The organism is Thioalkalivibrio sp. ALE12, assembly GCF_000381105.1.
In the GTDB taxonomy this organism is placed as follows: domain Bacteria; phylum Pseudomonadota; class Gammaproteobacteria; order Ectothiorhodospirales; family Ectothiorhodospiraceae; genus Thioalkalivibrio.
In genome coordinates this window covers 56,583-108,479 of record NZ_KB905911.1, presented here as the reverse complement: position 1 = coordinate 108,479, position 51,897 = coordinate 56,583, and the positions used below count along the sequence as shown (strand labels likewise).

55 protein-coding genes and 1 tRNA gene (1 of these 56 cut by a window edge) are annotated in these 51,897 nt (G+C 66.3%); 22 read left to right on the top strand and 34 right to left on the bottom strand.

The window, feature by feature from the left end; all coding sequences use genetic code 11:
• From F614_RS0111120 to F614_RS0111070, 11 genes are all read left to right on the top strand, one after another.
• On the top strand, positions 1–225 hold a 225-nt coding region (locus F614_RS0111120; RefSeq protein WP_026279207.1), incomplete at its 5' end, for a transposase.
• Between the two features lie 291 nt (positions 226–516).
• Positions 517–2,199, top strand: a complete 1,683-nt coding sequence (locus tag F614_RS0111115; protein WP_019558909.1) for an NADH-quinone oxidoreductase subunit L — start codon at positions 517–519, stop codon at positions 2,197–2,199.
• A 1-nt stretch (position 2,200) separates the two neighbouring features.
• The gene (locus F614_RS0111110) at positions 2,201–2,950 is read left to right on the top strand and encodes a hypothetical protein (protein ID WP_018867366.1); all 750 of its coding nucleotides are present in this window, start codon (positions 2,201–2,203) and stop codon (positions 2,948–2,950) included.
• Positions 2,947–6,084, top strand: a complete 3,138-nt coding sequence (locus tag F614_RS0111105) for a DUF2309 domain-containing protein (RefSeq protein WP_019558908.1) — start codon at positions 2,947–2,949, stop codon at positions 6,082–6,084. Before F614_RS0111110 ends, F614_RS0111105 begins: the two co-directional genes overlap by 4 nt.
• Entirely contained in the window at positions 6,081–6,407 is a 327-nt protein-coding gene (locus tag F614_RS0111100; RefSeq protein ID WP_018867364.1) for a P-II family nitrogen regulator, read from the top strand. The genes F614_RS0111105 and F614_RS0111100 overlap by 4 nt, the downstream gene beginning before the upstream one ends.
• Positions 6,408–6,572: 165 nt before the next feature.
• Positions 6,573–6,893, top strand: coding sequence for a rhodanese-like domain-containing protein (locus F614_RS0111095; protein WP_018867363.1), 321 nt, complete (start codon positions 6,573–6,575; stop codon positions 6,891–6,893).
• Positions 6,894–6,915: 22 nt separating this feature from the next.
• Positions 6,916–7,650, top strand: coding sequence for a glycosyltransferase (locus tag F614_RS0111090; protein ID WP_018880728.1), 735 nt, complete (start codon positions 6,916–6,918; stop codon positions 7,648–7,650).
• 84 nt (positions 7,651–7,734) lie between these two features.
• Entirely contained in the window at positions 7,735–8,940 is a 1,206-nt protein-coding gene (dapC, locus tag F614_RS0111085; RefSeq protein WP_019558907.1) for a succinyldiaminopimelate transaminase, read from the top strand.
• Between the two features lie 20 nt (positions 8,941–8,960).
• Positions 8,961–9,782 (top strand): 2,3,4,5-tetrahydropyridine-2,6-dicarboxylate N-succinyltransferase, encoded by an 822-nt coding sequence (gene dapD, locus F614_RS0111080; protein ID WP_018867360.1) that lies wholly within the window; start codon positions 8,961–8,963, stop codon positions 9,780–9,782.
• Positions 9,775–10,128, top strand: coding sequence for an arsenate reductase (locus tag F614_RS0111075; RefSeq protein WP_019558906.1), 354 nt, complete (start codon positions 9,775–9,777; stop codon positions 10,126–10,128). Before dapD ends, F614_RS0111075 begins: the two co-directional genes overlap by 8 nt.
• 13 nt (positions 10,129–10,141) lie before the next feature.
• On the top strand, positions 10,142–10,669 hold the full coding sequence (locus F614_RS0111070; protein ID WP_019558905.1) for a DUF2062 domain-containing protein: 528 nt from the start codon (positions 10,142–10,144) through the stop codon (positions 10,667–10,669).
• A gap of 6 nt (positions 10,670–10,675) precedes the next feature.
• On the opposite strand, the gene F614_RS0111065 is transcribed toward F614_RS0111070, so the two are convergent.
• From F614_RS0111065 to F614_RS0111055, 3 genes are read right to left on the bottom strand one after another with little or no spacing between them, the layout of a single operon-like run.
• Positions 10,676–10,888: a hypothetical protein gene (locus F614_RS0111065; RefSeq protein WP_019558904.1), complete on the bottom strand. Its 213-nt coding sequence runs from the start codon at positions 10,886–10,888 to the stop codon at positions 10,676–10,678.
• Positions 10,876–11,655: a type III pantothenate kinase gene (locus tag F614_RS0111060; protein ID WP_019558903.1), complete on the bottom strand. Its 780-nt coding sequence runs from the start codon at positions 11,653–11,655 to the stop codon at positions 10,876–10,878. Before F614_RS0111060 ends, F614_RS0111065 begins: the two co-directional genes overlap by 13 nt.
• Complete coding sequence (locus F614_RS0111055) at positions 11,648–12,454, bottom strand: biotin--[acetyl-CoA-carboxylase] ligase (protein ID WP_019558902.1); 807 nt, start codon at positions 12,452–12,454, stop codon at positions 11,648–11,650. The genes F614_RS0111060 and F614_RS0111055 overlap by 8 nt, the downstream gene beginning before the upstream one ends.
• Before the next feature lie 143 nt (positions 12,455–12,597).
• Here F614_RS0111055 and F614_RS0111050 point away from each other — a divergent pair, with 143 nt between their 5' ends.
• Positions 12,598–13,317, top strand: a complete 720-nt coding sequence (locus F614_RS0111050; RefSeq protein WP_019558901.1) for a lytic transglycosylase domain-containing protein — start codon at positions 12,598–12,600, stop codon at positions 13,315–13,317.
• A 1-nt stretch (position 13,318) separates the two neighbouring features.
• Here F614_RS0111050 and F614_RS0111045 read toward each other — a convergent pair whose 3' ends face one another.
• Positions 13,319–13,639, bottom strand: a complete 321-nt coding sequence (locus F614_RS0111045) for a DUF2007 domain-containing protein (protein WP_081618338.1) — start codon at positions 13,637–13,639, stop codon at positions 13,319–13,321.
• Between the two features lie 48 nt (positions 13,640–13,687).
• Positions 13,688–14,305: a hypothetical protein gene (locus tag F614_RS0111040; protein WP_018867352.1), complete on the bottom strand. Its 618-nt coding sequence runs from the start codon at positions 14,303–14,305 to the stop codon at positions 13,688–13,690.
• 184 nt (positions 14,306–14,489) lie between these two features.
• Here F614_RS0111040 and ppk1 point away from each other — a divergent pair, with 184 nt between their 5' ends.
• Together ppk1 and F614_RS0111030 are read left to right on the top strand one after the other, a co-directional pair.
• A complete protein-coding gene (gene ppk1, locus F614_RS0111035) occupies positions 14,490–16,574 on the top strand; it encodes a polyphosphate kinase 1 (protein ID WP_018867351.1) in 2,085 nt (694 codons plus the stop codon).
• Positions 16,575–16,702: 128 nt separating this feature from the next.
• Entirely contained in the window at positions 16,703–17,914 is a 1,212-nt protein-coding gene (locus tag F614_RS0111030; RefSeq protein WP_018867350.1) for a response regulator, read from the top strand.
• Between the two features lie 284 nt (positions 17,915–18,198).
• Here the strand turns inward: F614_RS0111030 and F614_RS0111025 are convergent, their stop codons facing one another.
• Genes F614_RS0111025 through egtD form a run of 4 tightly spaced genes read right to left on the bottom strand, consistent with a single transcriptional unit; the run spans position 18,199 to position 21,858 of the window.
• Complete coding sequence (locus F614_RS0111025) at positions 18,199–18,789, bottom strand: hypothetical protein (RefSeq protein ID WP_018867349.1); 591 nt, start codon at positions 18,787–18,789, stop codon at positions 18,199–18,201.
• 26 nt (positions 18,790–18,815) lie between these two features.
• Positions 18,816–20,315: an exopolyphosphatase gene (gene ppx, locus F614_RS0111020; protein WP_019558900.1), complete on the bottom strand. Its 1,500-nt coding sequence runs from the start codon at positions 20,313–20,315 to the stop codon at positions 18,816–18,818.
• 2 nt (positions 20,316–20,317) lie between these two features.
• Entirely contained in the window at positions 20,318–20,830 is a 513-nt protein-coding gene (locus F614_RS0111015) for a histidine phosphatase family protein (protein ID WP_018867347.1), read from the bottom strand.
• Between the two features lie 5 nt (positions 20,831–20,835).
• A complete protein-coding gene (gene egtD, locus F614_RS0111010; protein WP_018867346.1) occupies positions 20,836–21,858 on the bottom strand; it encodes an L-histidine N(alpha)-methyltransferase in 1,023 nt (340 codons plus the stop codon).
• A gap of 83 nt (positions 21,859–21,941) precedes the next feature.
• Between egtD and egtC the strand changes: the two genes are divergently transcribed.
• The 3 genes from egtC to F614_RS0110995 are packed head-to-tail and all read left to right on the top strand — an operon-like array spanning position 21,942 to position 24,687.
• Complete coding sequence (egtC, locus tag F614_RS0111005; protein ID WP_018867345.1) at positions 21,942–22,724, top strand: ergothioneine biosynthesis protein EgtC; 783 nt, start codon at positions 21,942–21,944, stop codon at positions 22,722–22,724.
• A gap of 15 nt (positions 22,725–22,739) precedes the next feature.
• The gene (locus F614_RS0111000) at positions 22,740–23,924 is read left to right on the top strand and encodes an SUMF1/EgtB/PvdO family nonheme iron enzyme (protein WP_019558899.1); all 1,185 of its coding nucleotides are present in this window, start codon (positions 22,740–22,742) and stop codon (positions 23,922–23,924) included.
• A gap of 10 nt (positions 23,925–23,934) precedes the next feature.
• Positions 23,935–24,687: an SIMPL domain-containing protein gene (locus F614_RS0110995; protein WP_019558898.1), complete on the top strand. Its 753-nt coding sequence runs from the start codon at positions 23,935–23,937 to the stop codon at positions 24,685–24,687.
• A gap of 132 nt (positions 24,688–24,819) precedes the next feature.
• Here the strand turns inward: F614_RS0110995 and F614_RS0110990 are convergent, their stop codons facing one another.
• From F614_RS0110990 to F614_RS0110925, 14 genes are all read right to left on the bottom strand, one after another.
• Complete coding sequence (locus F614_RS0110990) at positions 24,820–25,509, bottom strand: hypothetical protein (protein ID WP_018878986.1); 690 nt, start codon at positions 25,507–25,509, stop codon at positions 24,820–24,822.
• A gap of 76 nt (positions 25,510–25,585) precedes the next feature.
• Positions 25,586–26,842 carry a flagellar hook-associated protein FlgL gene (flgL, locus tag F614_RS0110985; RefSeq protein ID WP_019558897.1) on the bottom strand — a complete coding sequence of 419 codons (1,257 nt, stop codon included), beginning with the start codon at positions 26,840–26,842 and terminating at the stop codon, positions 25,586–25,588.
• Between the two features lie 21 nt (positions 26,843–26,863).
• On the bottom strand, positions 26,864–28,759 hold the full coding sequence (gene flgK / locus F614_RS0110980) for a flagellar hook-associated protein FlgK (RefSeq protein ID WP_018867340.1): 1,896 nt from the start codon (positions 28,757–28,759) through the stop codon (positions 26,864–26,866).
• 62 nt (positions 28,760–28,821) lie between these two features.
• Positions 28,822–29,859, bottom strand: coding sequence for a flagellar assembly peptidoglycan hydrolase FlgJ (gene flgJ, locus F614_RS0110975; RefSeq protein ID WP_018867339.1), 1,038 nt, complete (start codon positions 29,857–29,859; stop codon positions 28,822–28,824).
• Positions 29,859–31,076 (bottom strand): flagellar basal body P-ring protein FlgI, encoded by a 1,218-nt coding sequence (locus tag F614_RS0110970; RefSeq protein ID WP_018867338.1) that lies wholly within the window; start codon positions 31,074–31,076, stop codon positions 29,859–29,861. Before F614_RS0110970 ends, flgJ begins: the two co-directional genes overlap by 1 nt.
• A 27-nt stretch (positions 31,077–31,103) precedes the next feature.
• A complete protein-coding gene (flgH, locus tag F614_RS0110965; RefSeq protein ID WP_018867337.1) occupies positions 31,104–31,802 on the bottom strand; it encodes a flagellar basal body L-ring protein FlgH in 699 nt (232 codons plus the stop codon).
• A 4-nt stretch (positions 31,803–31,806) separates the two neighbouring features.
• A complete protein-coding gene (gene flgG / locus F614_RS0110960; protein WP_018867336.1) occupies positions 31,807–32,595 on the bottom strand; it encodes a flagellar basal-body rod protein FlgG in 789 nt (262 codons plus the stop codon).
• 45 nt (positions 32,596–32,640) lie between these two features.
• Positions 32,641–33,381 carry a flagellar basal-body rod protein FlgF gene (gene flgF, locus F614_RS0110955; protein WP_018867335.1) on the bottom strand — a complete coding sequence of 247 codons (741 nt, stop codon included), beginning with the start codon at positions 33,379–33,381 and terminating at the stop codon, positions 32,641–32,643.
• Between the two features lie 32 nt (positions 33,382–33,413).
• A complete protein-coding gene (flgE, locus tag F614_RS0110950; RefSeq protein WP_018867334.1) occupies positions 33,414–34,673 on the bottom strand; it encodes a flagellar hook protein FlgE in 1,260 nt (419 codons plus the stop codon).
• 37 nt (positions 34,674–34,710) lie between these two features.
• Entirely contained in the window at positions 34,711–35,385 is a 675-nt protein-coding gene (locus tag F614_RS0110945; protein WP_018867333.1) for a flagellar hook assembly protein FlgD, read from the bottom strand.
• Positions 35,386–35,396: 11 nt separating this feature from the next.
• Positions 35,397–35,816 (bottom strand): flagellar basal body rod protein FlgC, encoded by a 420-nt coding sequence (gene flgC, locus F614_RS0110940; RefSeq protein WP_018876821.1) that lies wholly within the window; start codon positions 35,814–35,816, stop codon positions 35,397–35,399.
• Between the two features lie 27 nt (positions 35,817–35,843).
• Positions 35,844–36,251 (bottom strand): flagellar basal body rod protein FlgB, encoded by a 408-nt coding sequence (flgB, locus tag F614_RS0110935; protein ID WP_038028802.1) that lies wholly within the window; start codon positions 36,249–36,251, stop codon positions 35,844–35,846.
• Positions 36,252–36,469: 218 nt separating this feature from the next.
• Positions 36,470–37,285, bottom strand: coding sequence for a protein-glutamate O-methyltransferase CheR (locus F614_RS0110930; RefSeq protein ID WP_026279283.1), 816 nt, complete (start codon positions 37,283–37,285; stop codon positions 36,470–36,472).
• Positions 37,286–37,490: 205 nt separating this feature from the next.
• Entirely contained in the window at positions 37,491–38,429 is a 939-nt protein-coding gene (locus F614_RS0110925) for a chemotaxis protein CheV (protein WP_018867329.1), read from the bottom strand.
• A gap of 295 nt (positions 38,430–38,724) precedes the next feature.
• On the opposite strand from F614_RS0110925, the gene flgA reads away from it, so the two are divergent.
• The 4 genes from flgA (at position 38,725) to F614_RS0110905 (ending at position 41,136) form a co-directional block, all read left to right on the top strand.
• On the top strand, positions 38,725–39,414 hold the full coding sequence (gene flgA / locus F614_RS0110920; protein ID WP_018877830.1) for a flagellar basal body P-ring formation chaperone FlgA: 690 nt from the start codon (positions 38,725–38,727) through the stop codon (positions 39,412–39,414).
• Between the two features lie 106 nt (positions 39,415–39,520).
• Positions 39,521–39,835 carry a flagellar biosynthesis anti-sigma factor FlgM gene (gene flgM / locus F614_RS0110915; protein ID WP_019558896.1) on the top strand — a complete coding sequence of 105 codons (315 nt, stop codon included), beginning with the start codon at positions 39,521–39,523 and terminating at the stop codon, positions 39,833–39,835.
• 15 nt (positions 39,836–39,850) lie between these two features.
• Positions 39,851–40,336, top strand: a complete 486-nt coding sequence (locus F614_RS0110910) for a flagella synthesis protein FlgN (RefSeq protein WP_018882378.1) — start codon at positions 39,851–39,853, stop codon at positions 40,334–40,336.
• Between the two features lie 83 nt (positions 40,337–40,419).
• On the top strand, positions 40,420–41,136 hold the full coding sequence (locus F614_RS0110905; RefSeq protein WP_018867325.1) for a flagellar brake protein: 717 nt from the start codon (positions 40,420–40,422) through the stop codon (positions 41,134–41,136).
• A gap of 72 nt (positions 41,137–41,208) precedes the next feature.
• Here F614_RS0110905 and F614_RS0110900 read toward each other — a convergent pair.
• The 11 genes from F614_RS0110900 to F614_RS0110850 all read right to left on the bottom strand — a co-directional run bounded on the left by F614_RS0110900 (position 41,209) and on the right by F614_RS0110850 (position 50,867).
• Positions 41,209–41,285 (bottom strand) — tRNA-Pro (locus tag F614_RS0110900).
• 287 nt (positions 41,286–41,572) lie between these two features.
• The gene (locus F614_RS0110895; RefSeq protein WP_018867324.1) at positions 41,573–41,929 is read right to left on the bottom strand and encodes a MerR family transcriptional regulator; all 357 of its coding nucleotides are present in this window, start codon (positions 41,927–41,929) and stop codon (positions 41,573–41,575) included.
• Positions 41,913–42,212: an integration host factor subunit alpha gene (locus F614_RS0110890; protein WP_018867323.1), complete on the bottom strand. Its 300-nt coding sequence runs from the start codon at positions 42,210–42,212 to the stop codon at positions 41,913–41,915. The genes F614_RS0110895 and F614_RS0110890 overlap by 17 nt, the downstream gene beginning before the upstream one ends.
• Positions 42,213–42,216: 4 nt before the next feature.
• On the bottom strand, positions 42,217–44,577 hold the full coding sequence (gene pheT / locus F614_RS0110885) for a phenylalanine--tRNA ligase subunit beta (protein ID WP_019558895.1): 2,361 nt from the start codon (positions 44,575–44,577) through the stop codon (positions 42,217–42,219).
• A complete protein-coding gene (gene pheS, locus F614_RS0110880) occupies positions 44,577–45,605 on the bottom strand; it encodes a phenylalanine--tRNA ligase subunit alpha (RefSeq protein WP_019558894.1) in 1,029 nt (342 codons plus the stop codon). The genes pheT and pheS overlap by 1 nt, the downstream gene beginning before the upstream one ends.
• A 143-nt stretch (positions 45,606–45,748) precedes the next feature.
• Entirely contained in the window at positions 45,749–46,108 is a 360-nt protein-coding gene (gene rplT, locus F614_RS0110875) for a 50S ribosomal protein L20 (RefSeq protein WP_017925358.1), read from the bottom strand.
• A 20-nt stretch (positions 46,109–46,128) separates the two neighbouring features.
• Complete coding sequence (gene rpmI, locus F614_RS0110870; RefSeq protein WP_017942014.1) at positions 46,129–46,326, bottom strand: 50S ribosomal protein L35; 198 nt, start codon at positions 46,324–46,326, stop codon at positions 46,129–46,131.
• 102 nt (positions 46,327–46,428) lie between these two features.
• Positions 46,429–46,947, bottom strand: a complete 519-nt coding sequence (infC, locus tag F614_RS0110865; RefSeq protein WP_081618407.1) for a translation initiation factor IF-3 — start codon at positions 46,945–46,947, stop codon at positions 46,429–46,431.
• Positions 46,948–46,969: 22 nt separating this feature from the next.
• The gene (gene thrS / locus F614_RS0110860) at positions 46,970–48,886 is read right to left on the bottom strand and encodes a threonine--tRNA ligase (RefSeq protein WP_019558893.1); all 1,917 of its coding nucleotides are present in this window, start codon (positions 48,884–48,886) and stop codon (positions 46,970–46,972) included.
• Positions 48,887–49,036: 150 nt separating this feature from the next.
• On the bottom strand, positions 49,037–50,020 hold the full coding sequence (locus tag F614_RS0110855; RefSeq protein ID WP_019558892.1) for an MBL fold metallo-hydrolase: 984 nt from the start codon (positions 50,018–50,020) through the stop codon (positions 49,037–49,039).
• A gap of 151 nt (positions 50,021–50,171) precedes the next feature.
• A complete protein-coding gene (locus F614_RS0110850; RefSeq protein WP_019558891.1) occupies positions 50,172–50,867 on the bottom strand; it encodes a TVP38/TMEM64 family protein in 696 nt (231 codons plus the stop codon).
• A gap of 60 nt (positions 50,868–50,927) precedes the next feature.
• Between F614_RS0110850 and F614_RS0110845 the strand changes: the two genes are divergently transcribed.
• Positions 50,928–51,897, top strand: partial view of a serine/threonine protein kinase gene (locus tag F614_RS0110845; RefSeq protein WP_019558890.1) — the 5' portion only. The gene runs 26 nt beyond the window's last position; 970 of the gene's 996 nt are visible here — the first part of the coding sequence; its start codon is at positions 50,928–50,930; the stop codon falls past the right edge of the window.

The following is a 51,897-nucleotide window of genomic DNA, read 5'->3' as shown; positions in this document are numbered from 1 at the left end:
CACAAGCACATGAAGAGCACCAACATGCTCGAGCGGCTGAACGAGGAGATCCGCCGCCGGACCCGGGTGGTCCGGATCTTCCCCAACACCCACAGCTGTCTACGTCTGGTGCGGGCCCTGGCCGTCGAAATCCACGAAGGCTGGCTGGAGGACAACCGCTACCTGAACATGGATCTGCTCAAAGAACACAAGAAGATCTTGCTCCGGCAGGCCGAGGCCGCCTGAGCCATACGGACCAACCGAACATGGCCGACTCATTTCTGCACAACTTGACGCACACAACCGCGCAACGCATCTCCTTCTATATTTTCCACGGGCCAGCTCCCGGGAATGCGCCGTTTGCGCAATCATGCCCCCGACCCGTACTTTTAGCGTAGCAACCGGGTTTCGATGACGCCTCGGTAGTGCTCCCGGCGTTTTCCCAAGCTGGGCGCCGTGCAGGCCTCGGGCAGGACGCGATCGGAGGTGGACGACCCGCAACACGCGGGGCGTTACCCGAAAGAGCGGGGTGGGACGATGATGGAACTGCAGTGGCTGATCGCCCTGCTGCCCTTTCTGGCAGCACTGCTGGTGCACCTCCTTGCGGGCCGGCTGGGCCACCGGGTCGCGCACCTGAGCGTGGGGATCAACGTCATCGTCGTGGGGATCGCCGCGTTCCAGCTGGCGCACTACATCGCCGGCGACACCGGACCGCAGTGGATGGGCCTGGCCAACGGCTGGGGCAGCCTGCAGCTGGACCCGCTCAGCGCCATCATGGCGCTGGTCGTCGCCGCCATCAGCCTGGTGGTGCACGTCTACTCGATCCGCTACATGTTCGAGGAGCCCGGGTACGCCCGCTTCTTCATGCTGCTGGACCTGATGACCGGATCCATCCTCCTGATGGTGATGGCCGGCGACCTGATCACCCTCCTGATCGGCTGGCACCTGATCGGGGTAGTCCTCTACTTCCTGCTTACGCACAACACCGAACCGCCGCGCGCGCAGCGCTACGCCTTCTGGACGTTCATCACCTACCGTCTGGGGGACCTGCCGCTGGTGCTGGCCACCGTGATCCTGTTCCAGGCCTACGGCGTACTCGACCTCCCCACCCTCTTCGACCGTATCGCCGAAAGCCCCGATGCCCGCACCGCCATGGGGCTGCCCGTCACCGGGACGGTGGCCTTCCTGGTAGCGCTGGCCGCCTTCGCGAAGTCGGCCCAGTTCCCGCTGCACACCTGGCTGCCCTACACCATGGAGGGGCCCACGCCCGTGTCGGCCCTGATGCATGCGGGGATCGTCAACGCCGGCGGCATCATCATCAACCGCTTCGCCCCGGTGTTCGTCCACAGTAGCGAGGTCCTCCATCTGCTCTTCATCGTGGGCCTGCTGACCGCCGTGATCGGCTCGCTGATGATGCTTTCGCAGAACGACATCAAGAAGTCGCTGGGCTACTCCACCATGGGGCAGATGGGCTTCATGGTGATGGAAACCGGTGCCGGCGCCTTCGCGCTGTCGATCTTTCATCTGATCGCCCACGGCCTGTTCAAGGGCACCCTGTTCCTCGGAGCCGGCAACGTGATCGGGGCCGCGCGCCGCCATGACGGGGTTCCCAACGAGCCCCTCTACGACTTCCTCGTGGAGCGCAAGTCGGCCCCCGCACGCGTGCCCTGGTTCATTATCGGGGCGGTCACGCTGATCGTGCCGCTGGTGATCCTGGTGGGCGCGCATGCCTGGGTCGCCGAGCGCTTCTTCCAGCAACAGGGCGCGATCGTGCTGCTGTTCTTCGGCTGGATCACCGGTGTACAGGTGCTCTTCACCGCCCAGCGGCTGGATACCGAGAACCCGCTGCGCATGATGGCCCTGATCATCCTGTCCTTCGCCGTCATCGTGATCGGCTACGTACTGGTGGGCCACAGCTTCGAGGCCTTCCTCTACCCGGATGCCGCATTCCGTGACGCCCTCTACACCGCGGCGGGCATCGACAAACTCACCTTCGATGTCCTGGTCGTCCTGCTGGCCGTGGTGTTCGTCCTCGGCTGGATCGGGGCCTACCTGAGCCGGACGCGCCAGCGCCCGATGGACAAGCTGCCGGCCGGCGCACGGCTGATGCTGTACTCGCTTCTGTCGCGCGAGCTTTATGTAGCCGACGTCCACGAACGTGTCACGGACCGGCTGCTGGCCCTGTCCAGACGCCTCAATATCTGGCTGAGGTGGCGCTGACATGTCGGTGTTTCTATTGATACTCGCCGCGTTCTTCCTGCCGCTCTTCCCGGCCACGATGCTGTTCACGCGGCTCGCCGTCAGCACCCAGCCTCTGCCGGTACGGCTCGCACTCGTCGTCTTCTGGCCCCAGATCGGGGTCGTCCTGATCCTCTGGGGCGAACTGGAGCCAGGTCCGATTCTCGCGACCTGGGCCGTGATGAGTGCGCTGTTCTACGCCTTCCGGATGCTGACCGTGCGCGAGGTCGGGCGCTGGAACGCCATGCTGGCCGTATCCGCCTGGCCCCTGGTCTGGCTCTACGCCCTGCAAACACCCGCGCCGGTTGATCTCGTCGCCGTGACGCTGGCACTGACCACCGCCCCTGTCCTGATGCTGGTGGTGCGCGAAGTCCTCGTCGGACGCCTGGGAGCCGCCTACACGGGGCTCCACGGCGGTCTGGCACGCGATCTGCCGCGCCTCTCGGGGATCATTGTGGTGGCAACGCTCGCGGCAATGGCCCTGCCCTTGTTCCCCGGCTTCTTCGCCCTGCTGACCCTACTGGGCAGTGCGCCCGTCGGCTTCGCCATTGGCATCCTGCTGATCTGGCTGCTATGGAGCTGGGCGGGGGCCCGTCTGCTGCAGGGCACGGTATTCGGTCCGCGCAGCGGACCCGTGGCTGCCGATCTGACGGCCCCCCGCGCATGGGGCTTCGCCGGTCTCGTCGTGGCCCTGACAGGCGCCGGGCTCATCTGGACCGGAGGTGCGCTGTGACCCTTTCCCTCGGCCGCCAGCTGAAGATCCGCTCCATGGTGCACATGGCCGCCGAGCCGATCCCCAACTTCTGGCCCATGCGCACCTTCATCCACCACAACCCGTTGCACGGGCTGGAGGACCACCCCTTCCCCGAGGCGATCGAGCGTGGCCGGGCCCTGTTCCACGGGCGCGGCTTCCTGGCCCGCGCCGACTACCAGTGGCTGCTCGCCGATGGCCGCATCGACCCGGATGCGCTGGACACAGCGATCGACCGGGCGCTTGGTGGCTATCCAGCCCTGCAGGCCACCGGTGGCCACGCGCTGATCCATACCCTGCTCACGCGCTGTCGCGAACCGGCCCGTCGACCGTGCGTGCTGGCCGCGGCGGAGGACGTGGCGGCCATCCTCGCCGGCGGTGTTCCATCCGCGGGGGACGGCGTGGATGTGGAACGCATCGAGGACATCCTGCGCCGGGCGTTCCCGCCGGAGCGGCCGCTCTACGAGGCGCTGGACCACCTCTACGACACCCGCATCGCCGAGACCCTGGACGAGCTCCTGATCAAGACCTGCCTCGACTTCTTCGACGAGGGCCAGTCCGCCTGGCCCATGCCCGGGCGCGAACAGGGCCTGTTCGCCGCCTGGAGCCAGCTTGCACAGCGCAACCTGCGGCTGTTCCTGCGCGGCCTGCACATCAAGAAAATCCTGGATCAGAGCGACACCCCGGAGGGCATCATCGCCTTCGTCCTCGACGAACTCGGCATCCCCGAGCCGTCCTGGCCCGGGCTGATCGTGCGCGAACTCACCCATCTGCACGGCTGGGCCGGCTTTATCCGCTGGCGCGAACGGGCGCCTCGCTATCACTGGGCCCGCGAATATCCAGCGGACCTGGTCGACTTCCTGGCGATTCGCCTGGTGCTGGCACTGTCCCTGGTCCGCGAACACGCGCGGCGCCGTCGGATGCCACGCAACCGGTTCGAACTCGAGGCCCGGATTACCGAGCGCCCGGCGGAATCCTTCCTGCGCCACGAACTGTTCACCGGCGCCGTGCTGCCCACTCGGGCCGAGTCCGTCGAGGACGCAGTGGCGCGCGGTCGGCCGGCCGAAATCGCCCGGCTCATCGGGGCTTACATCCCCGAAAAGCGCCAGGCTGAAGCCGGGACCCAGTCACGTGCCCTCGAAGAACTGGCACAGCGCGCCGGCACACCGAATGCCTTCCGCGGGCTCTCGCCGGGATGCCTGGCCGAGGTGCTGACGGAACTGGAGGCATTCGAACGGCGCGAGGGCATGATCTGGCTGGAGGCCATGGAGACAACCTACCGCCGCGCGCTGCTGTCACGCCTTCACCCGACTCCCGCGCCACCCCGCGAAAAGCGCCCCTTTGCGCAGATGCTGTTTTGTATCGATGTACGCTCGGAGCGCATTCGCCGCCAGCTCGAGACGCTTGGCGACTACCAGACCTACGGGATCGCCGGATTCTTCGGTGTCCCGGTCAGCTTCATCGCGCTGGGCAAGGGCAGCGAGGATCACCTGTGTCCCGTGCTGCTGACCCCGAAGAACCTGGTCCTCGAGGTGACGACCGGCGCCGAGAAACTGGAGACGGATCTGTATTCCTCGGCGGAACACCTGCTGCACGACCTGAAGCATTCGGTCCTGTCGCCCTACTTCACGGTCGAGGCCATTGGCCTGCTCTTCGGTTTCGACATGGTCGGCAAGACCCTCGCGCCGCGGCTCTACAATCGTTGGCGCCACCGCATCGAATCGGACAAGCCGTCCACCCGTTTGCTGGTCGACAAGCTCACCCGCGAACAGGCGGACTCGGTCGTTCGCGCGCTGCAGCGGGTCATCATCGTGGAGGCGATTCACAAGGAGTTCGGCATCGAGCGCGAATCGATCACCGACGCGATCATCCGCGAACTGCGCGAGGCGGCCCTGGGGCGCCACACGGGGCAGACCCACTTCGCGCAGGCGTTCGCCCTTGGCAAACGCGCCGAGGCGGATTTTATCCAGACCCTGCAACAGCGCTACCGCATCAATCGCTCGTATGCGCAGATGCAACTCGAACGCCTCGGGCGCATCGGCTTCTCCCTCGACGAGCAGACCTACTTCGTCGCCCAGGCGCTGCGCTCCATCGGGCTCACGGAACAGTTCTCCCGCTTCGTCATCCTGACGGGGCACGGCAGCCAGTCGCACAACAATCCCTACGAGTCCGCCCTCGACTGCGGTGCCTGCGGCGGGAGTCACGGCCTCGTCAGTGCCCGCGTCCTGGCGCATATGGGCAACAAGCCGGAGGTTCGCCGGCGCCTGCGGCACGAGGGCATCCACATCCCGGACGATGCCTGGTTCCTGCCGGCATTCCACAACACGACCAGCGACGCGATCGAGTTGCACGACCTGGATCTGCTCCCGGCCAGTCATCTCGTCTACCTCGAGCGCCTGCGCAACGGGTTGCAGGCAGCGCGGCGCCGCACCGCCGCGGAGCGGCTGCAGACCCTGCCGCCGGAGGGCGGGCCGGAACTCGAGCCCATCCAGGCCGCGCGGATGGCCCAGCGCAACACGGTGGACTGGGCCCAGGTGCGGCCCGAATGGGGCCTGGCGCGCAACGCGGGCTTCATCATCGGGCGCCGCCACCTGACCGAGGGCAGCGACCTCGAGGGCCGTACCTTCCTGCACTCCTACGACTATCGCCTCGACCCGCGCGGGCGTCTGCTCGCGAATATCCTGACCGGCCCGCTGGTGGTCGCCCAGTGGATCAACATGGAGCACTACTTCTCCACGGTCGACAACGAACACTATGGCAGCGGCAGCAAGGTCTACCACAACGTGGCGTGCCGCCTCGGTGTCATCACCGGCAACCTCAGTGACCTGCGAACCGGCCTCCCCGCCCAGACCGTACTGCGCGACGGCCGGCCCTACCATGACCCGATCCGCCTGCTGGCCGTCATCGAGGCGCCCTTTGAACACGCCCGGGGGGCGATCGACGGCGTCGCCAAGGTCCGGAGCCTGGTCACCAACGGATGGATCCTGGTAGTGATCCTCGACCCCGAGACCCACCGGATCCATCGCTTCGCGGACGGCCAGTGGCTGGAAGAGCCGCTGCCCGGGGCCGCTCATGGGCAAACCGATCCAACGGCTGCGGAGGAGACCCGCGCATGAACGACGTGAACCTGAATCCCCTCAAGAAGCTGGAGATCATTCTCGAGGGCGAACACCAGGCCTTTGCCACCGATCTGCTCGACCGGGCCGGCGTCAAGGGCTACACCATCATGGGCAACCTCTCGGGAAAGGGCAGCCAGGGCTTCCACGAAGGCCATCTGATGTTCAACGAGGACGACGTGCTGATCATGATCATCGCCGCCGTACCCGAGGAACTGGTCGAGCCGATCCTCGAGGGCTTCACCCCCTTCTTCAACCAGCACAGTGGCGTGATCTTCATCTCCGACATCCAGGTCAGTCGTCTGGTGAAATTCAAGGGCTGAAATCCACCCCCGGGCGGCTGCGGCGCTCCCGGGAACACCTGTTATTCGACAGCCGGGCTTGGCCGGTTCACAGGCAACATGCCAATCCCTGGCGTGCATCCCGCCTCTTGCAATGCGCCACTCCCGAAGCCAGCCTGAGTCACTCCCCAGTCACGGTTCACCACCATGCGCCAGATGTCCCCCCGGGAATTGCACGACTATCTCTCGCAGGCAAAGAGCCCGCCGAAGCTGCTGGATGTGCGCGAGCCCTGGGAATTCCGGCACTGCCACATTGAGGGCTCGCAACTGCTCCCGATGGGCCAGATCCCGACGGCGTACCAGGACCTGAATCCGGAGGACGAGATCGTGGTGATCTGTCACCACGGCGTCCGCAGCCAGCAAGTCTGCGGCTTTCTGCAGCGGGTCGGGTTCAACAACGTGATCAACCTGTCCGGCGGCATTGATGCCTGGGCACGCGAGGTCGATCCCCACATGGCGACCTATTGATCAGAGCTCCCCTGGCCGCTGCGTGAGACGCGCACCCACCCTGTCGGTCATCATCCCGGCCTGGAACGAGGCCGAATGGCTGCCACGAACCCTGGCGGCCGTTCAGGACGCCCTCTCGGCCGTCGATCGCCCCAGCGAGATCATCGTGGTGGACAACGCCTCCACGGACGCGACCCCGCAGATCGCGCAGCGCGCCGGCTGTCGTGTCGTCTTCGAGCCGGAACGCAGGATCAGCCGCGCCCGCAATGCCGGCGCCGAGGCGGCCACCGGGGACGACCTGCTGTTCGTGGACGCCGACACCTGGCCGGATCGCGACCTGCTGCAGGCCACCCTGAAGGCACTGGATAGCGGCCGCGTCTGCGGCGGCGGTGCCCGAGTAGATTTCGACCACCTGAATCACCACATCTACCGCTGGGGTGCCGGCGCCTGGAACGCGCTGGCGGCGCGCCTGAAGCTGGCCGCCGGCTGTTACGTCTTCTGTACCCGCGAGGCCTTCACCGCCGTCGGCGGTTTCAGCGAAGCTGTGTATGCCGGGGAAGAGGTCTTCCTGTCGCGCGCCCTGCGCCGCTGGGGCCGGGCACACGGCCAGCGCGTGGAAATCCTGGACACCCCCGTGTTGACCTCCGGGCGCAAGGCGGACTGGTTTCACCCCGGCCGTCACATCCTGGTGGTGCTGCAGGTCCTGCTGCTCCCCTGGAGCCTGCGCTCCCGCCGCCTCAGCTGGTTCTGGTATACCCGTCCGGGCAGTCGCGACTGAACGATCGCGGTGCCGTCGCCCCGTCGGGTTCGGTATACTGCGCGGTCTTTCGGTTCGCGCCCTGCAGAGGAACCCCCGGACGCCATGAATCCCCGCCTCGACCGGCTCCAGCCTTACCCGTTCGAACGCCTGCGGGCCCTGTTCGCGGACCTGCGCCAGCCGGAAGGGCTGGAGCCCATCGCGCTGTCGATCGGCGAACCACGCCATGCGCTTCCGGGTTTCGTCGAACCCGCCCTGCGCGACGCCGTACAGGGTTACAACCACTACCCCACCACGCGCGGCGAACCGGCCCTGCGCGAGACGATCGCCGCCTGGCTGCAACGCCGGTTCGACTTGGATACCGTGAAGCCCGAGCGCCAGGTGCTGCCGGTCAGCGGTACCCGCGAGGCCCTGTTCGCGATCGCCCAGGCCGTCGTCGCGGAGAAGCCCGGGGCGCGCGTGTTGATGCCGAATCCCTTCTACCAGATCTACGAGGGTGCGGCCCTCCTGGCCGGGGCAGAACCGGCCTTCTACGACCTGGCGCCGGAGAACGGCTATCTACCCGACTTCTCCACGATCGACGTCGCCACCTGGGATGCGGTGCAGCTCGTCTACATCTGCAACCCGGGCAACCCGGCCGGCGCCTGCATGTCCGAGGCGGCGATGCAGGACCTGATCCGTCTGGCCGAACGCCATGACTTCGTGATCGCGGCCGACGAGTGCTACTCCGAGATCTATCACCCGGAGGCCACCCCACCGGCTGGCCTGCTGGGTGCCGCGGCGCGCATGGGCAATAGCGGGTTCGAACGCTGCATCGTGTTCCACAGCCTGTCCAAGCGCTCCAACCTCCCGGGGCTGCGCTCCGGATTCGTGGCGGGCGATGCCGAGCTGCTGGACCGCTTCGCGCTGTACCGTACCTACCATGGCTGCACCCTGCCGCCGCCCACCCAGGCCGTTAGTCGCGTGGCCTGGGCGGACGAGGCCCATGTCGCGCACAATCGGGCCCTGTACGCGGAGAAGTTCGCGGCGGTCGTCCCGCGGCTACAGGCCATACTCGACGTCACCACACCGGCCGCCGGCTTTTACCTCTGGCCACGGGTTCCCGAAGGCGACGACGAGGCCTTTGCCCGCCGCCTGTACGCCGAGGCCGGAGTGACGGTGCTGCCCGGGCGCTACCTCTCGCGCAGCGACCCGAACTCCGGGCACAACCCCGGTGCCGGGCATGTCCGCATGGCCCTGGTCGCCGAGCCGGCCGCCTGTGTCGAGGCCGCCGAGCGCATTGCCAGCCTGTATGAATCCATTACCTATTAATACGTTGCAAGGAAAACCTGATGTCCGATATCCAGAGCACCATCGAAACCGCCTTTGAACGCCGCGCCGAGATCAACCCGCGCAACGTGGAGACCAATGTCCGCGATGCGGTGAACGAGGCGCTGGAGATGCTGGACACCGGCCGTGCCCGAGTCGCCGAGAAGAAGGGCGGCGAATGGGTGGTGAACGAATGGCTGAAGAAGGCCGTACTGCTGTCGTTCCGCATCTCGGAGAACGAGTTCATCAAGGGCGGCTTCACCAACTATTACGACAAGGTCCCGTCCAAGTACGCCGACACCTCCAGCCGTGACTTCCGCGAGGCCGGCGTGCGCGTCGTGCCGCCGGCCACCGCGCGCCGCGGGAGCTTCATCGCCCCCAACACGGTGCTGATGCCGTCCTACGTGAACATCGGTGCCTATGTGGATGAAGGCACGATGGTCGATACCTGGGCCACGGTCGGCTCCTGCGCCCAGATCGGCAAGAATGTGCATCTCTCCGGCGGCGTCGGGATCGGCGGCGTGCTGGAGCCGCTGCAGGCGGCCCCGACCATCATCGAAGACAACTGCTTCATCGGTGCCCGATCCGAGGTGGTCGAGGGCGTGATCGTCGAGGAAGGCGCGGTCATCTCCATGGGCGTGTATCTCGGCCAGTCCACCCGGATCTACGATCGCGAGAACGACGAGATCCTCTATGGCCGCGTACCGGCCGGCTCCGTGGTGGTCTCCGGCACCCTGCCCTCCAAGGACGGCAAGTACTCGCTGTACTGCGCGGTGATCGTGAAGCGCGTGGACGAGAAGACCAAGGCCAAGGTGGGTCTGAACGCCCTGCTGCGCGATGTCTGAGATCGCGCTCTTCGGGATCGCCAACTGCGATACCGTCCGCAAGGCTCGCCGGGCGCTGGACGCGGCCGGCGTGGGCGTGCGTTTCGTGGACGTTCGCAAGGACGGACTGGAGGAAGCCCGGGTGCGCGCCTGGGTCGAGGCGCTTGGCTGGGAGGCCCTGGTCAACCGGCGCGGCACGACCTGGCGCCAGCTTCCCGCCGAACAGCGCGACGGGCTGGACCGCGAACGCGCGATCGCCCTGATGCTCGAACACTCAGCCCTGATCAAGCGGCCGGTGATCGAACAGGGGGACGCGATCACGGTCGGCTGGACCCCCGACATCGCGGCCCGCTGGGGGGCTGCCTGAGGCCCTCGGCGGCATGCTGAGGCGGGCCGGCATTCGCTGGCGGGCGTTGCGCTGGCGCGCCCACCACTGGCTGGCCCGTCATCCCCGCCTGCACACGGGCCTGCATGCCGCCGGGAGCATGAAGAGCGGCCCGGAGGCCATGGCCCGCGGGGTTGCCATCGGGCTGTTCATTGGCCTGACGCCCACGGTCGGCTTTCAGACCGTATTGATGATCATCCTCTGCATCGCGCTGGCCGGGAATTTCCCGACGGCCTTCGTGGCCTCGTTCGTCAGCAACCCCCTGACCACCTCTCCCCTGTACTGGGGCTACCACTCGCTGGGCGAGGCAGTCTTTCGCTACACGCCCCTGCTCACCCACGACCCGGACGCCTGGTACCTGCAGGGGATCGGCGACGAGATTACCTTCACGTTACTGGGCAGTCTGCTGATCGCCACGCCCACCGCTATGTCCGGCTACTGGATCTCCCATCAACTGTCCGCCGCCTGGCAGCGCCACCGGGACCGGCGGCGCGCCGAGCGGGCCCGGCGCCGCGGCCCCTAAGCCTCGTCACTCGGTCGCCTCCTCGGCGACCCCTTCCCCTGCCGGCGCGCCACTGGGTTTCGGCCATTCCAGCCGGACATCCAGCAACTCCACCGTGCCCCGGTCGCGCTCCAGGGGCGGTACTTCGGCGTAGGGGTCCGGATCCAGCCGGCCGTCGTGCCACACCCACACGAAGTACCCCAGGTTCAGCAGCGCGAGCGCCAGGATTAGCCAGCGCATCCGGCATCCTCCGCGAGCGACAGGGCCCATAGCCCGTCCAGAACCAGGTTGGGCACGATCCGAGATTCCTCGCGCAACAGCGGCGCCAGCCAGTAGGCATCCCCCCCGGTCAGCCAGCAGGGGGCCTCCTCGCCCAGCACGTCGCGGGAGCGCGCGATCAGCCCGTCCAGCGCCCCGGCCATCCCCAGGCCCCAGCCACGCTCCAGCGCATCCGCACTGTTCAGCCCGGGCGACGGGTCGAGGTCCTCGGGCCACTGCGTCGCCTCGCGCGGCGCGATACGATCGGCCAGACGGGGCTGTAGCGCCTCCCAGCCGAGCTGGCGCCCCGGCAGTATGTAGCCGCCTGCATGACACCCGTCCGCCTGCAACACGTCGACGGTGACCGCGGTTCCGGCATCCACCAGGATGACCGGCATATCACCAACGGCCCGCGCCGCGACCAGCGCGCAATACCGGTCCACCCCCAGCTGGCCGGCTGCGTAGTCGGTCCGCAGGCCGTTCGGCCCGGCAGCCGCGACCCGAACCGTGTGAACCACGGCCCCGATGCCCGCGTCCGCCAGTTCCCCGGAGAACGCGGCCCCGCGCTCACCCGCCACCCGCGACACCCATACGGCGCCGATGGGCGACTCCTGTGCCATGGACGCGAGGGCACGGGCACAGCCCGCGGGCTCCCGGGCCGCGCCGGAACCCAGTACGTCGCCATCCCGGCTGCGCACCTGCCATTTGACCCGGGTACTGCCGATATCCACCAGCGCGATGTCAGACATGTTCACGACTCCGTACCGAAACCTCGCCCGAGTGCAGATGACGCACCGATCCGTCCGCGAATGCCGCCACCAGACAGCCGCTGGCCGGGGCGATCCCCAGCGCCCGGGCCTGCGCTCCATCGTCCAGAAGCTCGATGGCCTGCCCGCGCAACAGATCGAGCCGCTCCAGCTCGGACTCCAGCGAGGCCACGCCCTCGCGCACCAGGACGGGATGCAGGCGGCAAAGCCGGTCGACCACCCGCGCGGCCAGTTCCAGGCCGTCCGGCGCCCCACCCGGACAATGACTGGCGAGATCGGTGACCGCGCGGTCCAGCTCCAGTGTATCCGCGGCCTCGCGATTCATCCCGATCCCGGCCACCAGCCGGCCCGGCCGCTCCCGACCGGGTGCCCGCTGCTCCATCAGGATTCCGCCGAGCTTGGCGCCCTGGATCATCAGGTCATTGGGCCACTTGAGCCGCACGGACTCCAGACCCAGCCCCTCCAGGGCCTGGATTACCCCGATCCCCACACCCACCGGATAGGCGGGCGGCACCGGGCCCCGCGCGATGGGCCACGCCAGCGACAGAGCGAGGCTCGCCCCGGGCCGCGACTGCCAGATCCGGCCCCGCCGGCCGCGGCCCGCGGTCTGGGTATGTGCCACGCAGACACGCGGTCGCTCATCGTCCGTGGCAGCCGCCTCCAGGAGATAGCGGTTGGTCGAATCGACCGATTCCAGGACCTCGACCCAAGGTGCGTCGACGTCGCTGCCCGCCAGCAGGCCGTCGACGCGCTCTTTCAGCCATGCACTTTCCGGCGCCATAATGCAGACTGTGAACGAAGTCTCGGTCATCGGGATCGGTACTCGGCCAGGGGGCACAGGGGTTGGATACCAGGGATACGCGGGGGAAAGCCAGGCACCATGGTAAGCATTCCGTCCGGACGGCGCTGGGGCTGCTGGTACTGGTGGCAGGGCTGGTCGCGGGCGGAACCAGCGCGGACGAGCTGTACAGCTACCGCGATGCCTCCGGTGCCCGCGTCCTGACCGACGAACGGCCCCAGGGTATCCCGTACGAAACTATCCGCTCGCCCGCGAGCACGGGCACGGGGACCCCGTCCACGGGCGGCGACTGGTCTCCCAGCCAGATCTTCGTGTTCGAGGGCCCGGGCGGTGAACGCCTGGTCACCAACCAGCATCGCCAGGACAGCGGCATGGAACTGGTCGCCACCTACGGCCGCCCCACCGCGCGCGCCCGCTGCGGCGAGCGCGCCCGCCAGGCGCTGGCCACCGGCGGTGGCGAGTTCGCGGACCTGATTCGTACGGCCGCCACCCGCAAGGGCCTCGACCCTGCGCTGGTCCAGTCGGTCATTCACGTGGAATCCTGCTTCGATCCGCAGGCGGTCTCGCGGGTGGGCGCCCACGGCCTGATGCAGCTGATGCCCGCGACCGCGGCCGATCTCGGGGTCACCGACCGTTTCGATCCGGCCCAGAACATCAACGGCGGCACACGCTATCTGGCCGCGATGCTCGAGCGCTTCGAGGGGAATCTGGATCTCGCCCTGGCCGCCTACAACGCCGGCCCCGGCGCGGTGGAGCGCCACGGCGGCGTCCCGCCATTCCGCGAGACACAGACCTACATCCAGCGCATCCGCTCGCAGTACACCGGCAACGGACGACCGAACTGAATCAGTCTTTGGGCTTGTCGCGCCCGCAGTTCCAGCACTGGGTGAACTGCGGCTCGATCACCTCGCCGCAGCGCGGGCACTTCCAGTCCCGGCCGTCGTGTTCCGGCTCGCCCTCCAGGTACTCCAGGATCAGGGCTCGCGCCTCCTCGGCCTGCTCCTCGTGCACCACCATGATGCGCGCCCAGGTCTCGGTTGGCGGGACCTCCCCCGCCGCGCCCATGAGCCCGGCCTGGTTCACGTACGCCGGGATGCCGGCCTCTTTCAGCAGGTCCTCGATGAACCCGGCCATCACGGGGTCGGCGGCGGAATAGACAGTCCTCATGGCCGCGACCGTAGCACGCGCGGCAAATCCGACGCAGCGGGCCTACCCCTACTGCACAGTGCCCTGATTGGCCGCCTGGAAGTATTCCATCGCCTTCTGGATTGCGAAGAACGGGGCTTCCTCGAGCGCGGTACGGGTGTGCGGCAGGTTGATGTCCGCGTGGTACTTGCGCATGGCCAGGACATGAATCGGCAGCTCGCGCGCGAACATCGGGTTTTCGAAGTTGAAGTACTGGCCCAGCCCCAGCACCAGATCCTGGCGCTCGTCGGCCGTCAGGCTCTCGGGGGACACCCGGACATCCGGGAGCTGCCCGGCCTGGCCGTCGACCGATACGACCACCTGGCGATCCCCGTCGGCCGCGGCCGGCACGGAATCTCCGTTCACCAGCTGCAGGTTCTCCGACAGGTCCAGGTACCCCTTGGACAGGATATGCCCATGCGGCTGGAACACCTTGCTGGACATGTTGACCGCCCAAAGTTCCATGGTCTCCTTGAGGTCCTGGGCCGCCTGCACCTCGCCCAGGGCGAACAACTGCTGGGCGTAAACGATATCCCACACCCAGACCTGGCCGTATTCGGGCAGCTCGCCCTCGACGGCCAGCGAGACCTTGCGCAGCTCGGGCTGCGATTCGTCGCGCGCATGCAGTGTCAGGGTAAATTCGGCCAAGGGAGTTCTCCTTACGGCAGCGCCACTCGCGCTGCATGATCAAGCCATGAATTATAGCCGTCCGTCGACCCGTACCGCAGTTCAGGCACGTCGCCCGGGGACTTCGGCCACGCCTGCCCCCCATTCACGGAACTGACATAATGTCGTCATAGACTCGCGAGTCCACTTCTGCCGCGAGTCGTGCATGCCGGATGCCGACGTGACCCAGACTGATCTGTTCCTCAATCGCGAGCTGTCCCTGCTGGAATTCAACCGTCGGGTCCTCGCGATCGCCCAGGACCCCGCCTTCCCGCTGCTCGAACGCCTGCGCTATCTGAGTATCTCCTCCACCAACCTGGACGAGTTCTTCGAGGTCCGCGTGGGCTCGCTGCGCCAGCAGGTCGAACTGAACGTGCAGGCCCCCGGCCCGGATGGCCTGTCCGCCGCCGAGCAGCTGCGCCAGATCGCCCCGCGTGCGCACGACCTGGTGGAGGAGCAGTACCGCACCCTGAACGATGAACTGATCCCGGCACTGGCGGCCGAGGGCATCCACTTCGTGCGCCGCACCCACTGGAGCTCCGCGCAGCAGGAATGGGTGCTGCAGTATTTCCGCGAACAGCTGCAACCGGTCCTGACCCCGATCGGCCTGGACCCGGCGCATCCCTTTCCGCGCATCCTGAACAAGAGCCTGAACTTCATCGTCACGCTGAAGGGCAAGGACGCCTTCGGACGCGAGTCCGGCCGCGCCGTGGTGCAGGCACCGCGTTCTCTCCCGCGTCTGGTGCGCCTCCCGCGGGAGGTCGCCAGCGGCGACAACGACTTCGTCCTGCTGTCGTCCATCCTGCACGCCCATGTTGACGAGCTGTTCCGCGGGATGAAGGTGACCGGCTGCTACCAGTTCCGGCTGACCCGCAACTCCGACCTGTTCGTGCAGGAAGAGGAGATCGACGACCTCCTGAACGCCCTGGAAGGCGAGCTGCCCCAGCGCAACTACGGCGCCGGCGTTCGCCTGGAGGTCGCGGACAACTGCCCGCAGGAGGTCGCCGATTTCCTCCTGCAGCAGTTCCATCTGGACCCCGACGACCTGTATCAGGTCACCGGCCTCGTGAACCTGAACCGGCTGATGGCGGTGCACGAACTGGTCGAGCGCCCGGACCTCAAGTTCCCGCCCCTGGTCCCGGCCCTGCCTCGCGTGGACGCCAGCGGTAGCGGCATCTTCGCCTGCATCCGCGAGCAGGAGCTATTGCTGCATCATCCGTACCAGTCGTTCATGCCGGTGGTGGATTTCCTGCGTCAGGCCGCGGCCGACCCGCGGGTACTGGCCATCAAGCAGACCCTGTACCGCACGGGCACCCGCTCGCCCCTGGTCGAGACCCTGATCGAGGCGGCGCAGGCCGGCAAGGAGGTCACCGTCGTGATCGAGCTGCGGGCGCGCTTCGACGAGGCCGACAACATCGAGCTGGCCAACCGCATGCAGGATGCCGGGGTGCATGTGACCTACGGCGTGGTCGGCTACAAGACCCACGCCAAGCTGGCCCTGGTGGTGCGCCGGGATGGCGACCAGATTACCCGCTACGCCCACCTCGGCACCGGCAACTATCACTCGGGCACTGCCAAGGCCTACACCGATTTCGGCCTGCTGACGGCCGACCCCGTGCTGACCGAGGACGTCCACCGCGTGTTTCTCCAGCTGACCGGGCTCGGCAAGGTGACCCGGCTGCGCCAGCTCATCCAGGCCCCCTTCCGCCTGCACGACGCGATGCAGGAGAAGATCGAGCGCGAGATCGAGAACCACCGGGCCGGCAAACCGGCGCGCATCGTCGCGCGCATGAACTCCCTGAACGAGGCCACCATCATCCAGGCCCTGTACCAGGCCTCGCAGGCCGGTGTGCCCATCCAGCTGATCGTGCGCGGCATCTGCAGCCTGCGCCCCGGGGTCCCCGGCATATCGGAAACCATCGAGGTGCGCTCGGTACTGGGCCGCTTCCTCGAACACTCGCGGGTGTTCTACTTCGAGAACGCCGGCAACCCCGAGGTGTTCCTTTCCAGCGCCGACTGGATGCCGCGCAACTTCTTCCGCCGCGTCGAGGTGGCTTTCCCGGTGCGCGACCCGGAGCTGCGCGACCGCGTGGCCGAGGAATCCCTGTTCAACTACCTGCGCGACACCGCCACCGCCTGGTCCCTGCAACCGGACGGCAGCTACACCCGCATTCGGCCCGCAGACGACCAGGCCCCCTACTCCGCACAGGAGGTCCTGGCGGCCCGGCTGGCGGGGTCTACCGCCGGCTGACGCGACATCCATGGCCGGCGCGGGGCACCCGGTCGTGGGACTTCGCCGGTCCCCGCTTGACCCCATCCTTCGGACAACCGAACCTGAAGGTCACAACCTCCCTGTGGGCGCGAGCATCCGGACCCCCTATGAAGATCCTGATACTGGAAGACGAAGATCTCATGGCGGATCTCCTGAAGACGCTCGTTCGCGGCCTTTATCCCAATTCCGACATCTTCCACGCGCGCTCCATTACCGAGGCCCTGCGACGTTGGCGCGAGAAACACCACGACCTCGTGCTGTCGGACCTGTCGCTGCCCGACGGGAACGGGCTGGACTTCCTGCGACGGGCGGCCATCGATGGCCGCGTCACGCCCATCGTCATCATCACCGCGAACCCGGACCGTAAGAGTGTCCAGCGCGCCGCTCGCTACGGCGTCCGGGGTTTTATCTCCAAGCCCTTCGAGGCGGAACTGGTGCATGACCGTCTGCAAGCGATACTGGCTACGGGAGCGACTACCGCCGAGTCCCGCGAAGAAGCCGAGGGCGAGCCGGAGGCGCCCGCCCTGGAAAACGCCCTGCAACAGGCCGAATCCGGTGAGCTGAGACTGCCTACACCGATCGATCTTGACGCACTGCGGGAATTGAGGGCGCGGGCCGACACACTCTCGCTGTCCGAACTGGAGAAGGCCTGGCAGGACATTCCATCCCTGGTCACGCGCCTGATCGATGCATCCAACGGCAGTGCTCTGAGGCGCACCGACACCCCCAATACCTCGCTACGCGACGCCCTGCAGGTTCTGGGCATCCCCACCGCCCTGAATCTGGCAATGGCCATGGCCCTCGATCTCACCACCACACTTCAGGACCCCAACCTCCAGACCCGCGCCCGGCATTACCAGGAACAGAGCGAGCGCATGGCCCACCAGGCCGCGGCCCTGGGTCGCAGCCTGCGGGCGGACGCCAGCCTTTGCTTTACCGCCGGACTGATGCATCGCCTGGGCGAGCTCGCGGTCATCGCCACGGCACAGCGCTGCGTCCTTCAGGGCTGCACCCTCGACCCAGCCGCCCTGGATACGGCGCTTGCGGGGGACTGGCCCGCTCGAATGGCCGTAGCGCTGAAGTCGCGTCTACGCCTCTCTCTCCCGTTAAAGCAGATGATTGGGGCCGCCCACGGCTTCGGTCTGGGCAGCGGCCACATTCATCTCCCCATCATGCGCACCGCCTTCTTGCTGACCAATGGGGCGGCGGACTCCGCCGAATGCCAGAAGCTACTGGGGCGCCTTGGTCTGTCGGACCAGGACACAACAGGCGGCATACCCGCTCAGCAGGTCTCGCTCCAGAGAAATGCTGATGGGTGAACACGCTCGCGTGGGCACCCCGAGCCCCCGAGGCAGGGGTCACACAGCCGTTAGCGCCTCCACCCCCGTTCTATAAACCCTCGGGGCGCAATGCAGGGTCGGGGAACCTGGAGTACAAGCCCCAAACGTGAGTGAATACAGGGGCACATGCGCCGCACACCATCGGGCCGCACACGCGTGCGGCACCCTCCCGGAACCGAGGCGCTCCTGTACCCAATCCTCTTGTTCCCGATGCAGAGGGTCGCTGGGTTCCCTACCCGTTCACAACACACCCGGTAAGCGCCTCAGCTCCCGCGGTTTTTTGTATCCGCTTCACTTTGACGCTCGGAGCGCGGCACATCATGCAGTCCGCCCAGCAGGGTGACCTCGGCGTCGCCATGACGCAGCAGGTCCTGCAACAGCACCACGATCCCGGCCACGCAGAGGAACAGCCCGAAGTTCAGTCCGATCGACTGCACATGGCGGAGCACAAAGAAGAACTCCGCCTCCTGCGCCGGAATCCACAGGATCGGCGCCATCACCCCCAGCAACGCCACGAATGCATACACCATGAAACGGATGAAGTGCACCGGTACCCGCCGTATGCTCAGGCCGTACACAATGGTGGCCACGATCAGCACACTCGCCGTCGCCTGAACCGCGATCATGGCCCGGTCGGTGATGAACACGTACCGACCCTCCTCGTAGGTGGCTTCGCTGAGCCCGCCGAACATGGCCACCAGCAGGGCGTTTCCGACCACATACACCAGACTGAGCAGGAAGGGCAGTGCCAGCAACCGGTTGTGCCGCATCAACCGGAACCCCGTAGCCGACCACCAGATGCCGATCCACAACGGCACCGACAGTACATAGATCCAGACCACCAGCGTCAGCATTGCATCCATCCTTTCCGAATCCGCCGTCAGGCGTACTCGAGTTGCAGTGCGTGGCGGGCCCATTCCTCGCGCTCGGCGTCGAGGTCGGCCCGTGTCAGGGGATGGGCATCCAGCCATCCCGTCGCAAAGCTCAGTGCGAGGCCGTCCGTCGTCGCCTCGATACGCTCCAGCGGCACCGGATCGGGTGCCCGCGAGCGATGCAGCAGCACGGCCAGGCGCAACAGCACCGCCATATACCGGAAGGCGCCCGCACGATCCTCACGCACACCGCCCAGCAGCTTGGGTTTCAGGGTCCGCCGGTGCAGCCGCACCAGCAGCGCAAGCTCCGCCTGCTCCGGCTGCGAGAACCCGGGCAGGTCGGCCCATGTGAGGATGTATTCACCGTGCTTGTGATACTTGCTGTGGGCCAGGGCTAGGCCGATCTCGTGCAGCTCGGCAGCCCAGTCCAGACGCTCGGCGTCGTCCCCGTCCAGCCCCCAGGCCGCGCGCACCGCGGTGACCAGGCGTGCCACCGTGGCCTGGACGCGCTCGGCCTGGGCCGGGTCCACCGCAAAGCGCCGGCGCAGATGATGAATGGTGCGCCCGCGCACGTCCTCGTGCCGGAAGCGACCCAGCAGGTCATGCACCACTCCCTCGCGCAGCGCCCCGTCGGAGGGATGCAGGCGTTCGATGCCCAGCGCCTCGAACGCGCCCAGCAGGACCGCCAGTCCGCCGGCGATGACCGGCGCCCGCTCTGCCGCCAGGCCGGGGAACTCCAGCCCGTCGATCGAGCCCTGCTCGATCAGTGCGTCCCGCAGACGCTCGAGGGCCTGCCGGTCCATGCCCGGCGCCGGGTCCAGGCCCGACTCCTGCACCATGCGATCCAGCGCGAGGATCGTGCCCGAGGCCCCGAGTGCCTGATCCCATCCCTCGGCCCGGTAGGCGCTGGCAATCGGCTGCAGTTCCTGCTCCGCTCGCAGTCGGGCGGCATCGAAGGCCTTGCGACTCAGCTTGCCGTCGGCGAAGAAGCGCCGGGTAAAGGTCACACACCCCATCTCGAGGCTCTCGGCCAGGACCGGCTCGAAGCGTTCCCCGATAATGAACTCGGTGCTGCCGCCGCCGATATCCATCACCAGGCGCCGGCCACTGTCATCCGCCAGCGTGTGGGCCACGCCGAGGTAGATCAGCCGTGCCTCCTCGCGCCCGGCGATGATCTCCACCGGATGTCCGAGGGCCTGCTCCGCCGACCGCAGAAAGGCCCGGCTGTCATGCATCTGGCGCAGCGTGTTGGTCCCAACGACCCGCACATGTCCGCGCGGCAGCTGACGCAGCCGCTGGCCGAAACGATCCAGGCAGTCCAAAGCCCGCTGGGCGACCTCCGGATCCAGCTGTCCCTGATCGTCGAGGCCGCTGGCAAGCCGCACCATCTCCTTGAGCCGGTCCACCTTCAGGACCTCGCCATCCTGGCGCCGAGCCACGATCATGTGAAAGCTGTTGGATCCCAGATCGACGGCCGCAACCGTCTCCGTATGGTGAGCCTCCTGCATGCCTAATGCGCCTCCCCATCGGCCAGCCGTTCGAGGACCCGCCGCGGGAGATGCCAGACAAGGCGCATCGGCCCCGGCAGCGAACCCGCCAGCCCGCAGGCATCGCCCTTGCCCATATGCACCAGACTCCGCCCCCCGGGCGCGCCCAGCAAGCAGCTGGCCAGGAGCGACAGGTCGGGTTCGTGGCCCACCAGCACCAACCCGCCGTTCGCCGGCAGGTTCCGGGCCAGGGCCTCGACCTCCAGCCCGGCGGGTTGTCCCGGAGCGAGCCATTTCTTCTGTCGCACCGGTACATCCAGCGCCTGGGAAAGGGGGATCGCCGTCTGTCGGGCGCGCAGATAGGGGCTGCACAGAAGCTCCACGGAAGCCGGCAGCAGATCGCCCAGCGCCTGGGCCATGCGCACCGCGCTGACCTGTCCCTTGTCGGTCAGCGGCCGGTCACGATCGGCCCCGTCCCAGTCGCCGGGATTACCGGCCTGGGCATGCCGCACCAGCACCAGCCGCGCTTCCCGCATGCCGATCAGGCCGCCCCGGGCCGCAGCAGGAACAGGGAATACCAGTCCTCGGGCGCCGACCACTCGGCCTCGTGTTCCAGCCCCGCCGCCGCCAGCAGACCATCAACCGCCTCGCGGCTGAACTTGCGCGAGATCTCGGTGCGGATGATCTCGCCTGCCGCGATCTCCAGGCGAGCCTCGGGCTCCGAGACCTGCACGACCTGGTCGCGACGCGCCACCAGGTGCATCTCGATCCGCGAATGCTCTTCCACGAAGGGCGCGCGGTGATCGAACCCCTCGGGGTCGAAATCCGCCCCCAGCTCGGTATTCAGCACCGACAGCAGATTCAGATTGAACGCCGCGGTGACCCCCGCCGCATCGTTGTAGGCCGCCTCCAGCACCGGACGCGGCTTGACCCGGTCCAGCCCCAGCAACAGGCGATCCTCCGCATTCATGGTCGCGCGGATCCGGGTCAGCAGGGCGGCGGCCTCTGGGTCCTCGAAATTCCCCAGACTGCTGCCGAGAAAGGCGAACAGTCGGGGACCGTCGCCACGCGCGCCGGCGACCTCGCCCAGGTGGCCCAGGGCCGCCGCGTAGTCGCCGCACAGGCTGTCCACCCGCAGTTGATCGAAGCGCTGCAAGAGCCGCTCGCCCGCCTCGTCCAGGATCTCGCTACACACGTCATTGGCGATGTAATGGGGCGCCGCCAGGCGCCGCTCCAGGGCGGCCAGCAGGTATTCGGTCTTGCGCGAGGTCCCGCTGCCCAGCTCGAACAGCGTCCGGGCGCCGGATGCGTCCACGATCGCATCGGCATGACGCTCCAGGAGCTCGGCCTCCAGGCGGGTCGGGTAGTATTCCGGCGTGTCGCAAATCGCATCGAACAGCTGCGAACCCCGTGCATCGTAGAAGTACTTCGGCGGCAGGGATCGCGGTGGCTCGAGCATCCCCGCGCGGAAATCGGCCAGTAACTCGGCGTGGGCATCGCGTTCTTCCACCACCCGGCGGCTGTAACGGGAGGAAACGGGTACAGCGCAGGCGTCGGCGGACATGCGGGCTTCCGTATCAAGAGGGTTTGCGGCACGCTAGCATGAAACCACCGACGTCCCAACTGCCCCCAGGGAAGCCCGGATCAATGTGCCGACACCTCGCTTATCTGGGTCCTCCGATCACGCTGCGCAGCCTGATCCTGGATCCCCCCCACAACCTGATCGAACAGGCCATGGCGCCCCAGGAACTGGTGTACGCGCGGGTCAATGCCGATGGCTTCGGCTTCGGCTGGTTCGGGGCCGGGGGCATGGCGCGCCATTACCGCCGAGCCGACCCGCTCTGGCAGGATCCCAATCTGGAAGATCTGGCCAGCGACATGACCCAGCCCCTCTGGATCGCGGCCATCCGCAGCGCAACCCCCGGCTTCGGGGGCGACTCGGTCAATGCCCAGCCGTTCGCCCGGGACGGCCTGCTGTACAGCCACAACGGCCTGATCAGCCGGTTCCGGCCGGATGTGCGGCGGCAGATCCAGAACATCCTCAGCCACGAGATCGAAGCCAGCATCGAGGGCACAACCGACTCGGAACACCTGTTCGCGCTGGTGCGGCAGTACCTGGCCGATGACGAGAACGCCACGCTGGAAGGCGCCCTCGGCGAGGCGTTCTCGACCATCGAGGCCTGGCTGGGCACGGATACCGCCCTGCTGAACGTGATCCTGTCCGACGGACGCCGCATCATCGCCAGCCGCCACGCGATCAACGCGCCCTGCCCCAGCCTCTACTACACCACCGATGACGAGACGTTCCCCGAAGACAGCGTGGTCGTGGCATCGGAACCGCTGACGGATCGCGAGCGCTGGCGCCCGGTGCCATCCGGCCACCTGCTGATCCTGGATCCCGACGAACCGCCGGAACTCCTGGCCTTGTAACGCGCTCCACCGGATATGAACGCCGTCCATCCGCTGTCGAACGCTTCCGAACCGGACCTCATAGAGTGCCTGTCCGTCCAGCACGACCGCCTGAACGCGGCGCTTCTCGCCACCCCGGAACACGAATGGCGCAATCAGTACCACCCGGACCTCAGCCCCATGGGGTGGCATTACGCCCATTGCCATTTCATCGAGGCGGTCTGGCTGCACGAACGGATTTTGGGTGAACCGCCGCCCGCACGGCGGGATTGGCACGACCTCTATTTCCCGGAGCAAAGCCCGAAATGGCGCCGCGGCGGGCGCCTCCCACCCCGCCACTCGCTGCTCGCGTGGGGCCGGGCATGTCAGCAGCACCACCTGGAGCTTTTGCGCGCCCACCCGGAGGTGCGCCGCCATCCCCTGCTTGAAAACGACTACCTGACCGGTTTCCTCGCGCAGCACCACGCGATGCATCTGGAGAGTCTCGAACAGGTGCGCTGGTTTGCCCGCCTGCAACACACCGAAGCCGGCCCTGTACAAACCTCCGAGACCGCGCACTGGCCTTGCAACGACTGGATCGAGTGCCCGGGGGGCGAACACATCGCCGGCAGCGATTCCATCACCGCCTTCGACAACGAGCGCGGCCGACACACCGTGCGGCTCGCGCCCCACGCCATCCGTGCACACCCCGTCACCAACGCCGAGGTCGCGGCCTTCATCGAGGCCGACGGATATCACCCCGGCCCTCACTGGGACGAATCCGGCCGGGCGTGGCTGGAACAGACGGGGGTCACCGCCCCGCTGGGCTGGGGGCGCCGGTCCGACGGCACACGAGTCCAGACCCTGCCGGGCGGCACCCAGCGGCTCGAGCCCCGGGCACCCGCCGTCGGCCTCTCCTGGTTCGAGGCCACGGCCTACGCGCGCTGGGTTGGCGCCCGCCTGCCCCACGAACACGAGTGGGAGCATGCCGCGCAGGCCGGTTGCCTAGCCGGTACAGCGCAGGTCTGGGAATGGTGTGCGAACCCCTTTCAACCCTACCCGGGTTTCCGGCCCTACCCCTATGATGAATACTCCCTGCCCTGGTTCGACGGGAAGCACTACGTCCTGCGCGGCGGCAGTGCCTGGAGCGACCCGCTGCTCACCCGGACGACCCTGCGCAATTTCTTCACTCCCGACAAACGCCACGTATTCGCCGGCATCCGCCTGGCCCGAGACCTCTAAGGAAACACCCATGCGACCGAACCACATCCCGCTTGCCCACCGGACATCCTCGCTCGTCGCCGGCCTCGCCGTACTTGCACTGGCGATCCCCGGGGCCGCTGTTGGCGGCGATGGCGCCACGACGCTTTCCCTGACCGGCAAGACCGAACGCCAGGTCGCGAACGATCACATGACCGTGCACATGCAGACCGAGGCGCGCGCCCCGGAGGCTGCCACAGCCGCGGCTACCGTCAACCGGAACATGGAGGCGGCCCTGGAACGCGCGGGCGAACACGATGCCGTCGAGGCCCGCACCATTGGCTATTCGACCCGCCCCATCTACGACGCCGACGACCGCAGCCGCATCAACGCCTGGCAGGTCCAGCAGAACCTGGAACTGACCAGCGGCGACTTCGACCGCCTGGGCGAACTGGTGGGAACCCTCCAGCGGCACGACCTCACGGTGAGTCAGATCCGTTTTTCCCTGAGCCCCGAGGCCCGCGAGGAACACCGCGAGGCCATGATCGAAGAGGCCATGGACGACCTGAAGGCTCAGGCGCGCGTCATCGCCCGCTCACTGGGCGCCACACACCTGCGTGTTCTGGAAGTGGAACTGCCGGATGATTCCCACGGCGGCCCACAGCCGATGATGGCCATGCGGGCAATGGACGAATCCGCCAGCCAGCCGGCGCTGGAGGCCGGGCACTCCACCCTGACCCTCAGCATACGCGGCCGCCTGCAGGCTCTGGGCGCCGAAACCCTGCGCGTCGGCCCCGCCCGGTAACCCACCGCATCAGGGAAGCCTCCTCCCCCCAGAACATCATCCCGGCCGAAGCGCAGCGCAGAGCCGGGATCTGCAACCGTGGCGGGGCGGTCTCGTGGCACAGGTGCCACAAGTGGCACCAAGCGCCCTGCCTCAGCGGGCGAGTTCCAGGGCCAGCTCGCCGTCGCGCACCTCGATGGACTCGATACCGGCGCGCAATTGCTGGAAGGGCTCCAGCCCCAGCAGATCCTCGTCCTTGAGCCCGCCAAGCCAAGCATCCGGCAGCGGGATCCCGGCAACGCTGACGCCCACCAGGCGCGCGTGCACCTGGCCCTCTTCCGTACCAAAGCGAACGCCCGAGCGCACATTCAGGACGCGTCCGCCCAGAAGGGGGATATCCGGCGGCACATCGATGCGCACCCGCGTGCTCACCTGTCCCGGCGTCAGGCGGATCGCCACCCGCCCGGCCAGGTCCGGGTCCTGCGCGATCAGCGCATTCAGCTCGCGTTCGCTGAATTGCACCACCCGGGCCTCGGCGCGTTCCTCGTAGAGTTCGGGGACCAGCGGCTCGGCTTCGGCGTCGAGATCGATGATCGGATCGCCTGGTGCGCTATCGGGGCGGGGCTCCGCATCGCGCGGACCCAACGCCCGCAGCTTGGCTTCCAGCTCCGCCTGCTCCTCGACATTCAGGGTCACCGGCTCGGGCTCGCCCGACTGCAGGTGGATGACACCCCAGAACCCCGCCCACAGCGCGGCCAGGATCAGCAGGACGATCAGATAGCGCGGGGGCCGCCCGGTGGAACGGTACTGGATGGGCGCGGAGGGTTCGTTGTTCTTGGCCATGCCGGAGTCTCGCAGATCACAATGGCGTCATGGTCGCACAAAGGCGCGCCCATGATCCGCACGGCCGGGGCATGGATCAGAGGAAGTCGAACAGCGACAGGCGGTTCACCTGGGTATAGGTCTGTTGCGCGGCCTGCAGGGCCACCTGCTGCTGGTTGAAGCGGCTGATCGCCTCGGCATAGTCCAGATCGCGGATCTCGGAGACCGCGCTGTTTAGGTCCACCAGGCGGTCCTCGTTCAGGTCCTTCTGCTGATCGAAGCTCTTCAGGCGCGAACCGACCTCGGCCCGGATGTCGCTGAAGTTGCCCAGCACCGCATCCAGGTCGGCCAGTGCGGTGTTGCTGGCCGTCGCCAGGTTGGCCCGGCTGGTACCACTGGCGCCGCCCTCTTCCAGCGCCGCGATGATCGCGTCCAGCGTCTCGAACACGCTCTTGTTATCGGCGGCGCGGGACAAGACCTGATCCCCAGCCTGGGGTGTGCCACTCAGGGTGATACTCCGCCCCTCAAAAAGGACCGCCTCACCGGCCACAAAAGGCCGATCTTCCATCGAATTCCCGGAATTGTCTTCGGCGAACTGGGTATCTCCATTCTCATCTACATAGGTGATGGAAAACTGGACGTTCCCGCCGGCGTCTTCAGAGAATTCAATCGTGTAGTCGCGCTCATCCAGTGCACCAACGTCGCTTACACCGGTTTGCTCCACAACAAGAGTACTGCCGGGTTCCCGATTGAGCACCTCGGCCCCGACCCGCCCGTCGTTCTCCGGAATATCCATGAACACCCGCGCACCGGTATCGCCCACCGGCACCTTGCGGTTGGCCGAGATTGCGACCTCGCGGACGCTGCCCGTACCCTCGGCCCCCTCATAGCGCACCGCGCCCGTGCCATCCTGCTGGAAGGGCTGCTGCAAGGACTTCGTCCCGGCGAAGAGGTATTCGCCGTTGGGATCCTTGGTGTTGGCGATGTCGAACAGGCCCTCTCGTAACTGACGCAGTTCGCCGGCCAGATAGCTGCGGGTCTCGTTGGTCTGGGAATCGTTGTTGCCGGCCACCACCAGTTCGCGCGCCCGCTGCAGCAGATCCGTCCCGCTTTGCAGGGCCGATTCCTCCTGCTGCAGGCGTGGTTGGGTGTTGTCGATATTGCGCTGGTACTGTTTGGTGGCCTGGATGATGCGTTCGAACTGGTTGACCTGGGTGGCCCCGCTCGGGTCATCGGAGGGGCTCAGGATGCGCTCGCCGCGACCCATCTGCAGCGAGGTCCGGTTCAGCTCCGTCTGGCCCCGCTGGATCTGGTCGATCCCGGTCTGGAAGATCTGGGTGGTCGAGATGCGCATGTCCGTATCTCCCGGTGGGCGCTAGCGGCGGAAGGCGCCGAGCAGTGAGTCGAACAGCGAGTTGCTGACCGAGATGACCTGGGCCGCCGCCTGATAGGCCTGCTGGTAGCGGATCAGATCCGCCGCCTCTTCGTCCAGATTGACGCCGGACACTGCCTCACGCTGCGCCCGCGCCTGTGCCAGCTGCGCATCGGCGGACTCCTGCGCGACCTGGGCCTGCCGGGTGCGCGTGCCGACATTGGCCAGCAGGCTGTTGTAGCCATCCCCGAAGGTCCGGTCACCGCCCACCAGGCGCTGATCCGACAGCTCGTTCATCGCCAGCATGTTGCGATTGTCGCCGGGATACCCCTCGTTGCTGCTGACCTTGAAGATATCCCCGTCCGCAGGCGCACCACGGACCTCCATTTCCCATCCATTGAACTCAATGGTTGTCACACCATCCTCACTGAGCTCAAATTCTTCTCCATCGATCACGAAAGCGCCCCGGTCCCCGATGTCAGCATCGAACACAACCTCATCGGGGTCGTCCGCGGGTAGAGCTTCCAAATCGATGGTCGGGTCTGCTGCTCGCACAGACGCGATCGCGGCATCCCCGGCGTTGTCATCGCCAAGGTCGGCCCGCACGGCGCTGGCTGCAGCGATCCGACTAGGGTCGGTCATCTCCACCGACAGGTCGCGCGACCCATTGCGGGTCGGCTGGATCAGCCAGCCATCCCCTTCCACCTGTCCGCCAATCGTAGCCGTATCCACAATGATCCCATCCGCCTCAAGGACTCCATTGCCACTCGCTACGACCTCACCATCCGACAGCTTCCGTAGTTCATAGTCCGTACCGTTATAACTCAGGCGGTAATCGGACGTGGTCAGGTCGCGCACGTCTCCGAATTCGACAGACGGAACATCATCAGACTCATTGCCGGGGAATCCACGTACCGCCGGATCACCAATCCCGAAGATATCCGCGCCCAGATTGCCCTCCAGGTCCAGCCCGAGGTTGTTCTGCTGGTTGTATTCCGCCCCGATGCTCACCGCGAGCCGGCCCAGGGTGTTCTGGGCCTCGTCGATGATCCCGGTTCGGGTCTCCAGCAATGCACCCAGCTCGCCGCCCTGGATGAAGCGGGAGATGTTGACCGGATCACCACTGGTCTTCAGCCCGATGTCCGGGGAGCGCGGGTCGCCCGTGAGCGACTCGGCGACCAGCTCGCGGTTGTTGCCGCCCAGCACCAGGGCCTGGCCGTTGCCGACGAAGACGTTGACCGCTCCGTCATCCTGTTCGGTGATGCGGACGTTCACCTTCTCCGCCAGCTGGTTGAGCACCCGGTCGCGCTGGTCCAACAGGTCGTTGGGCGTCCCCTGTGTCGACTTCGACACGATCTCGCGGTTGAGCCCGGCGATCGCTTCGGTCAGGGAGTTGATCTCCTCGACGTTGGTGCGGATCTGGCCATTAATGATGTCGCGCTGCTCCTCGATGCGCCGGTCGATGGAGGCAAAACGCTCGGCCAGGGATTCCGCCTCGGTCAGGAAGACCGTGCGCGCGGCACTGGACGTCGGGTCGTTGGCCAGATCCTGGCCGGCGTCGAAAAAGTCCTGCAGTACCGGCGTCAGACCGGAACTGGAGCTTCCCAGCAGGTCGTCGATGCGCCCGGCCAGCGAGGCCTTCAGCTCGGCATTCGACTGATCCGAGATGGAGTTGCGCAGCTGGGTGTTCACGAAGTCGTCAGAGATGCGCCGAACCGTGTCCACCTGCACGCCCTGGCCCTGGAAGCTGCCCCCCAGGAACTGCGGCGTCAGGTTGGACAGCTCGGTGCGCTGCCGACTGTAGCCCTCGGTCGCGGAGTTCGCGATGTTGTTGCTGGTGGTGCCAATCGCGCGCTGGAAGGCCAGCAGCGCCGAGGTGCCAATCCCGGACGCGCTCATACCCGCGCCTCCCGCGAAACCGCTCGTTCAACCACCGGATTGGGCCATTTCTGCTTCATGCTCTACCCCTCGGTACGGGTAACGGCCGCATCGGCCGCGACTTGAGTCGATCCACTGCCCTGGTGCGCGGCCAACTGATCGCGCAGGCGCAGGACCTTGTCCGCATAGGCCGGATCCGTCGCGTAACCGGCGTCCTGCAGCTCGCGAATGTACTGTGCGTCATCCCCGGCCTGCAGGGCCCGGTGGTAACGCGGATTGTTGCGAATGAACTCGACGTAATCGGAGAACGACTCTGACGGATCGGCATAGGCACGGAAACGCGCCTGCTCCCTTTGCGCAACCCCCTCACGGAACTCGAGGGTGCCCACGGAGACCTGATCCCCGTTCCAGCGGCTGTCCGCCTTGATCCCGAACAGGTTAAAGCTCGGCTGGCCGTCGGCGCGCGACGGCACGTGCTGTCCCCAGCCGGTCTCCAGGGCACTCTGCGCCAGCAGGATGCCGGGTTCGACCCCGAGCTCCGCGGCCGCATCCCGCGCCAGGGGCTCCAGGCTCTGCACAAACTCGGCGGCGTCCCGCGGGGGCCAGGCGATGGGTGATGGCGCCGCCGCCCCCGCGCTCGGTTGCGGGGCCACAGCATCGGGGCGCTGCGGCCCCACCGGCTGCAACTCGGGCTCCACATCGCCCTGCAGTACGCGCAGGGTATCCAGTCCCGACCGCCGCTGCGGCAGTTCGAGTGCCGCCTGGCGATCCGGGTCATTCAAGGCCTCGGGATCGGCGGGTTGCTGCGCGGAGAGCTGGCGCATCAGGGCATCCCGCAGGCCGATGCCATCGCCCTGGCTCATGGCCTTGGCGAATTCCTGGTCCTGCATCTCCAGGTACATCTTGCTCTGGTCGTTGTCGAACAGGCCATCGCCCAGCGACGCCTCGCGCATCTGCTTGAGCATCTGGCCGATCAGCATCGCCTCGAACTCGCGGGCGACGGCCTCCAGGCCCTGTTGATCGCCCGAACGCGCACCCCGGGCCAGGTCCTGCAGACCACTGGGGTCAGAGGCCAGGGCCGCGCGGGCCTGCATCTGGGTATCGACGCCCGGGGTAATCATCAGATCACCACCAACTCCGCGCGTAGCGCGCCGGCTTCGCGAAGGGCCTCCAGGATCGCGACCAGGTCGCCGGGGGCGGCCCCCACGTTATTCACCGCGCGCACGATCTCGTCCAGCGAGGTGCCCGGATCGAACAGGAACATGGTGTTGTCGCCCTCCTCGATCGCGATGTCGGTATCCGGCTGGATCGCCGTTTCGCCCGCGCCGAAGGGCGCCGGCTGGACGACCTGAGGGGCCTCACTGATCGTCACCGTCAGGCTGCCGTGCGAGACGGCGGCCGGGGTCACCTGCACGCTGGAGCCGATCACCACCGTCCCGGTGCGCGAGTTGACGATCACCCGCGCCGGTGGCGCACCACGTTCAATCGGCAGGCGCTCCAGCTCCGCGACAAAGCCGACCCGGTGATCCGGGTTGGACGGCGCGCGCACGCGCACCGACGATCCATCCAGGGCATGGGCGACCCCCTGGCCGAAGGTATCGTTCACCGTCTGTACCAGGCGGTTGGCCGTAGTGAAGTCCGGGCGGTGCAGATTCAGGGTGACATGATCCCCCTGGGCAAACGCGGTCGGGACCTCGCGTTCCACCGTGGCGCCGTTGGGGATCCGGCCGACACTAGGCACATTCACGGTGATGCGCGAACCATCGGTCCCCTCGGCCCCGAAGCCCCCGACCACCAGATTGCCCTGGGCGATGCTGTAGGTCTGCCCGTCCGCCCCCTTGAGCGGCGTCATCAGCAGCGTGCCACCGCGCAGGCTGGTCGCGTTGCCCATCGACGAGACGGTCACGTCGATGCGCTGGCCGGACTTGGCGAACGGCGGCAGTTCGGCCGTGACCATCACGGCGGCGACGTTGCGCAGCTGCGGGTTGCCGGCATCCGGCGTCAGCCCGAGCTGGCCGAGCATATTGTTCAGGCTCTGCACGGTGAACGGCGTTTGGGTGGTCTGGTCCCCCGTGCCGTCCAGGCCCACCACCAGGCCGTACCCGACCAGCTGGTTCTCGCGCACGCCGGAGACACTGGCCACGTCCTTGACTCGCTCCATGTAGCTGCGCTCCTGCATCGCCGCCTGCTGCTGGATGGCGGTCTGCGCCGCCACCGAAGCGCTCCCCGGACCGGCCACCAGCAGCGCTACCAGAACCAGCAGGGCCAAGCGCCGCCAGTCGCCGAGCGCCACGATCCGGCGGTCGTTCGCGGGTTGTTTGAGGGATATCGAGTCCATGTCGTACCTCGCCGCGCGCACGCTGCGTCAGAAGGGCCAGATCGGGCTGTTAAAGAAGCGCGTGATCCAGCCGGGGGTGTTGCTGTCCGCCAGCACGCCGGAACCGCCGTAATAGACACGAGCGTTGGCGACCTGCGTGGAGAGCACGGTGTTGTTGGTGGTCACGTCCACCGGGCGCACGATGCCGCGAAAGCGCACGTATTCTTCGCCCTGGTTGATCCCCAGCCACTTCTCGCCCTGCACGACCAGGTTGCCGTTGGGCAGGACCTCGGCCACGGTCACGGTAATCTCGCCGTCGAGCTGGTTGCTCTGCGAGGAATCCCCCGAGCCGTCGAAGTCACGCGAGCTCGAATTGCTCGCGCCAAAAAGGGGGCGCCCGTTGAAGGTGGCATCGCGGCCGAAGGCCGACAGGTTCCCCAGGTCGAGATTGGAATCCTTGCCCGTGGAGGTCGACGCCGACTTCTGCGCGTTGGTGCTCTCCGCCAGGATCACGGTGAGGATGTCGCCCACGTTGCGCGCCTTGTAGTCCTCGAAGAGGCCCTGGGAATGCGCCGCCTGGTAGATCCCGCCATTGTTCTGCGACTGCGGGACCGGCTGGGCAGGCATCACCGGGCGATATTCCGGGTTGTCGTCCGGCTTGGTTGTTTGCGTGGCGGCGCAGGCGGACAGCAGCAGTGCGGCGGTCACGGCCAGGGCCGGGCGGAGAACGGTTCCGAGGCGCGTCATCACATCACCCGATGGTCTGGTTGACGAACTGCAGCGATTGGTCAGCCGCGGAGATCGCCTTGGAGTTCACCTCGTAGGCGCGCTGGGTCTCGATCATGTTCACCAGCTCCTCGGCGATGTTCACGTTCGAGGTCTCCAGCGAGCCCTGCACCACGGTGCCGGTCCCGTTCAGGCCCGGCAGGGACTGCTGTGCCACGCCGGACGCGGCGGTCTCGCGGAACAGGTTCTCGCCCACCGCCTGCAGGCCCGCCGGGTTCACGAAGTCCGCCAGCTGGATGTTGCCCAGCTCCACCGGCGCCGCCTGACCCGGGATCTGCGCGGTCACCGTGCCATCCTTGCCGATGGCCAGGGACTGCGTGTCCTCCGGTACGAACAGACCCGGCTGCAGCGGGTAGCCGTTGGACATCACGACCTGGCCGTCCGAATTCAGCTGGAAGCTGCCGTCGCGGGTATAGCCGACGTTGCCGTCGGGCAGCAGGATCTGGAAGAACCCGCGCCCCTCGATGGCGATGTCCAGCGAGTTGTCCGTCTGCTGCAGATTTCCCTGCTCGAACATCTTCTCGGTGGAGACGGCGCGCACGCCGGTGCCGATCTGCAGGCCCGAAGGCAGCTGCTGATCCTGGGTGGCCTGGGCGCCCGGCTGGCGCACGGTCTGGTAGATCAGGTCCTCGAATACCGCCCGGTCCTTCTTGAAGCCCGTGGTATTCACGTTGGCCAGGTTGTTCGAGACCGTCGACATGCGCGTGTGCTGCGCGTCGAGGCCGGTCTTGGCGATCCACAGTGCCTGGTTCATGGTGTTCTCCTGTTTTCTCTCAAGTGCCGCGCGAGTCCCGGGAAATTACCCGAGGCCCAGCAAGCGGTTACTGCTCTGTTCCAGCGTGTTGGCGCTGTCCATCATCTTCACCTGCATCTCGAAGTGACGGGACAGCTCGATCATTCGGGTCAGGGCCTCCACCGTGTTCACGTTGCTGCCCTCCAGCATTCCGGAGACCACGCGAACCTCGGCATCCGCCGGGGCCTCGCCACCATCCGCCAGGCGGAACAGGCCGTCATCACCCCTTTGCAGGTCGTCCGTATCGGGGTTGACCAGGCGGATGCGTTCCACGGCTGCCAGGGCCTCCGGACCCACGCCCAGCGGGCGCACGCTGATCGTGCCGTCGGTGCCAATCTCGATCTGCTCCGCCGGCGGGATGGCAATCGGCCCGCCATCCCCCAGGACCTGGTGGCCCTGCGCGGTGCGCAGCAGGCCGAAGGCATCCACATGCAGCGAACCGGCCCGGGTATAGCCCTCCTCCCCTTCCGGTCCCTGCACCGCGATGAACCCCTCGCCCTCGATGGCGATGTCCAGATCACGGCCGGTGCTCTGCATCTTGCCCTTGCTGAAATCCACCGCCTCGTTACCCACCTGGGTGTAGTCCCGCGAGGCATAGCCCGGGCCGCGTACCGGCACCGTATCCGCGGTGGCCAGGGCCTGGCGGAAGCCGTCGGTGTTGGCGTTGGCGAGGTTGTGATTGTTGATGGCCTGTGCGTGCATCGTCTCCTTCGCACCGGACATCGCGATGTACAGAAATCGATCCATGCTCAAGCCCTCTTTACCTACTTATCCGTTACTTAGCGGATATTGATGATCGTCTGGGTGACCTGGTCGGCCGTGGAGATCGTCTGCGCATTCGCCTGGAAGTTGCGCTGCGCGGTGATCAGGTTCACCAGCTCCTGGGCGATATCCACGTTCGAGGCCTCCAGCGCCCCAGCCTGCACCGACCCCAAGTTGCTGGATCCGGGCCGATCCAGGCGCACATCACCTGCTGCAAAGGTTTCGGCCCAGTTGTTGTCACCCAGCTGTTCCAGGCCCTGCGGATTGGGGAAATTCGCCAGCGCAAGCTGACCCAGCTCCGTCGACTGCCCATTGGTGAAACGAGCGAACACCACGCCGGTTTGATCGATGTCGATACCGGTGAGCTGTCCAGAGGCAAAACCGTCCTGGTTCAGGTCATTGACGGAAAAATCTCCGCCGAACTGGGTCGTACCGTCGAAGCTGATATCGAATTCCAGATCATCTGCCCCGTCCAAGCTAGTGCCCGGGACGAATAATCCCTCTGCAGCGGGACTAACACCGTTCAACTGACCGCTTGGGCCAAAGTCCAGTGTTAGCGCAGATGCCGGTGTACCAGGAGTAGCCGGGTCATCTGGATACTGAACCTCTACCAGCTCACCATCGTCTTGACGCACCGCGACATGGGCGTTCCACTCGTTCTGCCCCGTCTTCACGAAGTAGAGGTTGGCGTCCCGCGCAATGCCCAGAGAGTCATACATCGTGAGCGAGGTCGAGAAGTTGTAGGTCTCCGGATCCTCGAGATCAAAATCGTCCGGATCGGCACTCAAAGCCGGCGCATCCGAACGCAAATTGATCAGTGCCTCGAGATTCTCGGTGGCCTGGGGCGCGGCCGTATCGGTTTGCAGACGCAAGTCCCCGAGATTCGTACCACCCGCCTCGTCATAGCCCTGCAGGCGCAGGCCCTGGTTGTTCACCAGGTACCCGTCGCGGTCGACCTGGAAGGCCCCCGCCCGGCTGTACACCGTGCTGCCCTGGTCGTTCAGGACGAAGAAGCCCTCGCCGTTGATCGCCAGGTCCAGGCCGTTCTCGGTGAACTCGGTCCGTCCCTGCGAGAACTGCTGGGTGACCGCCTGCAGTCGTGTGCCGGAGCCGATGGCTGTCTGGCTGATCCCGCCGAAGCTCTGGGCGAACACATCGCCGAACTCGGCACGGGAACGTTTAAACCCCGTGGTCCCCGAGTTGGACACATTGTTACCGGTGGTCTGCAGATCGGCCTGGGCCGCGTTGAGTCCGCTCAATCCGATATTGAAGGGCATGGGGTGTTTCCTCCGTCAGGGTTCTTGTTGCGGGGCGTCAGCCGCCAATCCGCCGTACATCCGAAAAGCTGATCTCGCCCAGGCCCTGCACGGTCAGTGCCAGCCCGGAGTCACTGCCCACCGCGACGCTTTCCACGCGGGCATCCAGAAAGGTATCCACGGCCTCCGACTGGGTCCCGGAGCGGGCCGTGGCCTTGAATTCGTAGACGCCCGGTGGCGCGAAGGTGCCGTCGTCGCGCATGCCGTCCCAGGTGAACTCCTGCAGGCCGCTGCCGGCAGCGCCCATATTCATGCGGCGAATGCGCTCGCCATTCGGGCTGTACACGTCGATCTGCAGCTCTTCGGTGGCGCGCTCCAGATCGACCGCGCCGTTCACCCGCCCGTCGGGCCCCAGTTCGCCAAACTCGACGGGCACCAGTACATCCTTGCCAACCAGCGAAGCCGCCTGCAGCGTCTGGTTCTGCCCCAGGGACTGCGCCAGCTTCTCGAAGGACTTGGACAGCTGCTCGATGCCGGTCACGGTGGAGAACTGCGCCATCTGGCCGAGGAAATCACCGTTATCCATCGGCTCCATCGGGTCCTGGTTCTCCAGCTGGGTGGTCATCAGCTTGAGGAAGTCGGACTGCCCGAGGCGGTCCATCTCGCCTTCCGGCTTCTTCTCCGGGCGCGACAGGCCGAGGCGATCCAGCAATTCGGGGGAAATCTGTGTCATGGCGGGCTCCTCTAGCCTTGGCCGATCTGCAATGTGCGCTGGAGCAGCTGACGCGAGGTCTCCATCACCTCGACGTTCGCTTCGTAGTTGCGCGAGGCGGACATCATGTTGGCCATCTCCTCGACCACGCTGATCGCCGGGCGGAAGATGTAGCCCTCCTCGTTCGCCTGCGGGTGGTGTGGCTCGTAGTGGGCCTGTGGCGGGGCCTGCGACTCGGTCACGCCGGCCACCCGCACGGACGTCGCCGCACCATTGGGGTTGGCCTGATCCATCACGCTCTGGAACAGCACCTGCTTGGCGCGATACGCCTCGTCCGGGTTGGTGGCGGCGGTGTTCGCGTTGGCCAGATTCGAGGCCACGGTATTCAGGCGCACCGACTGCGCCGACAGCGCCGAAGCCGAGGTATTGAACAGACTGAACATATTGCTCACGACATCGATCTCCCGATCAGGCCCGCGTTAACGGTCGCCCCTCAGGGCTTCGCGGATGCCGGAGACCCGGCGATTGAGGAATTCCAGACTGCTCTGGTACTGGATCGCGTTCTCGGCAAAGGCGGCACGTTCCATCTGCGGATCCACCGTGTTGCCATCCAGGGACGCCTGCGAAGGGACGCGATAAAGCGCCTCGGCCTGCCCGTTCATCGCCCCGGCATTGGGGTCGATATGCGCCGCCTGGCTACGCGCCATGGGCAAGTGATTGCCGCTCCCAGCCGCGGACTCGAGCACCGCGCGAAAGTCGATATCGCGCGCCTTGTAGTTCGGGGTGTCCGCATTGGCGATGTTGGAGGCCAGCAGCTCCATGCGCTGGGCGCGCACGTTGACCGCCTGCGGCAGGATGCCCATCGCCTTGTCGAGAGAGAGACTCATCGTTTCCGTCCTGTCCGCCCGTGGCGGACCCTCGCTACCAGAACCGGGACGCAGCCATTGCGGCCCTTTGCGAGGAGACCGATGCAATCGCTATGCCAGCGACGGGAATCCGTCTCGGCTGGGGACGCCCTTAGCGGGAAACGTGGGAAGGGGGCAATTCGAGTCGCGGCCGCATTGCGCGGGCGTTTCGGACCTGGCGGCCCTGCGACGGAGGGGCGTCAGGATTTGAGCCGGAGGACCGAGCCGTAGTCGGTGCGAACCGTCTCGAAGGCCTTGGTGTACGGGCCGGCCGTCTCCGAAGCGCCAAGAAACAGATAGCCGCCCGGATTCATCTGCCGGGCAATACCGTCAAGAACCTGTCGCTTGGTCTCGCCGGAGAAATAGATCAGCACGTTGCGGCAGAACACCAGGTCGAACTTGCCCAGTGCCGCGTAGCTGTCGATCAGGTTGAGCTTCTGAAAACGACAGCGCCGCTGGACCTCGGGAACGACCTTGTGGCCGTCCGTCACGGTCTCGAAGAAGCGCGCGCGGCGGCTCTCGCTCAACCCGCGCACAATACTCAGGCCGTCGTAGACCGCCCGCCGGGCGTCATCCAGGATCTTCTCCGACAGGTCCGTCCCCAGGATGGATACCGGCACCTTGCGCGGGGGGCGGGATTCCTCCCACTCGGAGACGACCATGGAGATGCTGTAGGCCTCCTGGCCACTGGAACAGCCGGAAGACCAGACCTTGATGCTGCTTCCCTTCGCAGCCAGCTCCGGCAACAACACATGCCGGAGGATCTCGAACGGAAAGCCATCGCGAAACCACGAGGTTTCGTTGGTCGTCATCGCGTCGATCACACGGGTGCGCAGCCGCGGATTCGGGGCTTGCCGCATCGCGTGCAGGAGCTCCGGCACGCTCTTGAAGTCGAACTCGTCGAGCAGCCGGGACAGTCGGCTCGACACCAGATACTGACGGCTGTCACCCAGCACCAGGCCGCAGCAGTCCTGCAGGAAGCGGGAAAACTCCTCGTAATCGCGGGAATCGATCACCGGTTCATCCCCGAGCACAGTCCATGGTGATTAGCATCCTGATGACGAGTCCTTGACAGCGGCGCCCGCGCCACGAAACGCAGGGGGAATCCCCGGTAGCGGGTTTCAGTATACGGTGTCGCAGGCGGGACACGACACTGGGCCCTTGTCGGCCATGTGACGCCGCCCCGGCCTTGCCGGGCGGCAACCCCGTTCCCCCCGGCGGTCATTCGACCTGTTGATCCTCGCGCCCGGTCTGGTCGAGCACCGCGTTGGCCAGTTCGTCGGGGTTGAATTTCGAGAGAAACGCATCGGCCCCGGCGCGCTTGACCATGTCGGTATTGAACTCGCCGCTCAACGAGGAATGCAGCAGCACCTTCAGATCTTTCAGGGCGGGATTGTCCCGGATCCGCGCCGTCAGCGTATAGCCGTCCATGCGTGGCATCTCGATGTCCGAGATCACCAGCTCGATCTGGTCGCGAACCGGGCCCTCCCCGGCCTTCTGCTCCAGGAAGTCGAGCGCCTCCTGACCATCCTTGAAAACCTCGTATTCGAACCCGAGACCGCGAATCGCCCCCTCGATCTGCTTGCGCGCCACGACCGAGTCGTCAACGATCACGACCTTGCGCCCCCCCGCTGGCGTGGCGTCCGCTCGGATGGACTCGGAGACCTCGGTCGGCAGAGGATTGACGATCGAAAGCACCCGTTCCACGTCGATGATCTCGACCAGCTTGTTGTCGATCTCGGTGACCGCGACCAGGAAGGACTCGCGCCCCGTACCACGCGGAGGGGACTTCACGTCCTGCCAGTTCACATTCACGATCCGGTCCACGGCCGACACCCAGAACCCCTGAACCGAACGGTTGAACTCGGTGACCACCACCTTCTGGTCGCCGCTGTCGCTGGCACCGGCCGCGCTGCGCAGGCCCATGGCGCGCGCCAGATCGATAATCGGCACCGTGCCGCCCCGCAGCGTAGCCACACCGCGCACCACACTCATCGACCCCGGGATCTGGCGCAGCGGCGGCGACGGGATCACCTCGCGCACCTTGAACACGTTGATTCCGAAGGTCTGTGATCCACCCAGGTGGAACAGCAGCAGTTCCATCCGGTTCTGACCCACCAGCTGCGTTCGCTGGTTCACATCGTCAATGAATTGACTCATGGTGCTGCTCTCCTTGTCCCGCGCCCATCTGCCGCGAGCCGCTCCCGGGAGCTCAGTGTGCACCGCGCACCCCCGGGCTGTCATTTGCAATCGCCTGTATGCGCCTTCTGGCGCCGCTTCCCAGGGATAACGGCATTGAACGCCGGGCCTTGAGTCGGGCACCGCCCGGACAACTGGCATCAAACCTGCATAGCTTCGGGTCCGCGAACGGACGCGGCAGACCCGGGGTATTCCCTCGGGCGGCGAGGACCGGCATATGCATCCACATACAACCTGTACATCACGCTGCATCCCCATGGGGCTCATGGCTCTCGTGGCGTGGTTCGCGCTCTCCGTGCCGGCCCACGCCGAGATCCACCCCGTTGCGGAGATCCGCGCGGCCGCGGAACAGTTTCTGTTGCAGGAGCTGGACGCCGAACATAGCGACGACATCAATATCGAGATCGGCCAGCTCGACAACCGGCTCCGGCTGGCCTACTGCCATGACGGACTCAACGCCCGTTTCCCGCCCGGCGGCCGCCGCGACGGCAATACCGCGATCCACCTTCAGTGTGCGGGCCCGGTCACCTGGCAGCTGTATGTCCCGGCCACGGTGGAACGTTACGCTCAGGTGCTGGTGGCCAGTCGCAACCTCCCTCGCCAGCACACGCTGACCAGCGGCGATCTGCGCTTCCAGCGCATCGAGACGTCACGCCACGCGGGCAGTTATCATGAAGACAAGTCGGCCCTCATCGGTCAGCAGACCCGGCGCAGCATTCGTCCGGGCCAGATCATCGGCACACAGCACGTCACCCAGCGCGAGATCGTCAGCCGCGGCCAGCGGGTCACGATCCTTGCCGAAAACGGCTCGATCGCCATCCGCATGCAGGGCGAGGCCCTGGAAAACGGCAGCCTCGGGGACCGCATCCGGGTCAAGAACACCTCGTCCGGGCGCGTGGTCGAGGGCGAAATCCAGCCCTCCGGGCACGTCCGGGTGACACTTTGATGCCGACTCTGTGATCGGTGTTACAAAAACCACCGCCACAGGGCTACAGTTTCAGCACACGCGGCCGTAAACACTTGCAGCACAGTTACAACGACAGGACGGCACAATGGATATCAAGGGCCTCAACACGAACAGTCTGCGCCCCGACGGCCAGAGCTCCACGGTCAAGGGCCGCGAGGACTCCAGCGGCGCGCCCAACCGGGCGCAAGAGTCGGATAGCGCCGCGACCACCGGTAACGATTCGCTTACCCTGACCGGCGCCGCCCAGGCGATGAGTTCGGCCGCCAGCGCCGGCGAGAACGCCCCGTTCGACGCGGCGCGTGTGGCCGAGCTGCGCGAGGCGATCGCCAGCGGCAACTACCCGGTGGACAACGAACAGCTGGCCGACCGCATGATCGACCTCGAGCGCCTGCTGCGCTAATCACGGACCTCACCGATGAACACCGACACGCGCCATCGCCTGCTGCGCTCCCTGGAAACCTCGATCCGGCTGGCCCACCAACTGGAAGAGGCCCTGATCCAGGAGACCCGCGCGGTCGAGGCGCGCACCCCGGAGACCCTGCAGGAGGTCGTGGCGACCAAGCAGGGGCTGCTGCAGGACCTCGAGACCGAGACCCGCCAGCAGCGCGCTATCGCCGAGGCCGCGAGCGAGTCATTCACACCCGAGGGCATGGCCCGCCTGCTCTCGCGCATGGACGACGGTGCCGTCCTCAACGATCACTGGCAGGCCCTGCGCCAGTCCATCGAGCGCTGCAACACCCTCAACCAGGGCAACGCACGCCTGATCGATCGCGATCGCCAGCGCGTGGAGCTCTCCATGCAGATCCTGCGCGGCGAAGAGGCCGGCCCGGCGGCGACCTACGACCCCTACGGGCGCACCCGCCCCAACACCCGTGGCGGACGCCGTATCACACAAGCCTGATGCAGCTTATTCGCACCGATGCTGGCATTTCGGATGCTCGACCAGTACCTTGCGTCCTCACACCCAGCTAACGTCACGGACGCATGGACGAAACCGACTACACGGTCGACAAGCCGGACCGGATCGCCGGCATTCTCAAGGACCTGGACCACAAGCTCACCCTGGTCAGCGTCCGGCTCGACGCCGACGGCCCGCTGTACACTTCGGCCCTGGTCCGGCTGGACCCCGCCGCGAAGGAACTCTTTCTCGACGAACTGAATCCGCCGCGCGCGCACCAGCATGTCACCTCCGGTATGCCCCTGCGGGTATTCGCCGCGCTGCGCGGCGTGGCCGTACGCTTCTCCACCACCGTGGCCCGGATCGAACATGAAGAAGGCGGCGCCCTGTACGCCTGCCCCTACCCCGAAACACTGGAGCATCTCCAGCGCCGCGAAACCTTCCGCGTTCACATCCCCATGGCCCAGCGCCCGCAGATCGAACTGCGCGCGCCCGGCTGGAAGGACCCGGTCATCGGCGAGCTCGTCGATCTCTCGGGCCAGGGCATGTGCATCGAGCTGGCCACGGCCACGCTCGACACGCTGGAGACCGGCACCACCCTCGCGTTCACCAATCTGCTGCTCCCCGACGTCAGTGAGCGGCTCTCGGGCGACCTGCGCCTGGCCAACCGGCGGCGCAGTACGCGGGAGGGCTACGAATACGCCGGCTTCGAGATTGTCGGGATGACACAGTGGCTGGAGCGCCAGACCAACCTCGCCTTGCTGCATTACCAGCGCGAGGCGCGTCGCCGCTCGATGGAATAGACCCGCCCGGACAAACTCGGACGTCAGACACAAAAAAGGCCGCTACAAGCGGCCTTTTTCATGCTTCCTGTTTGGTCGGGACGGCAGGATTTGAACCTGCGACCCTCTGCACCCCATGCAGATGCGCTACCAGACTGCGCCACGCCCCGAAGCCGCGAACTATATCCGATTCCCCGCCGTCACGAAAGCACCCAACACCGCCAAAGCGAACCGAGCGCCCATCACGGCACACGAGTGTTTAGTTCACCACAGAGTGCACGGAGGACACAGAGAAACGCGTGAAAACGGAAGGCATCGATGGCTCGCGGATTCGGAGACGGGATGCGCCGCAATGGATGCGGCCCTTTAACCCGCGACCAGACCCGAAAGACCTTCTTCGTGAACTTCGTGCCCTCTGTGGTTCAAAAAGACTTTCTTAACGCGGGCACAAGGAAGGTCAGGCGCGGAGCGTGCGCAGTACGGACTCGAGCTCGGAGATGGTGTCCTGGATGATCTGCTGGGCCTGCTGGCGATCGCCCTTCGCTTCGTCACCGGAGAGCTTCTGGCGGGCCCCGTTGATCGTGTAGCCCTCCTCGTACAGCAGAGCCCGGATCTGGCGGATCAGGATCACGTCCTGGCGCTGATAGTAGCGGCGGTTCCCGCGGCGCTTCACCGGCGCCAGCATCGGGAATTCCTGCTCCCAGTAGCGCAGCACGTGCGGCTTGACCTGGCACAGCTCCGCCACCTCGCCGATCGTGAAGTAGCGCTTGCCCGGGATCGCGGGCAGTTCCTGGTGGTTACTCGCCTCCAGCATAGCTCTCTACCCGCTCGCGCAGTTTTTGCCCCGGGCGGAAGGTAACCACGCGTCGCGCGGATACCGGGATCTCCTCGCCCGTCTTCGGATTGCGTCCCGGACGCTGGTTCTTGTCGCGCAGGATGAAGTTGCCGAAGCCCGAGAGTTTTACACCTTCGCCTGCTTCCAGCGACTGGCGCATCTCCTCAAAGAACATCTCGACGAATTCCTTGGCCTCGCGCTTGTTGAGACCCAGTTCCTCGTTTAGCACGGCGGCAAGATCCGCCTTGGTAACAGCTGCCATCGCCTTATTGTCTCAGGGTTGCGTTGAACCGGGCCTGGAGATGCTGCATCACCGCGTCGGTGACGCCAGCCACATCCTGTTCGCCTAGGGTGCGATCAAAAGCCCGTAAAATCAAGCCCAAAGCAAGGCTCTTCTCGTCCGGATTCAAGCCCTTGCCCTGGTACAGATCAAACAGGCGGACATCCTGCACCAGCTCCAGGTCCAGCTCCCGGATGGCCGCCAGCACGTCGCCGGCGGCGACCGATTCGCCGACCACCACCGCCAGATCGCGCCGGATCGACGGATAGGGCGACAGCGGGCTGAACTGGGCCACCGGCGCGCGGGCCACGGCGACCGCATCCAGGTCGAACAGGTAGACGGGCTCCACATCGAACCGCTCGCACAGGGAGGGGTGCAACCGCCCGACCCAGCCAATCGGCTGGCCATCCACCCGAACGCGCGCCGACTGACCATCATGCAGCGCCGGATGGTACTCCATACGGAAGCCCAGCTCTCCGGAGACCCGCTCGCAGAGGGTCTCCACCACCCCCTTGGCGTCAAAGAAATCGATCTTCCTCGGGGCCCCTTCCCAGTGCTCCGGCGCCACCCGGCCCCCGAGCAGACCGGCCAGGCGTGCCTCCTGGCGCAAACCCGAGGCACCCGGAACAAACCGCAGACCGTGCTCGAACAGCCGCAGATCCGGTTGCTGGCGCGCCTGGTTATACGCCGCGGTGGTCACCAGACCCGGCCACAGCCCGGGACGCATCACCGCCAGGTCGGACGAGATGGGATTGGCCAGGGCCAGGGGTTCGACGTCCGGATAGAACGCCCGGGCCGTGTCCGCCGCAACAAAGCTGAAGCTGATGATCTCGTGAAACCCGCGGCGCGCGAGCCCGTCGCGCAGTGACCGCAGGGCATTGTCCGGGGTCACCGGCGCCACGGGCGTCGGCAGGGTCTGCGGCAGGGCATCGTAGCCGTGCACCCGCGCCAGCTCCTCGATCAGGTCCTCTTCGCGTTCCAGATCGAACCGCGCGCGCGGCGCCCGCACCGACCAGCCATTACCGACCGTCTCGACCTCGCAGTCCAGCGCCCGCAGGATGCGTTCGATCTCGGCGCCATCGAGTGTGATCCCCAGCAGCCGCTGGACCCGCTCCGGGCGCAGGGTGATCGCGCTCTCCCGGTGCGGAGCCGGCGTCTCGCCGGTCTGCTCGATCGGGCCGCACTGCCCTCCGCAGATCGCAAGAAGAAGCTCTGTGGCGCGCTCCATGGCCCGGGGGACCAGGGTGGGATCGACCCCGCGCTCGAAGCGGTGCGAGGCATCGGTGTGCAACCCGTGGGCCCGGGCGCGGCCGGCCAGGGCACGCGGGGTAAAATGAGCGCACTCGAGGATTACCCGCGTGGTGGCGTCGTCGACCGCACTGGTGGCCCCGCCCATCACGCCGGCGAGCGCCAGCGGCCCATCCTCTCCAGCAATCACCACGTCCCTGGGCGACAGCTTCACCGTCTGCTCCCCACCCAGCAGGGCCAGGGATTCACCCCCTTCCCCGCGGCGCACGATGATCCGTTCACCGGCGCGCCCGGCATCAAAGGCATGCAGGGGCTGGCCCAGCTCCAGCATGACGTAGTTGGTCACATCCACGATGGCGCTTAGCGGACGCACCCCGGCACGCCGCAGGCGTTCCGTCATCCAGACCGGTGTGGCAGCCTTCGCGTCCAGCCCCTCCAGCACCCGCGCCGCATACAGCGGGCAGGCCTCCGCATCGCGGACCTCAATGGTCACACGGGCTTCGCTGGCCACCTGCACGCCCGGCATGTCCGGGGCGTGCAGCGGGCGATCGAGCAAGGCCGAACATTCGCGGGCAATACCCCGCATCCCCAGGCAATCCGCCCGATTCGGGGTCAGGTCCACCTCGAGGATGGTGTCGTCCAGCCCGAGGGCCTCGCGCAGGTCCAGGCCGGCCTCCAGGTCCGATGGCAGCGCCATCAGTCCCGCCGCATCCTCGGACAGGCCCAGCTCGCGGGCCGAGCAGAGCATTCCCTCGGAGGCCACCCCGCGCAGCTTCGAGCGCTTGATCCGGAAATCGCCGGGCAAAACCGCCCCCACCACGGCCACAGGCGCACGCATGCCCTCGTGCACATTGGGCGCCCCGCACACGATGGTCAGCGGCTCCGCCGCGCCAGCCGCGACGCGGCACACGCGCAGGCGATCGGCATCCGGATGCGGCTCCACCGAAAGGACATGACCCACCCGCACGCCGCTGAAATCCGGGGCCGCGGGTTCCAGGGCGTCCAGCTCCAGCCCTGCCATGGTCAGGCGATGCCCCAGCGCCTCCGGGGTTTCGTCGATCTGCAGCCATTCCTGCAGCCACTGCACACTGATACGCATTAGCCTGTCTGCCCGAATTGCCCGATAAAGCGGATATCGTTGTCGAAGAACAGCCGGAGGTCATTCACGCCGTGGCGCAACATCGCCATGCGCTCCACCCCCAGCCCGAAGGCAAAGCCCGTGTACTGCTCGGCGTCGATCCCGACGTGCGCCAGCACGTTCGGATGCACCATCCCGCAGCCCATCACCTCCAGCCAGCCGGTATGGCTGCACACCCGACAGCCCTCCCCGCCGCAGTGCACGCACTGGATGTCGACCTCCGCCGAGGGTTCGGTGAACGGGAAGTAGGAGGGCCGAAACCGGGTGGCCAGATCATCACGGTCGAAAAAGGCCTGCAGGAACGCGCTCAGCACACCGCGCAGATCCGCGAAGGTGATATCCGTATCCACGCACAGTCCTTCCACCTGATGGAACATCGGGCTGTGGGTTAGGTCGGAGTCACAGCGATACACCCTACCCGGCGCGATGACCCGCAGCGGCGGCTTCTGCTGCTCCATGGTCCGGATCTGCACCGGCGAGGTATGCGTACGCAGCACCCGGTGGGCGTCGAAGTAGAACGTGTCGTGCATCGCCCGCGCGGGGTGATGCTCGGGGATATTCAGGGCCTCGAAGTTGTGGAAGTCGTCCTCCACCTCCGGTCCCTCGGCCACGCGGAACCCGAGACCGGCAAAGAAGGTCTCGATTCGCTCAAGCGTCTGCGTGATCGGGTGCAGGGCACCCGGCCCCGGCCGGCGCCCCGGCAGCGTCACGTCCACCCGCTCGCTGGCCAGCTGATCCGCCAGGGCCGCCTGCGCCAGCGCTTCCTTGCGCGCATCGATCAGACCGGCGACCTCGGCCTTGGCTTCGTTCACCTTCTGGCCCGCGGCGGGGCGTTCCTCCGCCGTCAGCTTGCCGAGTTCCTTCAACTGGGCGGTAATCGACCCCTTCTTGCCCAGGTACTGCACCCGGACCTCATCCAGCGCCTTCAGGTCGGTGGCCGCCTCGATGCGGTCGCGGGCCTCGGCGACGAGCTGTTGCAGTTGCTCCACGTGCGTTCCCCGAAAATGATGGGCGACGGCTTACCCGCCGTCCCGGTGTTCCCTGTTCCCGAAACAAAAAAGGGAGGGCGTCGACCCTCCCCTTTCCGGGACCCGCCAGGCAATGCCCGGCGGGTAATCCTGCAGGATCCTGCTCAGGCCGGCAGTGCGGCCTTGGCCTTTTCGGCGATCTTGCCGAAGGCGGTCAGGTCGTGCACGGCCAGATCGGCCAGGCTCTTGCGGTCGATCTCGATCTCGGCCTTCTTCAGACCCGCCATCAGGCGGCTGTAGGAGAGATCGAACTGACGGGCCGCCGCATTGATGCGGACGATCCACAGCGACCGGAACTGGCGCTTCTTCTGGCGACGGTCACGGTAGGCGTACTGGCCGGCCTTGATGACGGCCTGGTTGGCAACGCGGAAGACGTTCTTCCGGGCGCCGTAGTAGCCCTTGGCCTGCTTCAGGACCTTCTTGTGACGGGCGTGAGCGGTTACACCGCGCTTGACTCGTGGCATGTCTCGATTCCTCGGTCAGTTCAACGGTACGGCAGCAGCTTGCGCACGGCCGGGGCATCCGACTCGTGCACCATCGCCGGACTGCGCAGGTGACGCTTACGCTTGGTAGGCTTCTTGGTCAGGATGTGGCTGCGGTGCGACTGGAACCGCTTGAACTTCCCCGACCCGGTACGGGTGAAGCGCTTGGCCGCACCCCGATTGGTCTTGATCTTCGGCATTACTCTCTCCGGCATTTGGGGCCGTACCCGATTCGGGCCGGCCGTTTGTGAAAAGGCGATACGGGTATGCGGAGACCCGACCGCCCTTGTTGTCTGACCGGCCTACTTCTTCTTGCCGGTCAGCACCATGATCATCTGGCGCCCTTCCATCTTCGGGCGCTGTTCCACGACCGCAATATCGGCCATGTCCTGCTCGATCTTGTCGAGCAGCTCGCCACCGAGTTCCTGGTGGCGCATCTCGCGCCCGCGAAAGCGGATGGTGACCTTACCCTTGTCGCCGGCCTCGATGAAGCGGCGCAGGTTGCGAAGCTTGACGTTGTAGTCGCCCTCGTCCGTACCCGGACGAAACTTCACTTCCTTGATCTGGATCTGCTTCTGCTTCTTCTTGGCTTCCTGCGCCTTCTTCGCCTGCTCGAACTTGTACTTGCCGTAGTCCATGATCCGGGCCACGGGCGGCTCGGCATTCGGCGAGATTTCGACCAGGTCCAGACCGCTTTCCGCGGCCATTTCCAGGGCCTCTGCAGTACTGCAGACGCCGCGATTCTCGCCCTCGGCGTCGATCAGTCGGATTTGCGGGCTGGTGATCTGATCGTTCAGGCGGACCGTTTTCGCTGCGCTAATAGCCTTCTCTCCAGTTCAAGGTTCAGTGTTGGCGACTCGCGACCTCCTCCCGGAGGCGCTCGCCGAAGGCCTCGAGACTCATCACGCCGAGGTCTTCTCCGCTTCGCGTGCGTACCGCGACCTGCCCGTTTTCCATTTCCTTGTCTCCAAGGACCAGCAGATACGGCACGCGCTTGAGCGTGTGCTCGCGAATCTTAAAGCCGATCTTCTCGTTTCTCAAGTCGGACTCGACCCGGAAACCCTTGTCCCGCAGCGTCTTGGTGACCTCGCGGGCGTAGTCGTCCTGGCGCTCGGTAATGGTCAGCACCTCGGCCTGCACCGGCGCCAGCCAGGTCGGGAAGTGCCCGGCGTAGTGCTCGATCAGCACGCCGAAGAAGCGCTCCACCGACCCCAGCAGCGCGCGGTGGATCATGATCGGGCGACGGCGCTCGTTGTCCTCGGCCACGTACTCCATGTCGAAGCGCTCGGGCAGGTTGAAGTCCAGCTGTACCGTGGAGCACTGCCATTCGCGGCCGATCGCGTCGTGGATCTTGATATCGATCTTCGGTCCGTAGAACGCACCACCGCCCTCGTCCACCGAATACTTCAGCCCCTTCTTCTCGATCGCCGAGCGCAGCGAAGCGGTCGCGTGCTCCCAGATCGCGTCGGAGCCGACCGCGTCCTCGGGCTTGGTCGAGAGGTTCACGTCGAACTTCTCGAAGCCGAAGGTCTGCAGGACCTCCAGCGTCAGGTCGATCACCGCCATCACCTCGGCCTCGATCTGGTCCTCGCGGCAGAAGATATGGGCGTCGTCCTGGGTGAAACCGCGCACACGCATCAGCCCGTGCAGCGCACCGGACATCTCGCGGCGGTACACCGTGCCCATCTCCGCCCAGCGCAGCGGCAGGTCGCGGTAGGAGTGCAACCGGTCCTTGTACATCAGCACATGGAACGGGCAGTTCATCGGCTTGAGCTGGAAAGCCTGATGCTCATCCTCCATCGGCTCGTACATGGACTCGGCGTAGAAGTCCGCGTGGCCGGAGGTCTTCCACAGCTCGAGGTTCGCGATGTGCGGCGACACGACGAAGTCGTAACCCGCCTTCTCGTGCATGTCGTACCAGTACTTCTCGATCTCGCGGCGAATGCGCGCGCCCTTCGGGTGCCAGAACACCAGGCCGCCACCGGCCTCGTCCTGGATCGAGAAGAGATCCAGCTCCTGGCCGATCTTGCGGTGATCGCGGCGCTCGGCCTCTTTCAGGCGTTCCAGGTATTCCTTCAGCTGGTCCTTGTTCGGCCAGGCGGTGCCGTAGATGCGCTGCAGCATCTCGTTGTCGGAGTCGCCGCGCCAGTAGGCGCCGGCCACCTTGGTCAGCTTGAAGGCCTTCAGCTTGCCGGTGGACGGGATATGCGGGCCGCGGCAGAGATCGACAAAGTCGCCCTGCTTGTACAGCGAGATGTTTTCGCCCTGCGGGATGCTGGCAATGATCTCGGCCTTGTACTCCTCGCCCATGTCGCGGAAGTACTTCACCGCCTCGTCGCGATCCATCAGCGAGCGCTCCACCGGCAGGTCCTGCTTGGCCAGCTCCTTCATCCGCTTCTCGATCTTCTCCAGATCCTCCGGCGTGAAGCCGCGGTCATAGGCAAAGTCGTAGTAGAAGCCGTTCTCGATGGTCGGGCCGATGGTGACCTGGGCCTCGGGAAAGAGCTGCTTGACCGCCTGCGCCATCAGGTGCGCGGTCGAATGCCGGATGATCTCCACCCCCTCGGGGTCGCGGTCGGTCACGATCGCGAGTTCGGCGTCATCGTCGATCTCGTGGCGGGCATCGACCAGCTGGCCATTCACCTTGCCGGCCAGGGTCGCCTTGGCGAGGCCCCGACCGATGTCCTTGGCCACATCCAGCACGGTGACCGGATGATCGAACTCGCGGCGGCTGCCGTCGGGGAGGGTTACTGCGGGCATTGCGAGGCTCCTTCGCCGACCCATACGCGGGGTCGAACGTCGCGTGTAAAAGATTGGAATTGCCGGAAACGACAACGGCGCGAAGCGTATCACACGCCCCGCGCCGTCGGCAGGTTTCCCGGACAGCTGCCGGGATTCCCGAAGGCCGACTTACATGTTGCCTTCGATAAACAGGTAGGTCCGGTTCACGTTCGGGCGGTGCCAGTCATCGTAATGACGCAGATGCTTGAACTCTTCCAGATCCGCGAGTCGGTCCACCACCTCGCTCAGGGATTCCCAGTCTTCGATCCCCGCGCGCACTTCGCGCACCAGCAACTCAAGGTAATCACCGGTATCCTGGCGCGCCTCGGCCATATCCGTCGCGCGGCCATGACCCGGCACCACAATCTCCGGGTCAATGGACTCCAGGTGCCGGAAGGCCTCCAGCTTTTCCACCGGGTTGCTGAACGGATGAATCCCCAGCATGCGCTCGGTATAGACGATATCGCCGGTAAAGACGACGTCCTCGCCCGGCAGATGGACCATGATGTCACCCGGGAAATGGGCATCCCCGGCATAGATCAGCTCGAAGTCCACACCGCCCACGCTCAGGGTGTACTCATCGGCATCCACGGGGTTCGGTGCCGGAACCGGCTCGGTGCCCTCCATCGCCTCCTCACCCACGGAGTTGGCCAGCGAGGCGATTTGCCCCTCGCCCCGTTCGGCCTGGGTACTCGCGGTCCGCTGGAGTGCCACCAGTTCCGCGCCCTGCTCGTGGAAGTACCCGTTCCCCAGCCAGCGATGGTCCTGCGAGCCTACGGAGATCACGTGCGTGATTGGCTTGTCGGTCACGCCGGCAATCGCCTTTTCCATGCGCTGGGCTACCTCGTAGCTCGGGCCCGAATCGATCAGCACCACGCCCTCGTCCGTGACCACAAAACCGGTGTTGTTGGTGAACCCCAGATTGACTGGCGTGCGGTTCTCGAGCGAGCCATAGAAGTAGTAGACCCGGTCGGTCAGCTGGATCGGCTCCAGCACCTTTTCGATCGGTCGATCCAGCGGCTCGTCCTCCGCCTGCACCGCCATGCCGAGCCCCAGCAGACCCAGCGCGAGAAGTGCCGCCTGACCCTGGCGCAGAAGAACATTCAATGTCATGTAATTAACTCTCCTCGGGCCTGGCAGCGCACTCGGCGGACAGGCAAATCGATCCCGAAAGCCTTGAGACTGCAATCCCGCGCCTCTCGTTCCAAAGTCACAGTTTACCGTGCACCGCATTACATGCGCGCATGCAGATACGGCACCCGAATCAGCCCCTGCCGGCATGCCGGCGCCGCGAGCGAACCGCGGTCACGCCCCAGCGCGCCAGGAGCGGAAACACACCCGTCGCGGCCAGGGACAACAGCAGCACCGGCGACAGCAGCCCGTCCAGCCCCTGCAACTGCCCCAACTGCGTACCGGCATTGGCGAAAACGACCGTGGCCGGCAGCATGCCCACCAGCGACACCCAGAAATAGGTCCACGTCCGGATCGGCAGGAGTCCCATCCCGGCATTCACCAGCAGAAACGGGAACACCGGAATCATCCGCAACGCGAAAAGATAGAACGCACCCTCGCGGACGAAGCCTTCATTGATCCGCCCCAGCTGCCGCCCGTAACGCCGCTGCACCGCATCGCGCGCCAGCGCGCGTGCCGCCAGGAAGGTCAGCGTTGCGCCCAGCGTGGAGGCCAGTGACGACAGCAACGTCCCCCAGACCACCCCGAACAGGGCACCACCCGCCAGGGTCATTACCAAGATGCCCGGCACGGAAAACGCGGCGACCACCGCATACGCGACAAAGAACAACACGGCCGTGGACAGGGGCCGTGCATCCCGCCACGCCTCCATCTCCCCGCGTGCGGCCCTCAGGCTCTCGACGTCCAGCCCCGTCCCTACTCCAGCCAGCAGCCAGACGCCGACCAGAGCCATCAGTGCGGCCAGCAGCCCCCAGTAGTAACGGTTCAAGCGCGGTTCCTCGCGTGCATCTCGGCGAAACCATGCGCGGCAAACCCGTACACTGCAAGGATGAGCACATCGCAACCGCATCCGTACGACGCACTGAAGCCCGGGGTCATCCTCGACGCGGTCGAGACCACCGGTCTGCGCTGCGACGGGCGCCTGCTGGCGCTGAACAGCTACGAGAACCGGGTCTATCAGGTCGGCATCGAGGACGCCACGCCGGTAATCGCCAAGTTCTACCGGCCCGGGCGCTGGTCGCCGGATGCCATCCGCGAGGAACATGCCTTCAGCCAGGAACTCGCCGCGCGCGAGGTCCCGGTGGTTGCCCCGCTGGCGGACGACCGGGGCGAAACGCTGCAGGAACACGCGGGCTTCCTGTTCGCCGTCTACCCGCGCTGCGGGGGCCGCGCGCCGGATCTGGAGCAGCGCGACACGCTGGTCCGCATTGGCCGCTTCATCGCGCGTATCCACGAGGTCGGGCGTGCCGCCCGCTTTCGCGAGCGCCCGGTACTGGATCCCGTGCCGCGTGGCGAGGAAGCGCGCCAGGACGTGCTTGCCTCCGGCTATCTGCCACTGGAACTGGAATCGGTCTACCGCGACCTCAGCGCCGACCTGCTCGAACGCATCCAGCGCAGCCTGGACGCGGTGGGAGCGGTGCCGCAGCTGCGCCTGCACGGCGACACCCATCCCGGCAACATCCTGTGGACCGACGACGGGCCGCACTTCGTGGATCTGGACGATGCCTGCACCGGTCCGGCGATGCAGGATCTGTGGATGTTCCTGTCCGGCGACCCCCCGGAGATGGCGTGGCAGATGCAGGCCCTGCTGGAGGGCTACGAGACCTTCGTGCCGCTGGATCGGCGCGAACTTGGGCTGATCGCCCCGCTGCGCACGCTGCGCATCCTGCGGCATGCCGCCTGGCTGGCCCGCCGCGCCGACGACCCGGCCTTCATCGATGGCTTCCCGGTCTTCTACACCCCGCGCTACTGGGAAGACCACATCCTCACCCTGCGCGAGCAGGCCGCCGCCCTCGACG

Coding starts and splice junctions, on each gene's coding strand:
- F614_RS0111115 (WP_019558909.1), top strand. CDS start 517: ATGATGGAACTGCAGTGGCTGATCGCCCTGCTGCCCTTTCTGGCAGCA.
- F614_RS0110890 (WP_018867323.1), bottom strand. CDS start 42,212: ATGGCAGCTGTTACCAAGGCGGATCTTGCCGCCGTGCTAAACGAGGAA.
- F614_RS0111100 (WP_018867364.1), top strand. CDS start 6,081: ATGAACGACGTGAACCTGAATCCCCTCAAGAAGCTGGAGATCATTCTC.
- flgA (WP_018877830.1), top strand. CDS start 38,725: ATGGGGCTCATGGCTCTCGTGGCGTGGTTCGCGCTCTCCGTGCCGGCC.
- egtC (WP_018867345.1), top strand. CDS start 21,942: ATGTGCCGACACCTCGCTTATCTGGGTCCTCCGATCACGCTGCGCAGC.
- flgJ (WP_018867339.1), bottom strand. CDS start 29,859: ATGATTACCCCGGGCGTCGATACCCAGATGCAGGCCCGCGCGGCCCTG.
- F614_RS0110990 (WP_018878986.1), bottom strand. CDS start 25,509: ATGGCCAAGAACAACGAACCCTCCGCGCCCATCCAGTACCGTTCCACC.
- F614_RS0111075 (WP_019558906.1), top strand. CDS start 9,775: ATGTCTGAGATCGCGCTCTTCGGGATCGCCAACTGCGATACCGTCCGC.
- flgG (WP_018867336.1), bottom strand. CDS start 32,595: ATGAACCAGGCACTGTGGATCGCCAAGACCGGCCTCGACGCGCAGCAC.
- F614_RS0110855 (WP_019558892.1), bottom strand. CDS start 50,020: ATGACATTGAATGTTCTTCTGCGCCAGGGTCAGGCGGCACTTCTCGCG.
- egtD (WP_018867346.1), bottom strand. CDS start 21,858: ATGTCCGCCGACGCCTGCGCTGTACCCGTTTCCTCCCGTTACAGCCGC.
- F614_RS0111045 (WP_081618338.1), bottom strand. CDS start 13,639: ATGAGGACTGTCTATTCCGCCGCCGACCCCGTGATGGCCGGGTTCATC.
- F614_RS0110925 (WP_018867329.1), bottom strand. CDS start 38,429: ATGAGTCAATTCATTGACGATGTGAACCAGCGAACGCAGCTGGTGGGT.
- flgB (WP_038028802.1), bottom strand. CDS start 36,251: ATGAGTCTCTCTCTCGACAAGGCGATGGGCATCCTGCCGCAGGCGGTC.
- F614_RS0111110 (WP_018867366.1), top strand. CDS start 2,201: ATGTCGGTGTTTCTATTGATACTCGCCGCGTTCTTCCTGCCGCTCTTC.
- dapC (WP_019558907.1), top strand. CDS start 7,735: ATGAATCCCCGCCTCGACCGGCTCCAGCCTTACCCGTTCGAACGCCTG.
- flgE (WP_018867334.1), bottom strand. CDS start 34,673: ATGCCCTTCAATATCGGATTGAGCGGACTCAACGCGGCCCAGGCCGAT.
- F614_RS0111030 (WP_018867350.1), top strand. CDS start 16,703: ATGAAGATCCTGATACTGGAAGACGAAGATCTCATGGCGGATCTCCTG.
- rplT (WP_017925358.1), bottom strand. CDS start 46,108: ATGCCACGAGTCAAGCGCGGTGTAACCGCTCACGCCCGTCACAAGAAG.
- thrS (WP_019558893.1), bottom strand. CDS start 48,886: ATGCCCGCAGTAACCCTCCCCGACGGCAGCCGCCGCGAGTTCGATCAT.
- rpmI (WP_017942014.1), bottom strand. CDS start 46,326: ATGCCGAAGATCAAGACCAATCGGGGTGCGGCCAAGCGCTTCACCCGT.
- F614_RS0111060 (WP_019558903.1), bottom strand. CDS start 11,655: ATGTCTGACATCGCGCTGGTGGATATCGGCAGTACCCGGGTCAAATGG.
- ppx (WP_019558900.1), bottom strand. CDS start 20,315: ATGCAGGAGGCTCACCATACGGAGACGGTTGCGGCCGTCGATCTGGGA.
- flgM (WP_019558896.1), top strand. CDS start 39,521: ATGGATATCAAGGGCCTCAACACGAACAGTCTGCGCCCCGACGGCCAG.
- flgF (WP_018867335.1), bottom strand. CDS start 33,381: ATGGATCGATTTCTGTACATCGCGATGTCCGGTGCGAAGGAGACGATG.
- F614_RS0111055 (WP_019558902.1), bottom strand. CDS start 12,454: ATGGCGCCGGAAAGTGCATGGCTGAAAGAGCGCGTCGACGGCCTGCTG.
- F614_RS0111065 (WP_019558904.1), bottom strand. CDS start 10,888: ATGCGCTGGCTAATCCTGGCGCTCGCGCTGCTGAACCTGGGGTACTTC.
- F614_RS0111025 (WP_018867349.1), bottom strand. CDS start 18,789: ATGCTGACGCTGGTGGTCTGGATCTATGTACTGTCGGTGCCGTTGTGG.
- flgK (WP_018867340.1), bottom strand. CDS start 28,759: ATGAGCGCGTCCGGGATTGGCACCTCGGCGCTGCTGGCCTTCCAGCGC.
- F614_RS0111000 (WP_019558899.1), top strand. CDS start 22,740: ATGAACGCCGTCCATCCGCTGTCGAACGCTTCCGAACCGGACCTCATA.
- F614_RS0110945 (WP_018867333.1), bottom strand. CDS start 35,385: ATGACACAGATTTCCCCCGAATTGCTGGATCGCCTCGGCCTGTCGCGC.
- F614_RS0110910 (WP_018882378.1), top strand. CDS start 39,851: ATGAACACCGACACGCGCCATCGCCTGCTGCGCTCCCTGGAAACCTCG.
- flgH (WP_018867337.1), bottom strand. CDS start 31,802: ATGACGCGCCTCGGAACCGTTCTCCGCCCGGCCCTGGCCGTGACCGCC.
- F614_RS0110995 (WP_019558898.1), top strand. CDS start 23,935: ATGCGACCGAACCACATCCCGCTTGCCCACCGGACATCCTCGCTCGTC.
- F614_RS0111015 (WP_018867347.1), bottom strand. CDS start 20,830: ATGCGGGAAGCGCGGCTGGTGCTGGTGCGGCATGCCCAGGCCGGTAAT.
- F614_RS0111095 (WP_018867363.1), top strand. CDS start 6,573: ATGCGCCAGATGTCCCCCCGGGAATTGCACGACTATCTCTCGCAGGCA.
- F614_RS0110970 (WP_018867338.1), bottom strand. CDS start 31,076: ATGGACTCGATATCCCTCAAACAACCCGCGAACGACCGCCGGATCGTG.
- F614_RS0110905 (WP_018867325.1), top strand. CDS start 40,420: ATGGACGAAACCGACTACACGGTCGACAAGCCGGACCGGATCGCCGGC.
- flgL (WP_019558897.1), bottom strand. CDS start 26,842: ATGCGCATCTCGACCACCCAGATCTTCCAGACCGGGATCGACCAGATC.
- dapD (WP_018867360.1), top strand. CDS start 8,961: ATGTCCGATATCCAGAGCACCATCGAAACCGCCTTTGAACGCCGCGCC.
- pheT (WP_019558895.1), bottom strand. CDS start 44,577: ATGCGTATCAGTGTGCAGTGGCTGCAGGAATGGCTGCAGATCGACGAA.
- F614_RS0110895 (WP_018867324.1), bottom strand. CDS start 41,929: ATGCTGGAGGCGAGTAACCACCAGGAACTGCCCGCGATCCCGGGCAAG.
- ppk1 (WP_018867351.1), top strand. CDS start 14,490: ATGCCGGATGCCGACGTGACCCAGACTGATCTGTTCCTCAATCGCGAG.
- F614_RS0111070 (WP_019558905.1), top strand. CDS start 10,142: ATGCTGAGGCGGGCCGGCATTCGCTGGCGGGCGTTGCGCTGGCGCGCC.